Here is a 57,091-nt window from a genome sequence, read left to right on the forward strand (position 1 = left end):
GATCTTCTTCGACCCGGCGGCGACCTTCGCCTTGGTGTCGTCCTTCGCCTCGGAGCCATAACTGCAGGCGGCGAGAGCGAGGAGCGGGAGCGCGGCTATGACGGCGATGGTGCGCAGGGCGGTGAGCGGTCTTGCGGCAGACACGGAGGTGTCCTCTCAGGGGATGGGTGATCAGGGAGGTACGGAAATGCGAGGCGTACTGCTTGTCGGCACGAACCGACACTCCACTCCTTGGTCATCGGCGGCAGGCATGCTGTCGCGGGCTGAGAAGTGGAATGTGGGGGGGCGTAGTCAGGCCAGGCTGCCCGATCCGCCGACGGAGGCGGAGCGGCGGGGAGGCAGCGCTGGTTCGGAGAGCGTCAGGTTCTGTGGCGTCAGAGGGGGCGACAGATGGCGCTGGACGTACGGCCGAGGTCGATGTGACGACGCGAGGTCAGAAGGGGCAGCAGCCGGGCTGAGCGGTCGAGCGTTCTCATGGCCACCCCCCACAGATGATCCCTAGTTTTCCTACCTGGTTGATAGGGATCGTGGCAGAACGTGGTGCCCGCCCCAAGGGGCTGTTCATATTATGGACGGAACCATCTCGCTTTTTGGGATGAGCCGTGCGTGGCCCGGCGTATCAGGGGTTTACCCAGGCGCTCGGAGCGTTGGTCAACGCGGATACATCGGCGGGCAGTTGGGCCGATGCGACGTCGGCGAGCGACACGCCCTCAAGGATCTCGCGCACGTTGGACCGCAGCGCGATCCACAAGGGGAGCAGCGACTCGGCGGGGCCGGTGTAGGACAGTTCCGGGGGTCGGACCCCACGCACCGAGACCAACGGTCCGTCCACGGTGCGTATGACGTCGGCGATGCTGATCGACTCGGCGGGCTTGGCCAGTCGGTAGCCGCCGTTGCCGCCGCGCTGGCTGAGGACGAGGCCGCCCCGGCGCATGTCGTTGAGGATGCTTTCAAGGAATTTGTGCGGGATGTCCTGGGCGTCGGCGATGGCCTCGGCCTTCAGTGGCCCGTCATCCCGTGACGCGGCGAGTTGCAGCGCGGCACGTACCGCGTAGTCCGCCCTGGCTGAGATCCGCATGTGTGCATTATCCCGTACGGCTTCGGTCGGTGTCCGCTGCGGCCGGCCGCTGGACAAGGGCAGGTGTCCCCGCCCGGCGGCCGAGGGGCTCAGGCCGCGGCGGGCGGGTATGGGGAGGCGCCGGCGCCCTCGATGACGTGGCTGAGGGGGCCGTCGACACCGGCGGGGACGATGCTGACCGCGCTTACCTCGGGGCCGGCCCATGGGTGACAACACCGCTCAGACGCCCACCCGGCCGCGAGCTGCCGCCGACCCAGCGGACGGACAATCGTGGAAGATGCGCGCCCTGTCACTCATCCGGCGATCCGGGTCGTCACGCTCAGGCAGGCAGTGTGAACGGAGGGTGCGCACCGTTGAGGAAGTAGTCCCCGACATCGCGGAGTCGGTGGGCGACGGGCTCGTACAAGGTGTGCGTCCGGGCATTGCGCCAGAAGCGGTCGAAGCCCAGCCGCGATGACGCGGAGCGGGCGCCGATGATGTCGAGGGCGCGGGCGGTGGATTCCTGCGCAGCCCGGGAGGCAGCGGCTTCGGCCACGGCCACGAGGACGGAGATCTCCGCGTACTCGTCGTAGGTGAGGTCTTCGCCGCGTGCCAGCCCGCCGTGCACGGCTTCCAGTGCCTGCTCGGTGAGTGCGGAGGCGGAGCGGGCGAGGACGGTGAGTTCTCCGTAGGCGGTCAGCACCTGCGGGTCCTGGGGAGAGCCGACCGGCCAGGCGGAATGCCGGGGTGAGTGGCCCGGCCTGCTGTACTCACGGGCTTCGGCGAGCACTCCCTCAGTCATGCCGAGAAGGAGTTGGACGGAGAGGAGACGTCCGACCGGCGAGGTGAGAGCGGCCAGGGGTGACAGGACATCCTCGTCCGCGGAGAGGGAACCGAGTACGTTGTCGGCAGCGACCGGTACGGCGTCGAACTCTACGCTGCCGCCGGCCGCGAGCCGCTGGCCGAAGGTGTCGGCGTCGCCCTCGATCCTCACGCCGTGATGGGCGGGATCGACGACGACGGCGAGTGGTTCGCCTGTGTCGGCCCGCTGGGCGCGCACGGCGAGGCGGTCGGCGACCAGGACCCCCGTGGCGTAGCTCTGCCGACCGTCGAGTACGTAACCCCTGGCTTTCCTGGCCAGCGTCAGAGGCAGTTCCTGACGGGCGAAACCACCACCCCAGCACCACTGCTCCGTCGTGGACTTCCGCTCGACCTGGGCGGCGAGGGCGGGCTCGGTGAAGAACCGGGCGCTCCACGACAGGAAGTAGTGGCAGCCGAGTAGTTGACCGATCGCGCCGTCGGCGGCGGCGATCTGCCGGACGACGGTGTAGGCCGTGGGCCAGTCCTCGCCGCCTCCCCCGACCTCGGCCGGTATGAGGAGCGTCAGCAGTCCCGCTTCACGCAATCGGGACACCTCGTCGAATGGGGCCTTGCCTGCCTGCTCCCTGGCCACCGCATCCGTGGCCAGGTCGTCCGCCGTGTCGCGGGCCACGCGCAGCCAGTGCGCACGGCCGGGCCCGGTCCGGTCGGATTCCGAGGCGGGGCCGAACGGCGCTGTGGCAACGCCCATGGCGGTGGTCTCCTCAAGGTCGGCGGCAAGGTGCGGTGTCGGGGTTCTCTTGCTGGTCGGGCGCGTACTTGTAGCCCACGCGCCGTACGGTGACGATCCGGTGCCGGTGAGCACTGCCCAGCTTGCGGCGTAGCCGCGCGATGTGGACATCGACGGTGCGGCCGTCGCCGATGTGGTCGTAGCCCCAGATGCCGGCCATCAACTGCTCGCGCGAATGTACATGGTGGGGATGCAGAACGAGATGGGCCAGCAGCCCGAACTCCAGGTAGGTGAGGTCGAGTTCGCGTCCGTCGAGTTCTGCGACACGTCGCGCGGGATCGATGCGGACGACACCGTCTCCCGTCTGCTGCACGGGAGGTGAGTCCGTGTAGGCGACCGGTCGGATCTCCGGCCGTGTCACGTCCTTGGCGAAGAGCCGGGCGGGATCGGTGCCCTCGGGGACGAGCACGAGGTAGCCGACGAGGGGTGCGGAACCGTGTCCCTCCTCGCCTTCCTGTGCGGTGTCGCCCACGAGGCGGAGATGACGCATGTCGGCGAGCGGTGGATCCGATGGAGTGGCCTGGGCCGGAAGTGCCGTGGTCATGGCGGTTGTCCTTCAGGAGTACGTCGGGCCATCAGGCGTAAGCGGGTGGATTCGCCTCGTCACCTGGGATGACAGAAGGAGCGCAGTGGCATGCGCAACGTGTGAGCCGCGTGCACTACACGCCACAGCAAGCGGCGCTGACGACGTGACCAAAGTCGACATGCCGACGACGAACGAGTCGTAGCTGCGTGTGGGTCATGTGCATCATCCTGCGCACCCGCTGGGCAGGCCGTCAATGCTTTCCTAGTAAATCGATAGGAAATGTAGGGAACGCAACACCGCACGTCGCCTCACCGGCCGCCGTCGAAACGCCCGCCGAGCCTCGGGTGCGGTCGTCCTGTCCAGCCGGGCACGAAGGGCGGCCAGATGGCCCTTGAGTCTCTGAAGAGCCATGGGTGGCACCGCGCGGGCGGAGCCACGCGCGTCATGGCGCTCGACGTAGAACTGACCCTGACTGAGCACGGTTGTGACGGCGATGTACCAGAGGGCGTCAACCATCAGCGGGGGGTGACCTGGTAGGTCCGCTTGTTGACCAACTGCACCGAGTACAGCAGATCGTGCACGGCCAGCACGCTGACGATGCTGGTGCGGTTGCCGAGGCGGAGCATCGGGGTAGAAGGCGCCGATGTTGAACCAGAACAGCAGCTGCACCAGCAGTGGGGTGGAATGGAAGGTCCACACGCAGCCCCAACTCAGCCTGAGTAGTACGGGTTGGCAGACAGCCGCATCATGGGCCGGGGGGTGCCGAGCAGAAGACCGAGCACCATCACCCCGCCGCTCAGCCACAGGGTGGGTAGCAGCCCGTCGAGCACGGTGGCGGTGGTGAAGTACCGGCCGACCGCGTCCCTCTGGAAGACGTGCGCGGTTGCGGACGACGAGTTGACCACCATCGCGAAGACCAGCAGCCCCCGGCAGCGGTCAGCCGGCGGCCGGCATGCCGGCGGCACGATTCGCGGCAGATCGTCGTCGGGGACCGGGCGGTCCGCGGCGTGGCCGGAGGCTTTCAGGAGTCCTGCGGGTGGTGCGGAATCAGCGACGCGGGAGGGATGGGTGATGTCGGACGGCGAGACCATCAGGAGGCTCTCCGGGGAGAGCGAGGTACGGGCGTCGGTGACCACCCGCCGGCGCGCGTTCATGGATGCCGAGCGGACACAGCGCGGGTGCGGGGCGGTGGTTGGGTTTCGGTGTCATCACGCATGCCGCGTCCCTCAACGCGGCCGGTACGGCTGGCGCTGCGCGGCGGAGCCTGTCCGTTTGTGTGGGCGCACCGCGCGCATCTGTCAACCACGCCCAGGAACGGTTCAAGGTCGATCCGTCATCCGGGCTGCAGTTGACGAGAAGTGAGATGTACTGCTCAATTACTTTCATGAATGCCGAACAGCGCCTGGTCACCCGTGACCACATCGACTTCGGTCGGGTATGGTCCGCCGCGTGTTGCTGCTGATGCGGCAGCGGGCTGTCTGACCGGCCCTTGCCCTCTCGGTGACCCTGTCGCGGGCCGAGTTCCCCCCTTCTCGGCACCGTCATGCGCATGCGCTGAACACACGCTGAACCCGCGTATGGACGGTCCTGCGAGACCTGACACGCGCTGCCGCCGCCCGATCTCGCCCGAGGCCCATGCCCCGGCGTCACATCTGCTCACCACCTGGTTCCCAGCACCCTGAAACGCCGTCGCACCCGGCCGCACCGAGGGCTGCTCCGTCGTGCCCGAGTGCTGCCCTCGGCACGGCCCCAGAGGACTCGAGGAAAGGCCATCTCCCATGCCAGTGGAATTCCTTGGCATTGCCGCCACCAATGACGGCTCCGAAACCACCCCGCGCTCCGGCGCCGCCTTTGACAAGGAGTACACGCTCCGGCTCGCCCGGGCGCACGAGGACCACGGCTGAGACCGGGTGTTGTTCGCCTACGGTTCCGGATCGCCAGATCCCGCGCCGGCCGCCGCCTACATCGCGAGCAGGCTGGACCGCCTCCAGATCCTGCTGGCCCACCGGCCGAACGTCTCGTACCCGACCTTCGCCGCCAAGACCTTTGCCACCCTCGACCAGATCAGCGAGGGCCGGCTGACCGTGCACTTCATCACCGGCGGCAACGACCACGAACAGGGCCGCGAGGGCGACGCCCTCACCAAGGACGAACGCTACGCCCGCACCCGCGAGTACATCCGGATCGTCAAGAAGATCTGGACCGCCCACGAGCCCTTCGACCACGAGGGCGAGCACTACCGCTTCCACGACTTCGTCAGCGACGTCTTCCCGGTCCAACAGCCCCGCCCGAACGTATCGTTCGGCGGCTCGTCGCCCGCCGCGTACGCCGCAGGAGGCGCGGAGGCCGACATCTACTGCCTGTGGGGCGAGCCCCTGGCCAAGTGCGCCGAACAGATCGAGGCCGTGAAGGCCGCCGCGAAGGCCGCGGGCCGCACCGACGTTCCCCGCATCCAGGTCGCGTTCCGCCCGATCATCGCCCCGACCGAGGAACTGGCCTGGGAGAAGGCCCACCGCACGGTCGGCGCGATCAAGGCCCGCAAGGAGAAGGGCGAGCCGGTCACCAAGCGCCACAACGGGCACACTCAGCCACAGAACACCGGCTCGCAGCGACTGATCGCCATCGCCGAGGCGGGGGAGCGCTACGACCGCGCCCTGTGGACCCCGACCGCCGCTGCGACCGGTGGCGCGGGCAACTCCAATGCCTTGGTCGGCACGCCCGAGACGGTGGCCCAGGCGCTGCTGGACTATTACGACATCGGCGTCGACATCCTCTCCGCCCGCGGCTACGACCTGCTGGGTGACGCGATCGACTTCGGCCGGTACGTGATCCCGATCGTCCGCGAGGAGGTCGCCAAGCGCGACGCCGAGCGCGCGGCGCGCGAAGCGCAGAATCTCGCGGCGGTGCATGGATGACGTCCGTGGCACAACCACCGTCGCATGCAGCCCAGCTGACGGTCGTTCAAGTGACCATGTCCGACCCGAGGGTGAGACCTCTGCTGAGCGAACTCGCCGACGAGTACTCGACGCGCTACGGCAAGGACGCCCACGCCGAACTCGCCCTCTATCCCGACGAGGAGTTCACCGCCTCGCACGGCGGAGTGCTGCTCCTGCTCCTCGAACACGGCGATCCGGTCGCGGGCGGCGCCTTCCGCCGGTACGACGCGACCACGGCCGAGTTGAAGCGGATCTGGACGCACTCCGCCCACCGGCGGCGCGGTCTGGCCCGACGCGTCGTCGCCGAGCTGGAGCGTGAGGCGAGCGCCCGCGGTTACCGGCGGATCTACCTGACCACCGGTCCCCGCCAGCCAGAGGCCCGCAGCCTGTACCTGACGACCGGCTACACCCCGCTGTTCGACACTGAGGCAGACCCGGAAACCATCGGCCCCCTGCCTTTCGAAAAGCACCTGCTGGCCGCAGCACGTCAGGGAACAGCAGCCAACTTGTGAGCGCCCGTGGCCGCACTCGACAGCGGCAAGTTCCGCGAGGGACTCCTGCGCTGCCTCGAACCGAACACCTACCTCAGTGAGCATGTCTCGATGGTGTTTCGCCAAGTGGTGTAGCCACTGGGCGAGCCGAATTGGGCCGTGCTGCAGAGGAAGCTGACGGTCGTCGTCGGCCGGTTTCGTGGTGAGGAGTTCGACCATGGAGGCTTCGGAGAGGTAGCGGCGGTCGAAGACCTGCCATTCGTCGTGGAGTTCGGCCAGGACCGTGGCGGCGAGTCCGTCGAGGATGCACGCCCGGAGACAGCGTTGCCGACGCACATCGATCCTGCCAGGCGGCCCGATGTGCGGGTGGCCACCAATGGCCCGCTACGTCCACCTGACGGATGACCCCTGATTTCATACTCCGTGCATAGAACAGCATGCTCCGCTTCCTCTATTCTCACGGCATGGCAGCAGAAGGAATGCTCGCTGCTCGTCGGCATGTCGACTTCGGCAGGCTGGCGAGCGCGCTGTGTACGGTCGCCACGGCGTGACCGCCGAGGTCGGTCGTCTGCCGTCCGACCAGTGAGCCGGGTCTTGTCCGGTCTGGTCCCGGCAGTGATCCGGTTCTGATCCGGTCAGTTCGCGCCATATCGCCATCGTTACGGGATCCCCACCTGGCGCCCGGCCATCCCAGCGCCCGACTCCCGTCTCTTCCTTGTATCCGGCAGAAATTGCCGTACCCGCGCGGGCGCGCGACGTTCCCGAATTCCGCGTATTCAGAATGCGGTTCCGCATGCCCGCGCCGCCACTTTGATGGACCACAGGAGGAAACGACCCATGAGTCACGACAGACCGCAGGTGAGCCGGCGCGGCTTTCTCGCCGGTACGGCGGCGGCAGCCGCCACGGCAGCCGCACCCGCGATAGCCCAGGTTGCGGCCGCAGGCCCGGCTGAGGCTGCGACCCGCCCCAACATTCTGCTGATCGTCACCGACGACCAGCCCAAGCACACCGACTGGGCGATCCAGAAGACCATCAACTGGATCGCCGGGCAGGGCGTGAAGTTCACCAACGGCCACGTCACCACGCCGCTGTGCGCTCCGTCGCGCTCGTCGGTCTTCTCGGGCCGCTACGCCCACAACCATGGCGTGCGGGACAACGGCCACGCGTACAACCTCGACCAGAGCACCACGGTGCAGCGCTACCTCAAGCAGGCGGGCTACCGCACAGGCCTGTTCGGCAAGTACCTCAACTCCTGGGCGCTGTCCGACAGCCCGCCGCACTTCGAGGACTTCGCGTTCCTCCAGCCGGGCTACGTCGACGCCCAGTGGAACGTCAACGGCACGGTTCAGACGATCAACGGCTACACCACCAACATCATCAAGAACAAGACGCTCAACTTCCTGGACAAGGCCGCCACGGACACCCGCCCGTGGTTCGCGTACGTCACCCCGTACGCGTCGCACGAGCCCAACACGCCCGCCGCCCAGTACGCCAACACGGTCGTGCCCGACTGGAACGGCCGTCCCTCCGTCCCGGAGAACGACCGCAGCGACAAGCCGCAGTACGTGAAGAACGCGACCAACACCCTGGCCGACGGCCAGGCGGTGCGCAAGCGGCAGCTGCGGACACTGCTGTCCGTCGACGACGCCGTCCAGGCGTTCAAGGACAAGCTGACAGCCCTGGGTCAGCTGAACAACACCCTGGTCATCTACATCGGCGACAACGGCTTCCAGTGGGCCGACCACGGCCTCCTCGGGAAGGGGACGCCGTACTCCCCGGCCCACGAGGTGCCGTTCTACCTGTCCTGGCCGGCCGCCGGCCTGAACGCCGGGACCACCGACAACCGTATCGTCGGCAACATCGACATCGCCCCCACCATCCTCGACGCGGCCGGGATCACCCCGAACACCCCGCAGGACGGCAAGTCGCTGCTCGGCTCCTTCAGCCGTGACCACCTGCTGGTCGAGTGGTGGAAGCAGGGCAGCACGGGCGTCAAGGACACGTGGGCGTCGTATGTCGCCAAGGACAAGCAGTACGTCGAGTACTACGACCTGTGGACCGACGCCAACGGTAACGAGACCGGCACGGGGCAGGTGACCTTCCGGGAGTACTACGACCTCGTGAACGACCAGTACCAGCTGACGAACAAGCTCTACCAGGCGACGCCGGCAGCCGAGCAGAACCTGGGCATTCCGGCGCTGGCCTCCCAGCTCGCCGCCGACCGCGCGAGCTAGCGGCACCGCCTCCCACAGCACCATCCGGCCGCTTCCGTCCCCCGGCCGGTCCGCACCATCCGGCCAGGTGCCCGCTTCCCCTGCGGGCGCCCGGCCGGCCCCCTCGACTCTCGGAGATGCCATGCCCTCCTGCTGCACACCCGGCCGAGGCGCCCTCACGATTACGCCCGCTGCGTCCACTGCTTCGTCCCGACCACAGGCGGCACTCCGGATCGCGAAGCAGCTGATCGACCTTCCCGGCGGGCGGTTCCTCATGGGCGGCGACGATCCGGACGGTATTCCGGCCGATGGCGAGGGCCCGGTCCGCGAGGTCGAGGTTGCCCCCTTCCGAATCGCCCCGACGACCGTGACCAACGCCCAGTTCGCGACCTTCGTCAAAGCGACCGGCTATGTCACCGAAGCCGAAAGCTTCGGTTTCTCCTTCGTCTTCTTCGGCCTCCTCTCCGACGAACTCGCGAGCGATTCACCGCCGGTTGAGGAAGTTCCCTGGTGGCGCGTAGTGGATGGCGCGACCTGGCGCCACCCCGAGGGCCCGGGGTCTTCCTTCACGGCGCGGCAGAACCACCCCGTCGTCCATGTGTCCTGGAACGACGCGCAGGCATTCTGCGAGTGGTCCGGTACGAGGCTGCCCACCGAGGCGGAGTGGGAGTACGCGGCCCGCGGCGGTCTTGTCCGCCGCCGCTACCCCTGGGGCGATGAACTGGCCCCCGGCGGCCGGACGATGCTCAACATCTGGCAGGGCACGTTTCCCACTGACCACACGGGCCCGGCAGGACCCGGCACGGTACCCGCGAAGTCCCACCGCGCCAATGGCTACGGCCTCTACAACACCGTCGGGAACGTGTGGGAGTGGTGCGCCGACTGGTTCAGCCCAGACACCTCGCGGGTTATGCGCGGCGGCTCCTACCTGTGCCACGACTCCTACTGCAATCGCTACCGCGTCGCGGCCCGCAGCCGCAACACCCCCGACAGCTCCACGGGCAACATCGGCTTCCGCGTGGCGGCTTGAGCGGTGGCCCGAGCCGTTGCGCGTCCCGGCGTCCAGCGGCGCTTCACCGACGCCGACGGGATGTGCCTGACCTGCTGCGCCACCAACACCAAGATCCTGCCAATCGCAGCCCTCGAACTGGATGGTGTCCCTGCCCACGGCGTCCGTGACAGGTTGATGTGGCGCCCAAAGACGTGGACTCCACCCGGGGCCGTAGAAGCCGCAGGCGGCATCTACGTCAGACCGCCGGCTCCGTGAGGGACTGCTCGGCCCAGATGATCTTTCCTTCGGGGGTGTAGCGGGTGCCCCAGCGCCGGGTGAACTGGGAGATCAGGAACAGCCCGCGGCCGCCCTCGTCGGTCGTCTTCGGATGGCGCAGGTGCGGGGAGGTGGCGCCACCGTCGAACACTTCGCAGATCAGGGACTGTTCGGTGATCAGCCGCAAGCGGATCGGGCCGGCGGCGTGCCGAATGGCGTTGGTGACGAGTTCGCTCACGACCAGTTCGGTGGTGAAGGCCAGCTCGTCCAGGCCCCAGACGCTCAGCTGTTGGGTCGTGGCCTTGCGGGCCTCGGCGACGACTGCCGGGTCGATGCGCAGGTCCCAGGTCGCGACCTGCTCGGCCCCCAGTCGCCGGGTGCGCGCCATGAGCAGCGCCACGTCGTCGTAGGGGCGTGTCGGCACGAGATCGTCCACGATGGTGCGGCACATTCCGTCCAAGGGCTGTCCGTGCGCCTCGAGCGCGCGGCGCAGCCGCTCCCGGCCGGCCGCCGGATCCCGCCCGGTTCGGGGTGTGGCGATGAGCCCGTCGGTGTGCAGCGCGAGGACACTGCCCTCCGCCAGCTCCAAATCGACCGATTCGAAGGGCAGTCCACCCCTGCCGAGCGCGGGACCGTCGGGGACTTCGACGAACGTGACGGTGCCGTCGGGGGTGACGATCGCGGGTGCGGGATGCCCCGCACTCGCCAGGCAGCACTGCCCGCTCACCGGGTCGTACACCACGTACAGACAACTCGCCCCTACCGCCTGCATGCCGCTCGTGCGGGTGTCGGCGCCCGAGCCCTCCTCCCGCGCGGCGCGGCTGACCAGGTCGTCGAGGTGGGCGAGCACCTCCTCCGGGGACAGATCCAGGTCGGCGAGGGTCTGCACGGCGGCCCGCAGCCGGCCCATCGCGGCCGCGCCGTCGATGCCGTGTCCCGTGACCTCTCCCACCACCAGGGCCACCCGGGCCCCGGACAGCGGAATGACGTCGAACCAGTCCCCGGCGAGCCCCGTCAGCTCGTCGGCGGGCCGATAGCAGGCGGCGACCTCCACCGCGTCCTGCTCGGGAAAGAGGTGGGGGAGCAGATTGCGCTGCAGGACGAGGGCAGCGTCACGCTCGCGGGTGTAGCGGCGGGCGTTGTCGAGGCACAGGGCCGCCCGGCCGACGAACTCCTCGGCGAGGGCCAGATCCTCCTCGTCGAAGGGGTCCTGGCGGCCATGCCGGAAGAACGTGGTGATGCCCAGTGTGACGCCGCGGGCACGGACAGGCACGATCATCACGCTGTGCAGCCCGAGGTCGAGGAAAGTGGCGGCCCGACCGTCGGGCGTACCGGCGTCCCACTCCCGGGTGAGCGGGTCGAGCCGCTCCTCGCGCCAGGACTCACCGTCGATCAGGCACCGGATCGGGGGAGTCCCGGCCCCGTAGGACGCCACGTCGCCGATCTCGACGGCGGTTTCGGGGACTCCACGCTGCACTGACTGTTGCCCCGCGCGCCGCAGTGGCACCGCGTCCGGGTCATGCCCCGGACCGGGCGTCGGCTCCGCTCCCTTGAGTACGGACTCCAGCAGGTCCACGGCGACGAAGTCGGCCAGCCCCGGCACCGCGACGTCGGCCAGCTCCTGCGCGGTCTGCGGGACATCCAGGCTGCGGCCGATGTGCTGACCGGCCCGGTCCAGCAGGGCGAGCCGCCGGCGGGCACGGAAGCGCTCGCTGACGTCGACGACGGTGTAGTAGACGCCGATCGGGTGGCCGTGGTCGTCCTCCAGCCGGACGAACGACATGGAGTGGGCCGTCTCGCGGTGTGGCGCGGACCGAACGCGGCCGACGTGCTCATAGGAGACCACCGACTCGCCGCTCTCCAGCACCCGGCGCATCTGAGCCTCGAGCCGCTGGGCGTCCAGGCCGGGCTGTACATCGGCGAGCCGTCGTCCCAGCCGGTCGTGTGGCGGGCCCCCGCCGAACTGCTCCAGGGCGGCGTTCGACCACACGTACCGCAGGTCGGTGTCCACGATCGCGATGCCCACCGGAGAGCGGGCGGTCATCTGTTCCAGCGCGGAGCGGCTCATGTCCCATCCGGGACCGCCGGCCAGATCCGCGAGCAGCACCACCCAGTGCGCCGGGCCGCCGCTGTGCTGCACCGGAATGACTCGAATCATCGAGAGGACCGGGTGCCCGTCCCGGTGGCGTACGGACAGCAGACCGGTCCAGCCGCTGTCTGCGTGGCACCGCTCGATCAGATCGGGGACCCTCGCCGCGTCCTCGGGGACCAGCAGATCGGCCGCGGGCCGTCCCAGCACCTCGGCGGCCGGATATCCCAGCAGCCGCTCGGCGTCCGCGGTCCAGCTGGTCACCGCCATCCGGGCATCGAGCAGCAGTGGCGCGGCGTCCGCCATGTCGAAGCGCTGACGGGCCAGCACATCTCGTTCCTCGCTCGCACCCACTGCGACCCTCTCCGCTCCCCGAAGGTGGTCTTACCCTCCTCGTGCCCATTCTTCACGTTGCACGACCGGAGTGTGGGTTGTCCGGGCTTGTCCGATCGTATTGATCGAACCTGATCGATGCGATTGTGGGCGTACAGTGAGTACACGGGATCACGCTCCGCGTTCGCCCGTAGTTCGTCCGTCCGGCCTTGCCCCAGGGGGAGTCCATGCGACTGCACGTCGACCAGCGTCATGAGCGGGTACTCGAACTCGTCCGGGAGCGCGGCAGCCTCCGGGTCGCCGATCTCGCGGCCGAACTCGGAGTCTCCGCGGTGACCTTGAGGCGTGACGTGGAGGCGCTCGCCGCACAGGGCCGGGTGCAGCGGCTGCACGGCGCGGTGGTGTGGCCGGGCGACGCGGCCGTCGAGGCGCAGCCCCGGCAGGAGTCCGCCGAGGGCACTGTGATCGGAATGATCGTGCCGACCACCAATTACATCTTCGCGGACATCGTCCGGGGCGCTCGCGAGGCCGTCGGCGCCCAGGGCGGCCGATTGGTCCTCGGGATGACCGGATATGTCGACTCCGAGGACGCCGTGCAGGCGGAACACCTGATCGCGGGCGGTGCGGAGGGCCTGCTCGTCGCGCCCAGCTGGTTCGGCGGTGTGCCCATGGGGGGCCAGGAGAAGTGGCTGCTCGACTGTGCGGTGCCGACCGTCCTGGTCGAGCGTTCCGCGCCGGCCGGGAACCCCGCGGCCGGCCTCGACCGGGTGCGTACGGACCGGGCGCACGGTGCCGCCGTGGCCGTGGGCCACTTCGCCTCCCTGGGGCACCGCAGGATCACCGCCGTGCTCCAGGAGGGCCCGCACGCAGCACAGATCTCGGCGGGCTACCTGGCTGCGGTGCAGTCCCTGGGCCTGGACGTCGATTCCGGCGCGCCGTCGGTGCGCGAGCACGGGGACTACGAGGCCAGCATCGACTACCTCGTCGAGGCCGTGGAGAAGCGCGGAGTGACGGCGGCGCTCGTGCACAGCGACGAGGACGCGATCGTGCTGGTGCCCAAGCTCCAGGCGCGCGGTATCAGAGTGCCCGAGGACCTCGCGCTGATCGCCTACGACGACGAGGTGGCCGGTCTCTCGGATGTCCCCCTGACGGCCATCGCGCCGCCCAAGCGCTCGGTGGGGGAGCTGGCCGCGAAACTGCTGCTCCAGCGGCTCGCGGAACGTGCGAGCGGGCAGCGCCCGGCACCCCGTCAGCATCTCGAACTCCTCCCCGAGTTGAGGATCCGTTCCTCCTGCGGTGGCGATGCGCTCGCATCATGAGCGTTGCGCGATCGTTTTGATCGTCTTGGTCGAACGCTCTTGACTCTGATCGTGTGCGCACAAAAGATGTCCTGCATCCGCCTCTTCCCGTACGAGGTCTCGTAGGAGCCGTGCCATGTCGCGCACTTCACGTTCGTTCCGCACAGCCGCAGCCGCCACCATCGCCGCCCTGGGCATGCTCGCCACCGCATGCGGTGGCGACGGTGGCTCGACCGACAGCAAGTCGGACGGCAAGCCGGTCACCATCAACTACTGGACCTGGACTCTTGGGGCCAAGTCGACGGTCGAGGCGTTCAACAGGACGCACCAGGACATCCAGGTCAAGTTCACCGAGATCCCCAGCTCCACCGAGGGCTACAGCAAGCTCTCCAACGCGGTGAAGGCGGGCAACGCGCCCGACGTGGCGACCATCGAGTACCAGATGGTCCCGGAGTTCGCGGGCCAGGGAAACCTGATCGATCTGACCAAGTACGCCGGTGAAACGGTCAAGTCGAAGTTCCCCGCGACCATTCAGAGCCTGGTCACCTTCGGCGGCAAGACCTGGACCGTCCCGTACGACGTCGCGCCGCAGCTGTACTACTACCGCACCGACCTGTTCAAGAAGTACGGCATCGAAGTTCCCAAGACCTGGGACGAGTTCAAGACCGCCGCCGCGACGGTCAAGAAGAAGGACAAGAACGTCCGGCTGGCCTCCATGCCGAAGTCGGACCCGGCGCTGCTGGCCGCCCTGTCCTGGCAGGCAGGGGGCAAGTGGTTCGCCACCGAGGGCGACGCCTGGAAGCCCGGCGTGAACGACACACCCAGCAAGAAGGTCGCCACCTACTGGGACGGCCTCATCAAGGACGACCTCGTGCAGTCGTTCACCGCCTACAGCCCCGAGGAGACCAAGGCCCGCACCTCCGGCAAGACGCTCTCCTTCCTCGGCGCCTCCTGGTCCGCGGGCGGCATGAAGACCGCCATGCCCGACCTCAAGGGCAAGTGGGCCGCCGCACCCATGCCGAACTGGGGCACCGCAGCCAGCGGCAACTACGGCGGCACCTCCTACGGTGTCCTCAAGGGCAGCAAGCACGCCGAAGCGGCGGCCGAGTTCATCAAGTGGCTCACCACGAACAAGGCCGGCGTCGAGGCCCGCCTCGCCGACCTGGAGTCGCCCAGCAGCGCCCTGCCGGCCAACCCGGAGATGCGCGAGGTCGCCGCTGCCAAGTTCGACACCTCGTACCTGAACGGCCAGGACCTCTACGAGCTCGCCTCCGCACAGGTCGACACGATCGTCCCGGGGTGGACGTGGGGCCCGAACCAGATGGACGTCTACACCGCGGTCCAGGACGCGACGGCCAAGTCCGGCTTCGCAGCCGGCGTCGACACCGGCCAGCAGAAGGCCGAGGCGGGGATCACGGAGCGCGGGCTGAAGCTCGCCAAGTGACCTGACGGGGTAGGGCCGTTCGCGGCCCGTGTCCGAGTCGGACTCGGACACGGCCCGCGGCCGGCCCCGTCGCCCCGGGGCCGTTCCCGTGGCCCCGGCACTCCTGTCACCCCGGGGTTGTTCCCGTCGCCCCGGCACTTCCGTCTCCGATCGCCTCCCCGAAGCGTCCAGCCCGCCAAGGAGTCACCGTGGCAGCACCTGTCGCCCCCGCCGTGAAGGCCCGGCGCCACCCCCCGACGAAGCCCCCGGGCACTTCGAAGCTCCGGCGCAGTCAACGCCGGGCCGCCACCCTCTTGATCACCCCCTTCTTCGTCCTGTTCGCCGCGGTCATGGCCGCGCCCATTGGCTACGCCGTGTGGATGAGCCTCTTCCAGGAGCACTCCTCGGGGCTCGGCTTCGGCGGCACCGAGCGGGTGTTCTCCGGATTCGGCAACTACACCAAGGCGCTGTCCGACACGGGCTTCCGGGACTCCTTCGTCCACATCGCCCTCTATTGCGCGCTGTACATTCCGGTGATGATCGGCGGCTCGCTTCTCCTCGCGCTGCTGGTCGACTCCGCGATGGCCCGGGCCAAGCGGTTCTTCCAGCTCGCGCTGTTCCTGCCGCACGCGATCCCGGGACTGATCGCTTCGGTCATCTGGATCTACCTGTACACCCCGGGCCTCAGCCCCGTGCTCGACTGGATCGGCGCCCTCGGCGGCTCATGGAACTTCTACAGCAACGATCATGTGCTCTCGTCCATGGTCAACCTCTGCGCCTGGCAGTGGATCGGCTACAACATGGTCATCTTCTACGCGGCCCTTCAGGCCGTTCCGCGCGAAATGATCGAAGCGGCCGTCGTGGACGGCGCGGGCGCCATCCGCACGGCGCTGCAGATCAAGGTGCCGCTGATCGCCTCCGCGGTCGTCATGACCGTTCTGTTCACCTGCGTCGGCGCCATCCAGATTTTCACCGAGCCCAAGCTGCTCAACCAGCGCGGAGCGCCCTCCATCGACACCGAGTGGTCGCCGACCCTGTTCATCTGGAAGGCCGGCTTCGTCCAGCACGACTACGGCCTCGCCGCCGCCGCGTCCCTCCTGCTCGCCCTGCTCGGCGTCCTCCTCTCCTACATCGTCACCCGGCTCGGCAACCGGTGGAAGGCGGCGTCATGAGCTCCCTCACCCACACCACAACCCCGGCCAACACACCGGTCGAGCGCAAGGCCACCCGGAGCGCGGGCCGCCGGACCTCGCCCAACGCGCTGCTCTCCAAGGGCGTCGTCAACGCGCTGCTGATCGTCGCCGCCTTCTACACCCTGATGCCGGTCAGCTGGCTGCTCTTCGCCGCCACCAAGAGCGACCGCGACCTGTTCTCCACCTCCGGCTTCGCCCTCGGCGACTTCAACCTGTTCGCCAACCTGCATCACGTCTTCACCTTCAACGACGGCATCTATCTGCGCTGGTTCGGCAACAGCATCCTGTACTCGGTCGTCGGCTCGGCCGCCTCGACATTCTTGTGCATCGCCACCGGCTACGCCTTCGACACATACGACTTCAAGGGCAAGGAGAAGCTGTTCGCAGCGGTGCTCGGCGGAGTCCTCGTCCCCACCACGGTGATCCAGCTGCCGATGTACCTGCTCGCCACCAAGGTCGGGATCGTCAACACCTACTGGGCCCTGCTGCTGCCCGCCCTGGTCAACCCCTTCGGCGTCTACCTCGCCCGCGTCTTCTCCGAGGGCTACGTGCCGAACGAGGTCCTGGAGGCCGCCCGTGTCGACGGCGCCGGCGAGCTGCGCATCTTCGCCGGGATCTCTCTGCCGATGCTCGCACCCGGCTTCATGACCATCTTCCTGTTCTCCTTCACCGCCAGCTGGAACAACTTCTTCGGCGCCCTCGTGATGCTGAACGACGAGAAGCTCTACCCGGTCAATCTCGGTCTGTTCATGTGGAACAGCGTCACGCAGCAGCAGCCCGAGTACTACTCGCTCGTCATCACCGGCTCGCTCGTCGCCGTCGTCCCGCTGATCGTCGCCTTCGTCTGCCTCCAGCGTTTCTGGCGCTCGGGCCTGACCGCCGGCGCGGTGAAGTGACCATGCTCGTACCGGAAGGCACCCTCCTGAACAGCTCGGACCGCACGACCGCGGCGCAGCTCCCGCGGACCGCCCTCGCCATGGGGCCGGAGATCCACCGCTCACTGCTGGCCGAAGGCGCACTCGACCGGCTCCGGTCCGTCGCCTCCGTGGACACCTCTGCGCACATCGCCGATTTCGCCGCGGCCGACGACGTCGAACTGGCCGCCGTGGAAGTCCTGTTCACGCACTGGGGCGCGCCGCTCCTGACCGAGGACACGCTGCGTCGTATGCCGCGGCTGAGAGCCGTCGTCCACGCGGCCGGTTCCATCAAGCACCACGTCACCGATTCCGTATGGAAGCGTGGCATCACCGTCTCCTCCGCGGCCGCCGCCAACGCCCTCCCCGTCGCCGAGTTCACGCTCGCCGCGATCCTGTTCGCGAACAAGCGGGTCCTCGACATCGCGCGCACCTACGCACAGTCACGCGAACAGCCCGCGCTGCTGCCGTACTTCACCGGCTACGGCAACTACCACCGCACCGTCGGCATCGTCGGCGCCTCCCGCATCGGACGCCGCGTCCTCGAACTGCTCCGCCCACTCGACCTCCACGTCCTCCTCCACGACCCCTACCTTGACCGGGGCGACGCCCGAGCCCTGGGCGCGGAACTCGTCGGCCTCGACGAACTCGTCCGGCGCAGCCATGTGGTGTCCATCCACGCGCCCCAACTCCCCGAGACGCGCCACATGTTCGACGCGCGCCGGCTCGCGCTCCTGCAAGACGGCGCTACGCTCATCAACACGGCGCGCGGTTCCCTCGTCGACACCGACGCGCTGACCGAGCGTCTCGTTTCCGGGCGCATTCACGCTGTACTCGATGTGACCGAACCAGATGTACCCCCCGCCGCATCGCCGCTCTACACCCTGCCCAACGTGCTCCTCACTCCGCACATCGCCGGCTCTCTCGGCAACGAACTCGGCCGCATGACGCACTGGGCCGTGGACGAGGTGGAGCGCTACGCACAAGGACTCCCGTTCACGTACGCAGTCGGCCCCGATGAGCTGACCCGCTCGGCCTGAACAGGAGTCCCGCATGGCTGACTTGGACACCGGCTACGTCGAGGACCGCTCACCGGGCCACGGCCGCCGCGCACCCCGCGCCTGCTTCGACTCCGACGCCCCACGCCTCGCACTCGACGGCCCCTGGCGCTTCCGAGCCGCCGCCGGACTCGCCGATCTCACTTCAGGATTCGAGGCGCCCACCTTCGACGACACCCACTGGGACCGGCTGCCCGTCCCGTCCTGCTGGCAGCTGCACGGCGTCGGCGCGCCCGCGTACACCAACGTCACCTTTCCGTTCCCGATCGACCCGCCGCGCGTCCCCGACGACAACCCGACCGGGGAGTACCGCCGAGAGTTCAGCCTCCCCGGCGACTGGCCCACGGGCCGGAGCAACGTCGAGTTGGAGATCACCCAGGCGGCGCAGGGTGCCGGTGGCGGGGTCGAAGAGGGCCGCGCCGATTTCCAGCCGGTCGGCGATGCGCCGCGCGCTTGCGCGATGTCCGCCGTCGTACGGCTGCGGCGGCTCGCCCGTCACGGCCTGGCCCCACGCGATCTCGTGGCCGGCCCTGGCCCAGGCTTCGTCGTGGGCGAGTTCCGCGACGACGGTGAGGACGCGCTCGCCCTCCCCGGCGTGCGGCAGCTCGGGCCAGCGCACCACGGTGTGCACACGACCGCCGCGGCCCGCCTGGGCCGGTTCCGGCGCGGCGTCGACGCGATGCAGACCCCGTATGTCCGCCCCCAGGAGAACGGCAACCGCCGTGAGGTGCGCTGGGCCCGGCTGACGGGCGACGCCGGCGGCCTCGAGGCGACCGGCGGTTTCGACCTCACGGTGCGCCGCTGGACCAGCGAACAACTCGACGCGGCCCGGCACACCACCGACCTCACCCCCGGGGACAAGGTGTACGTCCATCTCGACGCGGCCCACCACGGCATCGGCACCGCCTCCTGCGGCCCGGGCGCCCTGCCGGAACACACCCTGCACGCCCGGCCCACCACGCTCCAGCTGGTCCTGCGCGCCCTGTGACCGCCGCACGGAGCAGTCGGTCCGTGACCGCCTCACCGAAGGGATCCCCCATGTCCGACGCCGTCCACCGCGTCCTGGTCGTCGGCATCGACGGCGTACGCCTCGACACGCTGCGCCGCCTGCCCACCCCGCACCTGGACGCCCTCGCGGCGGACGGCTTCCTCGCGCCGATCGAGGTCGACGACCGCACCCCCACCATGTCGGGCCCCTGCTGGGCGACGATCGTCACGGGAGTGTGCGTCGAGAAGCACGGCGTGTGGAGCAACGACTTCACCGGCCACCGCCTCGATGTCTTCCCCGACTTCGCCACCCGCGTCGCCCGGCAGAACGGCCGCCGCACCTTCGTCGCGGCGGGCTGGCAGCCGCTCATGCAGGTTCGCGACGGCGGCCCCCTCTTCCGCGCCCCGTCCAGGACCGCGTACATCTCCCCGGCCGAGGACACCCCCGAGGCCTGGGAGAGGTGCGACGAACAGATCACCGAGGAGGCGGTAAGCGTCCTCGCCGACGACGACATGGACGCGTCCTTCGTCTATCTCGGAGCTCCGGACGAGACCGCGCACTTCCTCGGCTGCGGCGACACCTACGAGGCCGCGGTGGAGCGCGCCGACGAACGCGTCGGCCGCCTGCTGGCCGCCGTACGCTCCCGGCCCGCGTACGACAGCGAGCCATGGACGGTCCTGGTCGTCACCGACCACGGACATGTCGACACGGGCGGCCACGGCGGCCGCTCCCCGCAGGAACGCACGGCCTGGCTGATCGCCGCCGGTCCCGGCCTGCGTTCGGCACCTCCGCCGATACGTCATGTCGATGTCGCCGCCCAGGTGTTCGCGTCACTGGGGTGTGACACCGACCCGCACTGGACACTCGATGGCCGTCCGTTCGCGGCCATCGGGACCGCGGGTCTCCGGGCGTCGGAGGGGACGCGCGGAGACCCGCACACTCAGCAGCCGGTCGTCATCGTCGGCTGAACGGCGGTGAGGGCCGCCGACGGACAGCGCGCTCCCGAATGCCGACGAGGCCGTAACCACCGCCCGCCGGTGGGCGAGTTGGCGGCGAGTCGTGGAGGTCCACGGCGATGACCAGGCGCTGAACCGGTGCCGGCCCGACCTACCCGACGCACCACGCCCATCACAGTCGGATCCCATTGCCTTGCGCCGCTCAGAAGACCGGCTCGCCGATGCCCAGCAGGTTCCCCTCGCTGTCACGGAACCAGGCGCCGCGTTCACCCCGTGCGCCTTTGCTCGGGTAGTTTCCGTCGATCTCGGCGATCCCGTCCTTCGTTCGGAACCCAGGCGTATCCACCTCTTCGAACACCACGCCGCGCCGCTTGAGTTCCGCCACCACCGCTTCGATGTCGTCGACGCTCCACGCCATCTGCGTGAAGGTGCCGGGGGAGGCGCCTGTCGATTGGAACACCACGAACTCCACTCCCGCGCATCGATACAGCAGCCCACCGGGCCGTTCGTCGACGGGGTCGAGACCGAGCTGCTCGGAGTAGAAGCGCCGCGCCCGGTCCAGATCCTGGGCGGGAAGCCTGGTCGCCACGCCGGCCCCGGCCAGAGGATTCCTGTCGTCTGTGTTCATATCTCCACTGTGCCGTGAGCAGCCGTGGAGCGCGTCCCGGCGAGGACGGCGGCGGTCGTGCCGGTGGGCAGCGCGCCTGGGCGCCCGCTTCGTGCCCGTCCTGCGCGAGCTGACCGCCGATCTCGGCGTCGTACGCCACGTGCCCGCCGACCGCGCCCGCACCGCACAGCCGTGGTCCCCCCGCTCGACCGCGGTCACCGTCATCGCCACTGCCACTGCCACTGCCCAAAGGCTCCTCGACCTTCACCTGGCCGGGGCCCGGACCCACTACGGGCCGGCCGCCACCGCGCGAAACACCCAGTGCTGAAGACCGAACGTCCGTCCTCGCATGAAGCGCACGGCCGCAACGAGGTGTGACTGAGCGGGCTGGTTGGCCACTCCGAGCACCCGAGTTGGCCGCCGTCCCGAGTCAAGGCTGAGGTGTCCATCGGCCGCTGGGAGTAGGTCTTGAGCCTCATGTGTGCTTCGAGCCTGCTGGCTAGGGTCAACACCCATGCAGAACTCGGCAGTCACTCGTCGTCAGATGACGGAGCGCAGGCGTGACACTCTGGACCGACTCGTCACGGAGCGGGATGTATGGGTCTCCACGGCCCATCCTGATCACGGCCCGCACCAGGTGCCGCTTTGGTTCGCGTGGGACGGGCGAGCGGTGTGGATGTGCACGAGCGCGACCTCCGTGACGGCGCGGAACGTGCGCAAGGAACCGCGTGTGCGCCTGGCGCTGCCGGACTCCTTCGACGTCGTGCTGCTGCAGGGTGAGGCCGCGAGTTTCCCGGACCAGGATGTGCCCAGGGACGCAGCGGACGCGTTCGCCGACAAGTTCGGGTGGGACCCTCGTACGGAGGACGGTCCCTTTCTGTATGTGCGGGTGGTGCCGAAGATCGTGCGCGCTTGGCGCGGCGAGGCGGAACTGCGCGGCAGAGTCATCATGCGCGACGGCACGTGGCTGGAGTAGCGGCCGGCTCCCGCGGGCTCCCCTCTCCCTGCCTCAAGCCATGCCGACCGGTCCTGAGCACAAAAGTGGCCGGCTGAAGGGATCTGACCGCGCTTCGGTGCAGCGGAGGTTGATCTATCGAGCCGGGCATCTGGTTTTCGGTCCGGATGGCACCAGGTTCGAAGAGCGCACACATCGACAACACCGACGGCTAGGCGTCCCGGTATCGGTCCCGGATCTCGGGGAGTTGCTGGAAGCCGGCTGACTTGTAGGTGGCGACGGCGCCGACATTGAGGCTCGGGGTGCAGACGATCGCGCTCGACGAGCCCAGCTCCTGGAGTGCGGCCGCCGCGGCGACGGTGATCGCCCGGCCGTAGCCGTGACCGCGATGTTCCCGGTGCACGCCCATCGGCTCGAGCAACCCTGGCTTACCAGGACCGGCCGACCACACCGTCACCGCCGCGACCGCGTTGCCCTGGTCGTCGTACGCGACCAGACACCGGGCGTCGGCGTACGGCGATCCGGCCGCCATCGCATGCCAGCGCTCGTCGGTGAACGTCGACCTGTCGAACGATGCCCGCTGTACGGCGGTCCGCGCGTGCACCTGCTCCGGCCCGACCACCTCGATCCGCACGCCTGGGTCCCCTACCGGCTCTGTGAGGTCGCGGCGCAGCGGCGTCCACGGCTCGCCGGCGTTCCAGCCGTCCTCGAACAGCAGATCTTGGACCAGCGCGCCCATGGGCGCGTCGACGTACACCTTCCCCTCTGCCAGTACGCCGCGCTCCGGCCCTGTCACGTCCTCAACCAGCTGCTGCGCCAGCTCCTCGTCCTGCTGAGCGTCTGGCGCGATCGTCAGCCGTAACAGTTCAGGCTCGTCCAGCAGCCCGACAGCGAGAATCTGTCCGTCCCGGCTCCACGTGCGGACCGCCGCGGCCGTCGCCTCCGCACCGAACCGCCAGAACCAGCCCAGGTCCCCGGGATGCAGTTGCATCGGCGACCCGTCGTACTGCCACTCCCGCAGCACGCCCACCGCCTCGATCAGCCCGTCGACTCCCGGCTCACCCAACACAATCGGCATACCCCGATCACACATCACCGCGCTGACAGTCCGCACCCGGTTTCCTGCCGGCGAGTCGGGCCGAAGGCTGATGATCGCGGCGGCACATCGAGGAGCTCGTCAAGCAGCTCGACGAAGTCACCGTGAGGACGCGGTACTCGTCGGTGTGGTTGCGCTCGGTCTCCCGCGCCAGGCGGGAAAAGCCTGGCCGGTACAGGAACCGGCTCAGCACAGGGTCGACGCGGTGGTCCGGCGAACGAGGGGATGCTCCTGCTCCATGCGGCGAGGGCAGCAGGAGCGGCCAACTGTCACTGCGAGTCACAGTGAGGTCGACCGTTGGCGCCAGAAATCGAACACATGATTGAATTACTGTCATGGCGGGCTACCACTTCCCCGACCGCCTGATGGCCCGGAAAGGCCAGGTGGTCCCGTGTGCGCGCACCGCGTGCAAGCCCGAACCGCACGAGTGAGGCTGGAAGCATGCCCGAACTGCATCCTGTGGTCGTGTCTCCGCCGTCAGCGGCGGGTGGCCGCCGGGTTCGCGTCAACGGCGAGAGTCTTGGGCTGGCCCACAGCCTGGAGGACGTGTCCGAATTCCTGAGGCGTGCGGGCCTGGACATCGACCCGGTGACCGTGGCGGTGTCCCCACTGATCGACTGGTGCGGCGTCGGGCCGGAGCAGTGGGGCACAGAGACGCGAGAGTGAACCTCCTCCAGGGCCGCGGGTCCGGCCCGTCGGCCCTTGGTTCAGCCGAGCTTGACGGTGATCTTCTGGGTGACACCCGCGGTGGTGCTGAGGTTGCCGAAGGTGAGTTGCAGGGAGGAACCGGTGGTCGCCGAGGTGACGGTGGACGGCTTCGAGATCACCGAGGAGACCGCCTTGTTCCAGGTGAGCGTCAGGCTCGTCTGCATGCGCATCGGATCGCTGACGCAGACGACGGCGGTGTCGTCGCTCTTCTCGGTGATCATCACGCAGCACGGACTGCTCGCCGTGAGATCGCCGACCGTGCCGCCGAACCAGAAGTTGACCCCGGTGAAACCCAGCGAAGGCACGCTGACGCCCTGCTGGCTGTCCGTGTTGGCGAGGATCGTCAGCCAGCTCGTCGCGGCGGCGCGGGTCTGCGTCTGGGCGACGGTCGCGCCCGGCATGAGCAGATAGGCGTACGTGGCGTTCGTCGGGTCGGTGCCGTGATCGACGTACATCGTCAGGTATTTGCGGTTCAGGACGGTGGTGGCGCCCCCCTTGTTGATGTCGCTCCACTTGCCGTCACGCGCCGCGCGCAGCGCCGTCACCGTCGCGCCGCCGGGGAAGACGTAGCCGCCGTGGCCGCCGATGTGCGCCCACTCCGTGCCGGTGAGCGTCTCGGACCAGGGGTACGTGGTGGGCTTCGCCGTGCCGTCCACGGTGAAGGTGGTGGTACCGGTGGGCCCGAGGTTGCGGTTCTCGACCGTCGACTCCACGGTCGTACCGTCCGTGCACGTGATCCCCGCGCCCAGACACACGATCGAGTCGTCCAGACAGAACCACGACTTCTTCGCCAGCAGCGTGCTCTGCAGGCCCTTGAGGTACTGGCCGATCGCGGCCCGCTGTCCGTCGGTGGCACCTCCGACCCAGTTGACGTCCGGCAGGGAGGCGCCCCAGTCACCGCCCGCCGCGTCCGCGAGCACCTTGCGGGAGGCGGTGATCCCGGGCAGCCGGTACGGGTCGACGGTGGGCCAGAAGGCGTCGCTGTACTGGCCGTTGCAGAACGTGTCGCCCCACCAGTAGAGCATCCCGGAACCGGTGTGCCAGCCGTGCAGGTTCTCGCCGTTGCCCGTCTCGTAGTACGTGATGCGCCGGTCGGACATGCTGATCGACGCGGCCCAGCCGGGGCGGCGATGGGTGGCCCGGGACATCTGGGTGAACAGCCGGTGCCCGGTCGGCTCGGCGATCGCGGAGGCCGTGGTGTCGTCCTGAACTCCCTTGAGCCGGGCCAGACTTGTGAGCCCGAGTGAGGGGTTGCTCATCGGTGGGCTGTAGTAGTCGCGCTGCATCCAGCCTTTCACCAGGCCGCGCCAGCGGGCGTTCTCAGCGCTGCTCGCGCCCTGCCCGAGCAGCACGATCGAGGCGAGGATCGGATGACCGCGAAGATGGTCGTCCTGCTGGATCTGTTTGGCGTCGGACGCGGACAGGCCCCGGCTGATGGCCCGCCCGGACACGCCGTCCATGACGAGACCGTTGTAGAGGAACGGCGCCCAGGCGTTCTCCACCGCGTCGAAGACGATCTGCCGGTTGGAATCGGTGACCGCCCATGTGGACCCGGCGAGCAGCGCGAAGAGCATCCCGAGCCCGCCCAGCATCACCGAGCCGTACGAACCCGTGTAGGGGACGGTGGTGTGCTGGATGAACGAGCCGTCGGTGTACAGCCCGTCTCCGCTGCTGACGTACGGGAAGACGGGGGTGAGCGCGTCGCGGGCGAGGACGATCTTCGCGGCGCTCGCACCGACGGCCCCGCGCAGCGCCAACACCCGGCAGAGGTCGACCCTGTTGGCGCCCGTGCTCGTCCCGCTGTAGCTGGAGACCGCAGAGTCCGGCACGAAGTGGTCGACCGCCGCGAGATAGTCGGCGATCTGCATGGCCGACAGTTGGTCGTACATGAGGACGCAGACGTCCAGCAGGGCCTGCGGTGCGCCGATCTGCCAGCTGTACCAGTTGCCGTAGCGGGCCAGGTTCTCGTTGTAGACCTCGGAGTAGAGGTGATCGAGGCCGGTCAGGATGGTGTCCCGGAGACCGGTGTCGCCGGTCAACCCGGTGCCTTGCTGGGAGTAGGCCTGGGCGAGCGTGCCGAGCCTTGTGTAGCTGGTGTTCAGATTGCCCGAATAGCCGTACGACTCCTGGTCGGTGTCGGGTTCCGGGTCGGCGTACACCAGGTCCGGCCACAGTGAGCCGGACGTCGGCGCCATCGTGGACCGCAACTGGTCTGCGGTTGTGCCCAGTTCGGTGAGCCGGGACGTGAAGGGCTCGGCGGTGGGACTGAATCCCTCGCCCAGGATCAGCGTGCGCCACTTCGCGCGCAGGGTCGCGAACTCGTCCGCGGCCTCGGAGGTCTCGGTGATGTCGGTGGAGGTGAGGGGAGTGGCGTCGGCGGTGGTGTGCACCCCGAGCGCCAGCGCGGTGCCGCTGCTTGCGGCCAGGAAGCCACGGCGTGACCAACGAGTCGTCATGACGGCGGTTTCTAGCACGCCGACGTTCAAACGCTCAATAACTCTTACCGAATTGATCATATCGATCGTTTGTGGAGGTGTGGCGCTCCGCTGAACCGCCGGGCTCACACCCCCGTATCAGTCCACGGGGATGGCGGGAGACCGCGCGCACGGAAGGAGACCAGTGTGTCGATACCGCCCGAGCCCGGGCAGCCGGAGAGGCGCCCGGCGCTCGAACCCACCCATGTCCAGCGCCGTCGCCGCTCGGAGGCGCTTGCGGAGCTGTTGAGGCAGGTGCGCGAGGAGGACGGGGGAGCCGACTCGGACGAGGGGTACGAGTCGGTGGCCCTCCCGTCGACGGCGACAAGGCTGCTGCCGCCACCGGAGGCATACGGGGCCGAGGAATACGAGACTCAGGAGCTGCCGCCGGTCCTGGCGGGGGAGGACCATGCAGGGGGCGCGAGAGGTCGGTCCCCCGCACCCGGCGGGCGGTACGGGGGCGGGCGCGGATCCGGGCGCGGTGCCGGCCTGCGGCGTTCCGCGATCGCCGTCGCCGTGACCGCGGCGGCACTGGTCGGCTTCGCCCTCGCGCTCCTGCTGCCGAGCGGTGACCAGGACGACGCACCCCGGACCGGGGCGCAGCCCTCGACCATGCCCGCCGCGCAGAACCCGTCCCGGTCCGCCGACCCGGACGGCGCGGGCACCCTCCGGGAGGGAGACACCGGCCCCGAAGTGACGGAACTCCAGGAACGGCTCCTCCATGTCCCGGACGTGTACAACAACGGCACCACCAGCGGCACCTACGACACCACGCTCACCGCCGCAGTGGCCCGCTTCCAGCTCTGGTACGGCATCCGGGGAGACGAGACCGGCGTCTACGGCAACGACACCCGCGCCGCCCTCGAATCCCGTACGACGCGGTGAATCGGATCGCTATGACGCGACATGAAAGAGACAGTGGCCGGATGTCGCGGGCGTGACGGTCAGTCCCTGAGCGGTGCGCGGGTGAACTCCCGGATCAGCCGGGCGAGCTCATTCGGCTGGTCCAGGGGGATGAGGGTGTAGCTGTCCGCGACCTCGGCCAACCGGCCGTGGGGAAGGAGTGCGGCAAGGCGTCGGCCGTGCTCGGGAGGCATCACGCGGTCTTCGCCGGCCCAGACGACGAGAGCGGGCCGTTCGAAGCCGGGCAGCCGTTCGGCCGTGACCAGCAGGAGACCGGGGTCGGATCCCACGGCTCGCAGCACGCGTACGGCGTCGCGGCGGATCTCGGGCTGCCGCAGCACGGGAACGATCCAGCGCGCGGTCGCCGCGTCCCCTCGTCGGGTCAGCCACCCGAAGGCGATCGGGAGCCGTCGGAGCATCCTCAGCCGCATCTGCTGCATGAACAGCCCGAACAGCCGGGGCGGGAGCTTGCCGGAGACAACGAGCGCCCTTCCCGTCAGCCCGGGCGGGAAGTTGTCGAACGCGTCGCACGACACGAGGACGGCCCCTCCCACCCGGTCCCCGCCGTCGCACATCAGCAGCTGCACGAGCGCCCCACCGGTGTCGTTGCCGACGAGGACGACATCCCGCAGATCGAGACGGTCGAGGAACTCGGCGACCAGCCGGGCCACCCCGGGCAGCGAAAGATCGGCGTCGGCATGCATCGCCAGGCGGTGCGCACCCAGAGGGAGCGTCGGCACCACGCATCGGTGGTCGGCGGACAGATCGGCGACCGGTCCGTCCCACAGCGAGGCATCCATCATCAGACCGTGCAGCAGCACCAGCACGGGACCGTCGCCGCCGGTGTCCTCGTACTCGATCGTCCCGGCGGACAGCTCGATCGCGGCCTGGACTTTCGCCTTCATACGGGCCTCCTGCGCGTGTGGGCATCCCCGACCAAGAGGGCCGCAGGGGGCCGGAGTGTGACGCCGTGGGCCGACGTCACTCAAAAAGTCATCGAGAGCATGACCTGGGTGAGGCCCATCGGAAGATCACCCTTGTGTTCACAAGCCGTACCCTCAAGAACCCGTGTTCTCCAGATCCAGAAGCTGCCGCTTGCGCTCCAGGCCGGCGGCATATCCGGTGAGCGCTCCGCTCGCGCCGATCACCCGGTGGCAGGGGCGGACGACCAGCAACGGGTTCGCGCCGATCGCCGTACCCACGGCACGCACCGCGGCCCGCGACGCGCCGATCCGCGCGGCGATCTCGCCGTAGCTGGCCGTCGTCCCGTACGGGATCGTCTCCAGGGCCTTCCACACCCGCTGCTGGAAGTCGCTGCCGCGCGTGACGTACTCGATGTCGAAGTGGGTCAGCGTGCCGTCGAAGTAGGAGCGCAGCTGGGCGGCGATCTCGGCGAACGCGTCCGCGTCCTCGACCCAGTCGTCCTGGACGACGGCCCCGTGCTTCTGGCCGGGCAGGGACAGCGAGGCCAGCGCCGTGCCGCCCCTCGCGGTGGCCGACTCCTCGCCCACGAGCAGCAGCTCGCCCAGGGGGCTGTCGATGGTCGTGCAGACCGTCATCGGAAGGGTCCTCTCCAGAGTGCTTCAAGCGGTGCCGTGATCGCGCCACCAGCAATTTTGCCGCTTGTCCGGCACTCCGTCCGGCGGGAATCGGACACCTACCTGTCGCAGGAGATGCGAAGGGGCCGACGGCGGTGGCCGTCGGCCCCTCGCACGCTCGGGTACGAGGATCAGTGGCTGGTCAGACGTACGGACAACCCCTCGGCGGTGTACACCGGCACCGCCCGGTACCCGTCCGCCGACACGTCGATCCGTCCGAACCGGCCGCGCAGCGCCGACGTCCGGATCACCGGGATCGTGGTGCCCGCAGCCGGCGGACGTTCGCTGTCCAGACGCAGCGAGAGCATGGTTTCCCGGCCCAACAGCACCCGCCGGTCCACCGTCAGCGCGGGGGTGCGGCCCTCGCGCAGCGTCACCTCCAAGGTCGCGCCGGACGCCTGCGCGCAGGCGCCGCGCACACGGGCGGTCGTCGCCGGAGCCACCCGCAGCGTGCCGCCGTCCACCCGGACGTCACCGTGTCCGAGAGCGCCCGAGGAACCGGCGGTCAGCACGCCTTCCTCCACAAGCGTGCCGCCCGTGTGGCAGTTGGCTCCCGTCAGGGCCAGCGAGCCGCTGCCGCGCTTGACCAGGCCGCCGCGGCCGGAGATGTCGTTGCGCCACGTGTCGGCCGCGCCGAAGCCTCCGTCGGCCGCGTTCAGGGTGACGGTCACGTCGGAGTCGAACGCGCCGTACCCGTCGGCGGCGGCGAAGAGGTCGAGGCGCCCCCACTGCTCGAAGCCGTCGAGCAGCACGTACCCGGAGGGGAGCGCGGTGGTGCGGAGCACCTCGCGGCGCTGCGCCGCGTCGAGGTAGGGGAGGCGTGTCTCCAGCAGGACCTCTGCCCCCTTGGGCACGCTCATGTCCTCGGAGCGGCCGTGCCGGGTCAGCACATACGTCAGACGCGGCTTGATCGCGCAGGCGTTGGCGGCCCGGTCGGCGTACGGGTCGGTGTCGACGCCGGCCGCGTGCGCGTAGGCGTACAGCGTGTCCGCGGTCGTACCGGTCTGCTGCTGGAAGTACACGGCGGCCTGGGCGCGCGCCGCGGCCTTGAGGTTCGCGTACTGCGGGTCGGCCAGCGTGGCGGCGGCCAGGGCGGTGGCCATGATCCGGCCGCCCATGACGTCGACGGGGGAGTGCATGCCCGCCATGATGCGGGTGTGGCTGAGCTCGAAGGCACGGGCCACCAGCTCCTGGAAGCGCTCCGGCACGGCGTACGCGTACGCCAGGGCCGCCAGGTGGAAGGCGTTGGTGTGTCCGCTGGGGAACCCGCCGTCGTCGGTCGGCGTCGTGCCGCGCTGCCACAGCAGTTGAGGGGCGACGATCACGTCGGAGTCGTAGACCGGGAAGCCGAGCGCGTCGACCTTGCCCGTGTCGACGATCTCGCTGTCCTCGTTCATGCGCCAGGGACGCGGGTACTGGTAGGCGTACTTGGCCGGGTTGCCCGAGGCGAACTGGCCGCGCACCGTGTCGACCAGCTCGGCCACCTTGCCGAGCGCGGAGGTGCGCGAGCCCGCGCCGAGCGCGGAACCGGCCGGAGCGTCGGCGGGCACCGCGTCGTTGATCTTCCCAGAAGGGGTGCCCTCCGGCGCGCTGGTGATCGACGTGACCGCCTGGGCACCCGACTTGTACAGGTCGGCCAGTGGGCCCAGGCCCGCGATCACCGCGTAACTCTGGTGCTGGCGGTCGTAGATGAACGCTTCCTTCGCCTGCGTGTCGGTGCGGGCGGCGGTGATCCGGGCGCAGTAGCGCATGTTGGCGCGCAGCACCTCGGGCAGCAGCGGTGTACCGGTGTACCAGGCGCCGCCGGTCTTCCACACCTTGGCCATGCCGCCGAGGATCCGGACCACCGCATTGGTCTCGGGCGTCAGGTTGGTCAGGACGTTGGTCGTGTAGTCGTCGACGAACGGGGCGGGACCCGTGGCGGCCTTCGCGTCCGCGGCGGCGAGCCAGGTGACGACGGTCGGGGCGGCCAGCAGACCGGCCGAGGCGCCGAGCGAGGTTCTGAGGAACCCTCGCCTGCTGACGGTGAGTTGACCGGCCGACGAGGTGGCGCGGTGCCCGGCTGGTGACGGCATGGGTGTGCCTCTCTTGAGTTCTCCGGCCGTGCGGCCAGTGGGAAGTCGTTCGATGGACCGGACGTCATGGGGCACGTGAGACGTGTCAGTCGCAGGTGTCCCGTGGTGAGGCTGTGTCGTACCAGCGAAGATCTACGGTCGTGTCATGTCGGGCCGGACAGGGCTCGACGTCCGCGACATGTCATACGAGTGAACGAGCCAGCGCCACCGCCCCCTCGACGGGTGGCACCCGCAAGGGCCTCGGCCGCGCGCCCGGAACCGCTTCGGCCAGCGAGGCCACGAAGGCGTCGTACAGGGCGGGTTGGGCGAGGACGGTGCTGCCCGCGACCACGACGTCGTCGCACACGACCCCGCGTTCGGCGAGGCGCACGACGAGCGCGGCGAGCGATCGACCGCCCTCGGCGATCACCCGACGGGCGAGCGCCGAGCCCGCCTCGGCGGCCGCGAACACGACTCGTGCGTGCCGCCCCCACTCGGCGGAGACATCGGTGGCGCTCTCCAATGCCGCGCCGAGTGCGGGCACTTCGCTCACCTCGAACGCGGTGATGAGCCCCCAAGCCAGCGCGTCCGGGTCCTCACCGAGATCGTGCGCGGCCCACGCGGCCCGCGCCGCCTCGCGGACGAGGCCGGCCGAGCCGCCCTCGTCGCCGAGCACCGCACCCCAGCCACCGACCTGGACGGGGCTGCCGTCGGCGAGCCGGCCCACCGCCACCGAACCGGTGCCGGCGACCAGGCCGACGCCCTTGTCCAGCCCCGCGGCGGGGATCAGGAGTTCGGCGTCACCCACGACGAGCGCGGGCACATCGAGCAGCTCCCGCAGCGCGACGCGGATCTCCTCGCACTGGCGGGGCGTCTCGCAGGCGTGGCCGCCCACCGCGACGGCGGCCGGGCGTGCGCCGGGTGGCAGCGCTTCACCGACCAGTGCGGTCAGCCAGGCGGCGGCGACGGCCGGATCGTGCGGCCGCCAACCGCTGCTCGGACGGACGTGATCCGCGACGGAACGCTGTCCCGCGCGGGCACGGAGATGGGTTTTGGTGCCGCCCGCGTCGATACCGACCACGAAGGGCGTGGAGTCCTGCACGGAACCTCTTTCGTCGCTGGACCGACATGCGAACGGAGGGCGAACCGTGTCTGGACAAACCGGAGTTGAAGCATTCGGGAAGCCCCGGGACGGGCCTCTGACGGGCCACGGCAGGCGAGTACCGTGGAGTTCGTTAGGAAATTAACTAACGAAGTAGGGTGCGTCAAGAGGTGTGGGCGCGGTCCGACGATGTGTGGGAGAGCTGTGGCATACGACCTGGGGGACGGCATGGGGCGGCTGAGTGAGAGCGCGGGCGCGGTCTTCGCCGTACTGGCTGCGGTGGGCACCGCCACCCGTCCCCGGCTGGCGGCTGGTGCGGGCCTTTCCAAGCCGACCGTCTCCGCCGCGATGGCCGAGCTCGAGGCGGCCGAGCTCGCCGCCCGCTCCGGTACCGTCTCGGGCGGCACCGGACGTTCCGCCGCCATCTACGCACTCGGGCCGGCCGCCGGGGCCGTACTCGCCGTCGACCTCGGCCCCACCCGCACCCAGGTGCGCGGCTGCGCCCTGGACGGCACTCTGCTCGCCGAGGCCACCAGCTCCCGGGCGCACGCCGCCGACGCCGTACGCACGGCACTCGCCGGATTGCCCGCCGACGGCCCGCTGCGCGCCATCGTCGTCGCCGTCGGCGACGTCACCGCACAGGACCAGGACGGCACGGGTATGCGCCCCGCGACCGCCAAGGCCGGGCCCGTCTTCGATGCCATGGCCGTCGCGCTGCCTGCGGGTGTTCCCGTCCACCTCGAGAACAACGTCAACTGCGCCGCGCTCGCGGAGCTGCACGAGGGTGCCGCCCGCGGCCGTCAGACCTTCGGCTATCTGCGTATCGGTGTGGGCATCGGCCTCGGCATCGTGATCGGCGGCCAGGTGCTGCGCGGGGCGAACGGCGCCGCGGGAGAGGTGGCCCGACTGCCCTACCCGTGGGACGAGGGTCGCGAGCCGCGCCGCGAGGCGCTGGAGGAACGCATCGGCTCGCGCTCCCTGCTGCGCCGGGCCGCCGAGGCCTGGCGGGACGCCGACGGCCCGTTCCCCGGCACCGCCGAGCGGCTCTTCGCCCTCTCCGCGGAGGGCCGGGCCACGGCCCGCGCCGTGGTCGGCGGTCATGCCGCCGACGTGGGCCGGCTCGCCGCCGCCGTGGCCGCCGTGCTGGACCCGGGGCTCATTGTGCTGGGCGGCGGCACCGGTGCGGACCCGCAGCTCCTGCCGGGTGTGCGGGCCGAACTGGCGCGGCTGAGCTGGCCCACCGAGGTGGTCAGCAGCACTGTCGGGGACGCCGGCACCGTCGTGGGCGCCGCCCGGCTCGCGGTCGCCCGGGGAATCCAAACCGTGACCGGTGGCTCGTGGGTGAAGGATTGACGGCCTCCGGCTCGGTCTGCCAATGTCCGGACAAGCGCTTTCTAAGTCGGCCGGGACGCCGACTCGGGGTGAGCGTCCCGTCTGTACGCGAGGTACGGCGGCCGCACGAGGGCGTGCTCGTGCGGTGGGCCCACGGTGGCCGGGAGCCCCACCCCTGAGCGCGGTGCGGCCGGGCGAGGCCGTGCCGCCGAAGGCGCACTCCGCGACAGAACAGACCCGTGCCGCATCGACCGGCCGGGGAATCCGTCACGCATATCAAGGAGGACCCGGTGGGTCACCAGATCTCGCGCAGGACCCTGTTCCGCACGGCGAGCGGCATGGCCGCCGCGGCCGCGATCGGCGGCTCGCTGAGCGCCTGCGCCGGGGGCACCGGCGCAGGCACCACCAGCGACAAGCTGACCATGACGTGGTGGGGCAGCGACGACCGGCACAACGCCTACAAGAAGGCGCTCGGCACCTTCCAGAAGAGCAACTCGAAGATCAAGATCGAGGAGCGCTACTCCGGCTACGACGGCTACTTCGACAAGTTCAACACCCAGGTCGCCGGCGGCAGCGCCCCCGATCTGCTCCAGATGGACACCGCGCTGGTCGCCCAGTACGCCCGCAAGGGAGTCATCGCCCCGCTCGACGAGTACGTCGGCAAGTCGCTGGACCTGACCGGCTTCTCCAAGACACTGCTCGCGGCCGGCACGGTCGACGGCAAGCTGTACGGCGTGCCCTCCGGCATCGGCGTCAACGTCCTGACCGCCAACATCTCCGGCATCAAGAAGCTCGGCCTGGACGAGCCGGACCGCGAGTGGACGTGGGCCGACCTCAAGGCGTTCGCCGTCAAGGTCAACAAGGCCAGCGGCGGCAAGATGTTCGGCGTCGACGACGGCGGTGGCGGCACCCTCCAGGCGTTCGAGGTCTTCGCCCGCGAGAAGGGCCAGCCCTTCTTCTCCACCGACGGCACCAAGCTCGGCTTCACCTCGGACACCCTCCAGGAGTGGTGGGAGTACTGGGCCGAGATGCGCAAGGACAAGGCGTCCCCGGGTGCCGCCATCACCTCGGCCGCCCACAACGACCTCACCAAGAACGGCGTCGTGATCGGCAAGACGCTGCTCACCTTCGACTCCGGCGTCTACGGCGCCGGCGGCGCGATCACGGACGCGACCCTGGACTTCCTGCCCACCCCGCAGGGCCAGTGGTCGGGCGCCCGGGAGGGCAACTTCGTCAATGGCGGCGTCCTCCTCAGCGCCACCAAGGCGAGCAAGCACATCGCCGACTCGGTGAAGATCATGAGCTTCTTCGCCCAGGACAAGACGGCGATCAAGGACATGCAACTGCTGCGCGGTATCCCGCCCACCGAGAAGGCCCGCTCCATCGTCTCCCCGGACCTGTCGGACACCGACAAGAAGTCCATGGACGTGGCCGACTACATCTCCAAGCGGGTCGGCAAGGCGACCGACGCGCTGCCCGCCCCCGCCGCCCCGCCCAAGGGCGCCGACCAGATCTGGGACCTGCTGTTCCAGTCGAACCTTGCCATCGCCTTCGGCAAGAAGACGATCAAAGCGCAGCTCGGCCAGTTCTTCGACCAGGCGCAGTCGATCCTGTCGCAGTAGAGGCCGCGGTGGCGGCCGCGGCGAAGGCCGCGGCCGGCGCAGTACACGGAAGGACGGGGAGAGGGCCAGGGAGATGAGCATGACCACCACCGAAACCGACGAGGTCGTCAAGGAGTCGACGGCTCCCCGGACCCCGTCCGACCAGCGCGAGCGTGAACGTCTGCGCCGCCGCGCCGCCCGACGGCGCGGCGGAGGCTGGTGGCCGTATCTCTTCCTGGCCCCCTGGTTCGTCGGCCTGTTCGGCCTGACGATCTATCCGATGCTCGACTCGCTCTATCTGTCGTTCACCGACTTCGACCTGCTGTCTCCCGCCAAGTGGGTCGGCGCGGACAACTATCGGCGGATGTTCACCGACGACCCCAACTTCTGGGACTCGGTGCACGCCACGCTCGTCTACGTGGTGGTCTCGGTACCGCTGAAGCTGGCCCTCGCGCTCGCCGTGGCGATGCTGCTGAACCGTCCGCTGCGCGGCATCGGCATCTACCGTGCCGCCTTCTACCTGCCGTCGCTGCTCGGCGGCGCGGTGGCCATCGCCATCATGTGGCGGCAGATCTTCGGCGGCGACGGCCTGTTCAACGACTTCCTCGGCTGGTTCGGCATCAAGGGTCAGGACTGGATCTCCAGCCCCGACACCTCGATCTACACCCTGGTCCTGCTGGCCGTCTGGCAGTTCGGCACCCCGATGGTCATCTTCCTCGCCGGACTGAAGCAACTGCCCAAGGACGTCTACGAGGCGGCGGCGATCGACGGCGCGGGAGCCATGACCCGGTTCTCCAGGATCACGCTTCCACTGCTCACTCCGATCGTCTTCTTCAACGTGGTCCTGCAGATCATCGACGCGTTCAAGAGCTTCACTCCCGCCTATGTGATCAGCAACGGCACCGGCGGACCGCTCAATTCGACCATGCTGTACTCGCTCTACCTGTACAAGAAGGGCTTCACCGACCTGCAGATGGGGTACGCCTCGGCGCTGGCCTGGGTGCTGTTCCTCGTCATCGCCGGCTTCACGGCGGTCAACTTCATCGCCGGCCGCTACTGGGTCCACTACGACGACTGAGCGTCGGTGAGGAGAGTACCTACCCCATGTCCGCCATCACCGCGGCCGCATCGCCCCTGAAGCGGCTGCGCGCCCTCAAGGGCCCCCGCCGCATCCTGGTCCACACGCTGCTCGTCGGAGTGGCGCTGGTCATGCTGTATCCGCTGCTGTGGATGCTGAGCAGTTCGCTCAAGCCCGACACCGAGATCTTCACCCACCCCGGGCTGATCCCGGACAAGCTGCACCCGCAGAACTACTCCGAAGGCTGGAAGGGTTCGGGCAACTCCTTCTCGCTCTACATCACCAACTCGCTGATCGTCACGATCGGCGCGGTGATCGGAAACGTGATCTCCTGCTCGCTCGCCGCCTACGCCTTCGCGCGCTTCGAGTTCCGCGGCAAGAAGATCTGGTTCGGCCTGATGCTCGGCACGCTGATGCTGCCCATGCAGGCCACGCTGATCCCGCAGTACACGCTGTTCTACAACCTCAACTGGATCAACACCTTCCTGCCGCTGATCGTGCCGAAGTTCCTCGCGGTGGACGCCTTCTTCATCTTCCTGATGGTTCAGTTCATCCGCTCCATCCCGCGCGAACTCGACCAGGCCGCCATGATGGACGGCGCCAACCCGCTGCAGATCTACCTGAAGATCATCCTGCCGCTCATGCGCCCGGCGCTGGTCACCACCACGATCTTCACCTTCATCTGGACCTACGACGACTTCTTCAGCCAACTCGTCTACCTCCAGCAGAACGCCCGCTTCACCGTGCCGCTCGGCCTCACCCTGTTCCTGGACAAGACCAGCGGCTCGTCGTACGGCGCGATGTTCGCCATGTCGACACTCGCTCTCCTGCCCACGCTCATCTGCTTCCTCATCTTCCAGAAGAGACTGGTAGAGGGCCTGGCGACCTCCGGCATGAAGGGCTGACATCCGGTGCTTCTTCCCCACCAGCGCGGCCCGTTGCACGACCTCCCGGACGATCCGGCCGCATACGACGCCGTCCTCACCGCCGTCGCCGAGGAGGCGCTGGCCCGCCTCACCCCCGAAGGCAATCTCGAACACCCCGCCGCCCTCGACGACATCGGCGACACCTCACTCGGCATCACCGCGCTGCTGGCACTCGCCTGGCAGCGCACCCAGGGCTCTCGCCTGCCGGAGGCCGTGCTCCGCAGCCTGAGGTTCCATCTGCGCGAGCGGGTCTTCACCGAGGACAACCCCGGCTACCCCAACCTCCGTCGCCGTAACTCCGGTGAGCCGTACGCCCGTTACGTACTGGAAGCGGGCGCGCACCCCATCGGCGACTGGCCGAGCACCGTGTGGGCACTGCTCCAGGCGGTCAACGTCCTCGACACGGCGGAGGGCATCGTCGATGACGAACTGCGCCATGAACTCGTCGTGTTGGCGCACGGCTACTGGCGCTGGCTGACCGAGGTGACCTTCTTCAACCCGCAGGAGGCGGGCAACCAGGCGATCGGATGCATCGTCGGCGGCCTCATGCTCGTCCGGCATCTGCCCTCTCCCGTAGCGGAGTCGGTCCGCGCACGGGCGATGAGCCTGTACGTCGACGAGATCCGTGCCCGTCGGGTGGGCGACCGGGGCGCGCTCCTGCCCCCGGAGCACGGCGGCGCGTACGACAACAACTACGGCCCGATCTCCCTCTCCTTCCTCGCCCAGGCCCACCGGATCAGCGGCGAGGAGATCTTCGCCGAGGACGGTGACGCCCTCGCCCGCTACATCGACGCGCGCCTGACCGTCGGCGGCTACGACAACGGCGGCCCCCGCTACAGCGAACAGCACTCCGGCTTCGAGTCCGTGCTCGGTCTGCGCTACTTCGGCCACCGCGTCGGCGCCGACCTCGGCCGCTACCGGGGAGACACCCGCTGGGGTCGACACGCGGTCCAACGGGACGGCGGCATCGACGGCCACTTCGCCTTCATGCTGGTCTGGCAGATCCAGGACACCACGCCCTGGCACCGCGCACCCTCCAAGGACCCCGTACGCCATCAACTCCGCGCAGGCACGGTCTCGGTGGCCTTCGACGACCGGATGACGCCGTCCCTGATCGAGGCTGCGGGCACCTACCATCTGGCCGCCGTGGTCAACCGCCAGCACGGCTTCGGCCCGGTCACCGACGGCTTCCTGCTGTGCCGCCCCATGGGCGAGGTGCGCGTGCGCGACCTCCGTACCGACGCGCTGACGGCCAAGCTGGTCACCAAGCCGGTCGTCGGCCGCGACCACGTCCTGCGTCACGTCCGGTCCCTGTATGTCACGGACGGCACGAGCCTGTGGGTGACGGTCGCCGTGGAACGGCTCGACGGAACTCCCTACCTGCTCGCCGGGCTGCCGTACGCCATGGACGACGGCGACCGGGTGCGCAGAACCGCCCAGTCCGACGTGACCTCCGCCGGTGCCCTGCGGCTGACGCACCCACGCGACAAGGGCGTGGACCACTTCGACGCCCGCTCGGAGACGACCCAGGAGCTGGCGGCCTTCGCCCTGGCGGCCGACCCGCGCGGCTACGGCAACCCGGACGACGGCTGGCGGCACCTCGTGGCCTCCACGGCCCTCGAAGCGGCCCCGGCTCCCGGCGCTCCGGAGGACCTGCACGTCTTCGCCGTGCGTTATGGCCCCGGCGGCTCCTTCACCCCTGCTTTCGAGCGGAGCTCGGGGGAACTGACCATCCGCACCGAGACGTTCACCGCACGGATCGGCGATCCGGCCGGCGATCCGCGAGGGGAACCCGAACTGGAGCTCCACCCTCGCTGACCGCCGCATCGACGACCAGGTCGGCGCGCTCCCGTGTCGCGGCGACCAGGTCGGCGTTGCGCTGGTCGGTGCCGAGCACCCACGCCACCGCCGTGTCGTGGTCCTTGCCGAACTCCTCGTGGCGGGCGACCAGACGCCGTACGCGTTCGCCCTCGTCGAGCTCGCAGAACCAGACCTCGTCCAGCTGTGCCCGCGCCCGAGCCCAGGCGGCATCCCCAAGGAGCAGGTAGTTGCCCTCGGTGACGACGAGACGGGCGGTGCGGGGCACGGGGACGGCACCCGCGATCGGTTGTTCCAGGGTCCGCTCGAAGCCGGGCGCGTAGACGAGATCGTCCTCGTCCTCGCGCAGCCGGCGCAGCAGCGCCGCGTACCCCACCGCGTCGAACGTGTCGGGAGCGCCCTTGCGGTCGCGGCGGCCCAGGCGGTCCAACTCGACGTCCGCGAGATGGAACCCGTCCATCGGCACCTGCGCGACCCAGGCCGGCCCGGCACCGTTCAGCCGCCGGACCAGACGCTCGGCGAGCGTCGTCTTGCCCGCGCCAGGACTGCCGGCAATACCGAGGAGGGCGCGCCGCCCGGGACGCACGAGCGATGACGCGCGCTCCAGGAGATCGTCGAAGGTCATGCGCGTACCGGTCTCCCCGATGTCCTGTTCCGCATCCATCGGCGCCGCTCCTACCGACCGGCCCGAGGCATCCGCACGACCGCGGTGCCGCCGGCCAGATCGACCGTCGTCCCGTGCGGCGGCGCCCCGTCCTCCTCGTCGTCCCGCATCACCAGGGCCGACTGCCGCTCCTTGAGCTCGTTCTGCTTGCCCGGCGACAGACTCGCGTGCAGTTGCTCGAACCCGGTCGCGGATATCTGGCCCTGCCGCACACTGTTCCGCCAGGGCAGCAGGCCCGCCCGCCCCGCCCGGAGCAGCAGCTGATCCGCGAAGGCCAGCAGCGTCAGCAGGATGACCAGGCCGGGCAGGGTCATGAAGACGGCGAATTCCATGGCCTCAGTATCCGTGTCGAGCAGCGCTTGAGAAGTCCCGGACGGGACGGGGCATGCATTGACCATGAACAACGATGACCAGGAGCAGATCCGTACGCTGATCGAGCGCTGGGCCGCCGCCGTACACCAGCGCGACCTCGACGGCGTGCTGGTGGACCACACGGACGACATCGTGATGTACGACGTGCCGCCGCCCTACGAAGGGGTTCGCGGCATCGACGCGTACCGCGAGGCCTGGCCGCCGTTCTTCGAGTGGCAGGCGCAGGGCGCGTCGTTCGAGATCGAGTCCCTCGACGTCACTGCGGGCGAGGACGTGGCGTACGCGCACGCCCTGCTGCGCTGCGGAACCGCGAAGGAGTTCGCCGAACAGCCCGACCTTCGCCTGCGGCTCACGCTCGGACTGCGCAAGGAACAAGGGCGTTGGAGAGTCGCCCACGAGCACCATTCGTACCCGCACGACTGATCCGCCGCGATGCGGTGTGTCGTTCACCACCCTCTGACCGGGGGTCCCCGGGGCACACTCCTCGTATGACAGAGCTCGGTCTTCCGAAAGAAATCCTGGCCTGCCTCTTCGACCTCGACGGCGTCATCACCAAGACCGCCGTCGTCCACGCGGCCGCCTGGAAGCGGACGTTCGACGACTTTCTGCGGCAGCGCGACGGTGACGGATTCCGTCCCTTCGACGACGCCGCCGACTACGACGAGTACGTGGACGGACGCCCCCGCGCCGACGGCGTCCGCACCTTCCTCGCCTCCCGCGACGTGGAGCTGCCCGAGGGGACGCCCGACGACCCACCGGACCGCCCGACCGTCCAGGGTCTTGGCAACCGCAAGAACGACCTGCTGCTGGAGCTGATCCGCAGCGAGGGCGTCGAGGCGTACGACAGTACGCTGCGTTACGTCGAAGCGGTGCGCGCGAGCGGGCTGCGGACCGCGGTCGTCTCCTCCAGCACCAACTGCCGCGACATCCTGCGCTCGGTCGGCGCGGAGTCCCTCTTCGACGTACGGATCGACGGTGTCGTCGCCGCCGAGCGACGGCTTCCCGGCAAGCCGCAACCGGACACCTTCCTGGCCGCTGCGCGGGACCTCGGAGTCGACGCCTCGGAGTGCGCCGTCTTCGAGGACGCGCTGGCCGGCATGGACGCGGGGCGCTCGGGCCACTTCGGGTACGTCGTCGGAGTCGACCGGGTCGGACAGGGCGCCGCCCTGCGCGCGCACGGTGCGGACATCGTCGTACGGGATCTGGCGGAACTGGGGGAGCGGGCATGATCACCCACACGTCGTACGGCGTCGAGCCCTGGACCCTGCGGGAGAGCGAGCTCCATCTCGACCTCCTGCCGCAGAGCGAGTCCGTGTTCGCCCTTTCCAACGGACATGTCGGCTGGCGCGGAAACCTCGACGAGGGCGAACCCCACGGTCTTCCGGGCTCTTATCTGAACGGCGTCCACGAGGTCCACGCGCTGCCCTACGCCGAGGCGGGATACGGCTACCCGGAGTCCGGCCAGACGGTCATCAACGTCACCAATGGCAAGATCATCCGTCTGCTGGTCGACGACGAGCCGTTCGATCTGCGCTACGGACGGCTGCGCTCCCACGCACGCGTACTCGACCTGCGCACCGGGCTGCTCACCCGAACCTGCGAGTGGACGTCACCGGCCGGCTCCACGGTCCGGGTGCGCTCCACCCGGCTGGTGTCGTTCACCCAGCGGGCGATCGCAGCGGTGGCGTACGAGGTGGAGGCCGTCGACGCCCGGGTCCGCGTGGTCGTCCAGTCGGAGCTCGTGGCCAACGAGCAGTTGCCCGGCCGGGGCGGCGACCCGCGGGCCGCGATCGCCCTGCAGGCGCCGCTGGAGGCGGAGGAGCACTTCGCGGCGGGCCGGCGGCTGCGGCTCGTGCACCGCACCCGGCGCAGCGGGCTACGGGTCGCCGCGGCCGCGGACCACGTCGTCGACGGGCCCGAGCCGACCACCACGAGCAGCGAGAGCGGCGACGACGTCGCCCGGCTCACCGTCACCTCCGTCCTGGCACCCGGCCAGAGGCTGTGCTTGGAGAAAGTCGTCTCGTACGGCTGGTCGAGCACCCGGTCATTGCCGGCCGTACGCGATCAGGTCGACGCGGCGCTCGCGGCGGCCGAACACGGCGGCTGGCAGGGGCTGGTCGACGAACAGAGGGCCTATCTGGACGATTTCTGGGCGCGTGCCGACGTGGAGGTCGAGGGCGACGAGGAGATCCAGCAGGCCGTCCGCTTCGCCCTCTTCCACGTCCTGCAGGCCGGCGCGCGCGCCGAACAACGCGCGATACCGGCGAAGGGGCTCACCGGCTCCGGATACGACGGCCACGCCTTCTGGGACACCGAGACCTTCGTGCTGCCGCTGCTCACCTACACCTCACCCGGCGCCGTGGCGGAGGCACTGCGCTGGCGGCAGAACACTCTGCCCGCCGCACGCGAGCGGGCGGCCCAACTCGGTCTGCGCGGCGCCGCGTTCCCCTGGCGGACCATCGAAGGTTCGGAGGGCTCGGCGTACTGGCCCGCCGGCACTGCAGCCTTCCATGTGAACGCCGACATCGCCGACGCCGTGGTCCGGTACACCGCTGTCACCGGCGACGCACGGTTCGAGCGTGACACCGGGGTGGAGCTGCTGATCGAGACGGCACGCCTGTGGCGCTCCCTCGGCCACCACGACCACCAGGGAAAGTTCCACATCGACGGGGTGACAGGACCCGATGAATACAGCGCCGTCGCCGACGACAACACGTACACCAACCTCATGGCCCGGTCGAACCTCCTGGCCGCCGCGGACGTCGTCGAGCGCCACCCTCGGCGAGCCGCGGAACTGGGCGTCGACGCCGAGGAGAGCGCCGCCTGGCGCGACGCCGCCGACGCCATGCACATCCCTTACAACGACGAACTCCGTGTCCATGAACAGCACGCCGGGTTCACCCGCTACCAACGCTGGGACTTCGCCGCGACCCGTCACGACCAGTACCCGCTGATGCTGCATTTCCCGTATTTCGACATCTACCGCAAACAGGTCGTCAAGCAGGCCGACCTGGTGCTCGCGATGTACAAGTGCAGCCCCTTCTTCGACGAGGAGCACAAGGCCCGCAACTTCGCCTACTACGAGCCCCTCACCGTCCGGGACTCCTCCCTGTCCGCCTGCTGCCAGGCCGTGATCGCGGTCGAGGCAGGGCATCCGGGCCTCGCCTACGACTATTTGGTGGAGGCCGCGCTGATGGACCTGGAGGACCTGGAGCACAACACCCGCGACGGCCTGCACATCGCCTCGCTCGCCGGAACCTGGATGGCCCTGGTCGCCGGGTTCGGCGGCATGCGCCACCACGGCGACACCCTGGAGTTCGCGCCCCGGCTGCCGGAGCGGTTCAGTCGTCTCGCCTTCTGCCTTGAGCTCCTGGGCCGCCGTCTGCGGGTGGAGATCGAGCCGGGCGTCGCCACGTACACGCTGGTGACCGGAGAGCCCCTGGAGATCCACCACTACCGCGAACCCGTCACCGTCGACGGCGACAAGCCGCGGGGCCTTCCCATCCCGGCCCCGCGGGTGCGCCCCGCCCCCGACCAGCCGCCGCACCGGCGGCCGAACCGTCAGGGGTGAGACGCGACGCGAACGGTCAGTCGCGGGCGACACCGGGTGCGATGTCCTCGTTCCGCTCCACGGGCGCGGCGCCGCGCGGGGCGGCCTTGACGGCCTTGGCCGCCGGCTTGCCGCAGAACGCGGATTCCAGGGTGTTGTACATGGTGTTCAGGACAGCGGTGTTGTTGGAGGTGTTCGCCAGCGCGGTGAGGCTGCGCTTGCCGTCCTTCGAGGTGAAGGCGTACGTGTAGTAGCCCTGCACGGTGCCCGTGTGCCCGTACACCGAGACTCCGCACGACAGGTCACGGCGGCGCAGCCCGAGGCCGTAGCCCGTGGTGCTGTTGACCGTCGTCCACTTGCGCATCTGGGTCAGCTGGGCGGCGGACATCAGCTTCCCTCGCATCAGGGCGGAGTAGAAGGTGTCCAGGTCGTGCGTGGTGGAGATGATCGCGCCCGCGCTCTGTGCCCAGGAGACGGTCTGCTTGGTCGCGTCCACCAGGGCGGCACCGGCCGCGTCGGGGGTGAGGTAGCCGTTGGCGTGGCGGCCCGGGATGGTGGTGCTGGGGTGGACGTAGAAGGTTTCGGAGAGGTTGAGGGGCTGGAAGATGCGGTTCTGGTATTCCGTGGCCACGGAGTGGCCTGTGAGCTTCTCGATGAGCATGCCCGCGACCACGAAATTGGTGTTCGAGTACGCATAGGCCGCGCCCGGGGCATTCGTGCGCGGTTTCTTCAATGACAGCTTCACCAGGTCCCGGTAACTGAACACCTTGTTGCGGACGGACTCGAAGCCGGGGACCGACTGGGCGAACATGTCGTTGGTGTAGTCGTACAGGCCGCTGCGGTGGCTCAGCACATGGCGCACGGTGATTCCGTTGTCGGGCAGCAGCCCGGGCAGATAGCTGTTGACCGAGCGGTCCAGTTTCAGCTTGCCCTCGTCGACCAGTTGGAGCAGCACCACGGCGGAGAAGGTCTTGGTGACGCTGCCGACGCGGAACCGGTCGTTGGTGCTGATGGCCCGTCCGGTGGCCCGGTCGGCGACCCCCTCGGTCAGCCGGTGCACGGTGCCGTTGTCGTCGATCCGCGCCATCGCGCCGGGGGCTCCCTGCGTCAGCGCCGTACGCAGCACCTTGCGCAGCCCGGCGTCGTCGGGCGCCGCCAAAGCCCCCGCCGCCGCGACCCGTTCGGTGTCGGCGCCGCCGCCGGCCGCGGGTGTCGCGGCCTGCGCGGGGGCTGCCAGGAGGGACACCAGAACCGCGCCGAGCGCCGTACCCGTGCCCACCGTTGCTGAGACCATCTGATTTTTCTCCCGAGTTCCTTCCGCCGGAGTGACTCCGGCACGGACCGCGCCGCGGATGCGGGCGTCGGCACCATCTCTACGCACTGGAAGGCCGCGTGGGTTGCATCGCCCGGGGATGCATCAGAATCGGTGAATTCGAATCGGTGAATTGGCGGAAAAGAGGCGGCGGCTGCGGCTGCGGGGCCGATGCCTATGTGGGTGGAATCGGGGTGGGAGATGTTGGCGCTGTGGCGGGGCTGTTCGTACAGCCGCGGACGACAGTCGACGATCCACCCCGGCCCGAAGCTGCGCCCGGCCCGGCCGGCCGCCGCACCGGCGGCCGAAGCATGAGGGGCCGGACGCGGCCCGGCAGGTCAGTTGAGGGTGACGGCCGGTGCGATGTCCTCGTGCCGCTGCTGGGGCGCCGCGCTGCGTGCGGCGGCCGTGGTCGCGGACTTGCCGCAGAACGCGGATTCCAGAGTGCGGGCCATGGTGTTCAGCACATTGGCGTTGTTGGAGGTGTTGGCGAGCGCGCTGATGCTGCGCTTGCCGTCCTTCGAGGCGAACGCGTACGTGTAGTAGCCCTGCACGGTGCCCGTGTGCCCGTAGACGGACACCCCGCACGACAGGTCACGGCGGCGCAGGCCGAGACCGTAACCCTGGGTGCTGTTGACCGTGGTCCACTGCTGCATCTGCGCCAGTTGGGCGGCGGACGTCAGCTTTCCGCCCATCAGTGCCGAGAAGAAGACGTTCAGGTCATGGGTGCTGGAGATCATCGCGCCGGCGCTCTGCGCCCAGGAGGCCGTCTGCTCGGTGGAGTCCACCAGAGCGCCGCCCTTGTCGGGCGGCAGGTAGCCGTTGATGTGCGTCCCCGGGATCGCCGTGTCGGGGTGTACGTAGAGGGTGTCGCTCAGCTCCAGCGGGTTGATGATGCGGTTCTGGTACTCGGTGGCGACGGGATGCCCGGTGAGCTTCTCGATGAGCATGCCCGCGACGACGAAGTTGGTGTTGGAGTACGAGTAGGCGGCGCCCGGCGCGTTGGTGAGAGGCTGCTGCAGAGACAGGTTCACGAGATCCTGGTAGCTGAAGACCTTGGTGCGCACCGCTTCGAAGCCGGGGACCGTGTCGGCGAACATGTCGTTCGTGTAGTCGTACAGGCCGCTGCGGTGGCTCAGCACGTGCCGCACCGTGATTCGGTCGTCGGGCAGCAGTCCGGGGAGATACGTGTTGACCGACGTGTCGAGGTCCAGCTTGCCCTCGTCGACCAGTTGCAGCAGGACGACGGCGGAGAAGCTCTTGGTCGCGCTCCCGATCCGGAAGCGGTCGCTCGCGTTCATGGCGCGCCCGGTGCCCCTGTCGGCGATCCCCCTGGCCACCGTGTAGGCCGTGCCGTCGTCGTCGATCCGCGCCATGGCTCCCGGTGCGCCCTGGCTGATCGCCGTCTTCAGGACGTCGGCCAGCCCCGTCACATCCGGCGCCGCGAGATCCTGGGCCGTCGTCGGCGAAGTCGCCGCGCGGAACATGGCGTTGGCGCCGTCCGCAGCGGGCTCGGCGGCCTGTGCGGGAACCGCCAGGAGGGACACCAGAACCGCGCCGAGCGCCGTACCGGTGCCGACCATTCCTGAGACCATCTGTTCTTCTCCCCTGTGGTTCTGCCGGTGCCACACGCCCCGGCCTGATCCCGCCCTGAACGTGCGACGGCTCATTCTGTACGCGTGGGGCGGTTGAGCAGGTTGCATTGTTCTGCTGCCTGAGGTGAAACGACGGTCTTGAGCCACGAACGGCCGGATCTCGCGTCTGCCCGCGTCATTCGGCCCGGATCCGCTCCCGCGTGTCGCACCCGAAAGCCCCTGCCGGCAGCCGAAGCCCGCGCCGGCCGCCATGAGTTCCAGTCGGCCGCCGCAGCGCCTCAGCCCCTCGCCGAAGCGCTCATGTCGGCGGCCCCGGCGTCCAGGTCAGCCTCCGAAGAGCTGTGTCCAGTACGTGCCCGCCTCACCGCCGCCCGCCAAGCCGATGCCTATGTGGGTGAAGTCGGGCTTGAGGATGTTGGCGCGGTGGCCGGGGCTGTTCATCCAGCCGCGGACGACCTCGGCGGAGGAGCGCTGACCGCAGGCGATGTTCTCGCCGATGGTGCGACGGGTGGAGCCCGCCGCGGCGGCCCGGTCCCAGGGTTGACTGCCGTCGGGTGAGGTGTGGGAGTAGAAGGCGCGGGCCACCATGTCGGCGCTGTGGGCCTGGGCCGCCGTGGTGAGGGCGGAGTCACCGGACAGTGGCGGCAGACCGGCCGCGGCCCGTTCCGCATTGGTGAGGGCGATGACCTCGCGCGCCGTCCGCTCCAGGCCCGCGGGGCTGAAGGGCAGCGCCCACAGCGCCGTCCAGTACGGAACGCCGGAGCGGCCGTCTCTGACGTACGCCAGCCCCGCCTGGCGGAACGCAGGGTCGCACAGGGTGCGCCGGGACTGCTCGGAGGAGAGGCAGTACTCCACGAACTCCGCCGGTGTGCGCGGGCCGGAGACGAGATGTTCGCCGATGGTGAGATACGCGTATCCGGCCGAGGTGACGCGCTGGTACACGGAGATGCCGTCCGGGCTCTCGGAACGGAGCTGTCCGTGGGCAGCCATGCCGGAGGCATGGGCCCGCGCCGCGGCCGTGAGCCGTGCGTCGAGGGAGACGGGCGGGGAACCGGCCGCGGAACGCGCGGCATTCACCGGGCCGAGGAATCCGTCCGGGTCGGCCGTCGCGCCGGGCGGCGGGTCCGCCGGGGTGTCGTCCTCGGTGACATCGACCCCGAAGTCCCGGGCGATGCCCGCCAGTCCGTCCGCGTACCCCTGGCCCAGGGCGCGGAGCTTCCAGGCGGTGCCGCGCCGGTACAGCTCGGCGAGCAGCAGCAGCGTCTCCCGCTGTGGTCGGGTCGGGGTGAACCGGGCGAGGGGACGACCGTCCGGTGCGAGGACGTGCAGCGTGGGCGCGGGCAGGTGGCCCAGGGGCGTCGCGGGGTCGGCGGGGCTGACGACCACGGTGACACGGCTGGCCCCGGGCCGCAGTCCCAGGGGATCGATGGTCAGGCGCTCGCCCTGAAGGCGGGTGCCGGGCGCGGTCGGCTGGTTGTAGAACACGAAGTCGCCGTCGCCGCGCACCTTGCCGCTGTCGTCGGTGATGAGAGCGGACACGTCGAAGGGGCCCGGCACCCTGAGGGTCAGGATGCCGCCCGGCAGGGGCATGTTGGCCCCGGGAACCAGCTCGCTCATGGTGCCGCCCGTCGACGTGGTGCTCGGTACAGACGTCAACGTCCTGTCGGCGCACGCGGGTTCCCGCGCATCGCCGGCAGCGGTTCCTTCGGCAGGGCGCGCAGCGACCGCAGGGCCAGCAGCAGCACGCCGATGTCGTCGAGATACACGGGGTCGGGCAGCAGGTCGGCCGGGAGCACGAGGTAGAGGACCGCGCCCCAGAAGACCCAGCGCGGCCCGGACGGCAGTCCGGCCCGCCGCAGGTCACGGCGGGCGCGGACGAGCCGGACCAGGAGCACGATGGCCACCGCGAGCGCGGCGGCACCCAGCACCGCGACGACGAGGATCAACGTCCACGCTGTGGAATTCATGAGACCGTCCAGTCCGCTCGTCGGGCTGTTCGCTCTGCGTCTTCCCGCCGACGTCGATTCCTATCGCGCCGCCTTGGGCCATTCGCGCTGCGTCGGCGTCCTAGGGCCTGTCGTCACATTCCCGTCGTCGCCCGAAGGGCGGCCCCGCGGCGTCTGGTGCGTGCTCTCGGTGTGCCGGGCGGAAGTCCTCGTACTGGACGTACTTGGGCTTTCGCCCGGTGCGGCGAGTGGGGGCACCTCCCACGCCGTTAAGGCAGTGGGGGAGCGTGCCAGGCGTCGCGGGGCAGACGGGAATGTGACGACAGGCCCTAATCCCCGTCCGGAGCGTCGCGGCGGCAGATCACGAAGTCGTCGAACACATGGTGTCCCGGCCGGTCCCCGACGGTCTCGATCGCCGCTCGGATGTCACGCAGTTGATCCGTCGTCATCTGCAGTGGCGGCTCGTCGGGCTGATAGGTGGTGCGCACCGGATAGTCCCGGCCCCGCTGCCGGGTCATCTCGATGTGGCAGCCGAGGACGTGGGTGACCGGCCGGGTGGCGCAGAAGTCGATGAGACGGTCGACCGTGCGGGTGAAGGCCGGCCAGTCCGCCACGTACAGGCGGCCGGGATAGACCGTGTCGCCGGTGAGCAGGAACCCGGTCCAGGGGTCGAAGAACGTCACCGACGCCTCGTGATGCCCCGGCGTCGCCAGGCATTCGAGGACACGGCCCCCCAGGTCGACCCGGGCGATGCCCTCGGGATCGTCGCGGAAGCCGAAGAACTCCCAGGCGCTGTCCAGGGCCGCGTCCACGACTCTGGTACCGGGACGGTCGGCGAACTGACCGTCCCCCGCGATGTGGTCGCCGTGCGGATGCGTGTGCAGCACCAGGAGCTCGTATCCGTCCCGGGGATGCGCGGCCGACCAGGTCTCCATCACCTCGTCGACCACGCGACGTAGGGGGAAGTACTCGGCGGAGGCGGTGGCGCCGGTGTCGATCAGAACGGCCCGCTCCTCGCCGAACAGCAGAAACATGAAGGGCGCTTCGTAGTCGATCGCCATGTTCTGCCGAAGGATCACCGTGTGCGCGTCGTACGCGTGAACCTGGATGTCGGGATCGGTGTTGTGCTTGGCCGAGAGCGACCCGTGGATCCACCGTACGTCGAGGGTGCGCGCCGGTGCGGATCCCCCGGCTCCCTCGGCTCGTCGCGCTCCCTCTGCGACAACCTGCGGCGGCCTGTGCGTGTCCACGGCGACTCCTCGGTGACGGTCCTGTCCGGAACCATCACACAGGCCCGGGGACCTCAGTTTCGCGCGGCGTTGCAGTCCGTCAGCGCGTGGGTCACCGCACGGATGCTGCGGGCGATGTGCTGGAGCTGCATGACCTCGGCGGCGTACAGCTTGATGGTGTGCTCGATGACCCCTTCGTGCAGACCGAGGGCGGGCAGCTCGGACCGGGCGGTCTGCAGGGCCGTGCGGGCGACCCGTATCTCGTGCTGCACCTGGATCTGGGCATGACGGGCGAGGAGCACGGGGTGCTTGAGCAGGACGGGGTAGCTCGCGTAGCGGCTCGGGACCAGCTCGCGCAGCCATTTGACCGCCGATCGCTCCCAGTCGAAACTGCCGGGTGTCTTGACCTGGCACGGCCAGTCCGAGGTGATCGGTGAGTATGTCAGGGCCATGTTCATCGCTTCCGGGTTACGTCGGCGGGAAGGGTCGTGGGCGGTCTGAGGCGGCCCCGGTCTAGGGGATGGCCGGGGCCGCCACCACGGGCGACCGCGCAGGCGGGGCCCGTTTGAACACCCGGGACCCGATGCGGGTAGGAGCGGACGGTCCCGGGTGGTCGTCGGACGCGACCCGGAGGCATCCGGGCGCGATCCGCGAGAAGTATTTATATATACCGCCGGATACGCAAGAACATGAAAACATTCATGCGCGAATTGATGTGAATGATCCCGTGATGCCGTGGTGGCGGGCGGTACGGGAAAGGGGTTTCTGCAAGAGGCGATCGGGAGACGAAGGCCGATCGGGGGCTCGACGAAGAAGGTCTCAGTCCTTGAGGAAGAACTGGTGCTGCTCGGCGACCTGCTCGTACTCCTCCAGGCGGGCCTGCGTCCGCTCCGGATCGGCGTCGGTCATGGCCTGCAGCAGCGCCGCCGACATCACGACGGGCGCGGCGTAGGAGTCGAAGACGAGACGTGACCCGGTGCCGATGGTGAAGGTGACGTCCGCCTCGTCCGCCAGCGGGCCGAGTCCCAGGTCGGTGATCAGGGCCACCTGGAGCCCGGCGCTGCGCGCGACCCGCAGGGCCGTGAGCGTCTCCTGGGCGTGCCGCGGCATCCCGAAGGCCAGCACCCAGGTGCCGCCCGCCTCGCGCGACTGGAGCAGCGCGTCGTAGGCGACGCTGCCGCCCTGGGTCACCAGTCGTACGTCGGGGTGGATGCGCCGCGCGGCGTAGGCGAAGTACTCGGCCAGGGACACGGAGATCCGCAGCCCCAGGACCGTCAGCGGCGTCGACTTCGACAGCGCCCGGCCGACACGGATCACCTCGTCCGGATCGGCGAAGTCCCTCCGCAGGTTCTCCAGGTTCTCGATCTCGGCGTCCACAGCCGCCTGCAGCTCGTTGCTCGTGGTCTCCGCGGGGGTGGCCGGCGTGCTGCCGAGGATGCTGAGCGCGATCGACTGGAGCCTCTCGCGTAGCGCGGGGTAACCGCTGAAGCCGACCGCCCCCGCGAAGCGGGTGACCGAGGGCTGGCTGACACCCACGCGCTCCGCGAGATCCGTGATCGACAGGAACGCCGCCTCGGTGATGTGCTCGATCAGGTACTGGGCGATGCGCCGCTGTCCCGGGGAGAGCCGCGGTCCGTCGAACAGCTCCCTGAGCTGGGACGTGGGAGCCGCGCTCGCCTCCGGGGCCTTCTTGCCCGAGGTGATCGCGGATGCCTGTGCGCGTGCCTGCTGCGGCGATGGCACCGGTGCGCCTCCTTCATGTCCCACGAGCACTCAACATAGCTCACTGACCGTGTTGACCTGGGCGTGTCTCACCACACGTGGCCTGCGCGCGCGGCCGTTTCACTCCCGCCTGCGGGGTACCCGCGACAAGGCAAGGACCCGCCTGATCGAAGGCGAGATCCCCGTGCGAGAGGGGAGAGGATTTCCATGAGCGCGCATCCGCTGCCCGGATCGCAGGTCCAGGTGGTGCTCAGCGACTGCTCGGCGGCCGACGCCGGGCACCTGTTCGCCGTACTGTGCGGTCGATTCGCCTCGGACCGGTGTGCCGACGACGAGATCCGAGAGGCCGAGGGCCACCCGACGATGTGGACCGGCACGTTCGACACGGAGGACGCCCCCGAGGACGTGGTCGTACCAACGGGCCGGCTGTCGGGGTCGGTGACGGCCGAAGTGCAGGGCACCCCCCACGCGGTGCAGCTCGTGCGGGCGACCCTGCGTGAAGCCTTCACCGTGTTCGAGCTGGGTGAAGACGCGGGAGACCAGGAGGTCCAGGTCCAGCTGCGGCTGGAAGCGGTCCCGGCGCATCAGTCCGGGGCCGTGTGAACGCCCACGCGGCGACCCGGAGCGGCCGGCTCCGGGCCCGTCGGGCGGCGACGGGATCGGTACGCGAGGGCGCGGCCAGGGCGGGGCTGGTCGCACGAGGCGTGATCTACCTCCTGGTGGGCGCACTGGCGCTGCGGATCGCCTTCGGCGACGGCGGACACCAGGCGGACCGGAGCGGCGCGCTCGAAGAGATTTCCACGAAGTCCTTCGGGGCAGTCCTGCTGTGGGCCCTGGGCGCCGGACTCGTCGGGATGGCGCTGTGGCGACTCTCCGAGGCGCTCTTCGGGGCGGCCGGGCGCGAAGGCCGTACCGCGCGGACGCGACTGCTGTCGGCCGTGCGCTGTGTCTTCTACGCGTTCGTCGCCTACTCCGTGCTGTCCTTCGCCGCCGGCGCGGGGGGCACGGCCTCCAGCGACCAGCAGTCCAGGGATGTGACGGCCCGGGCGCTGGAGTGGCCGGGAGGGCAGTGGATCGTGGGCGCGGCGGGAGCCGGCGCTGTCGTGGTGGGGGTCTGGATCGCCGCCCGAGCGGTGCTGCGCAGGTACCGCGAGCAGCTGAAGCTCGGGGAGATGTCGCGGCATGTGCGGCGGGCGGTCGATACGACGGGCGTGGCGGGCGGGGTGGCGTGCGGACTGGTCTTCGGCGCCGCGGGTGCCTTCGCGGTGCGGGCCGCCGTCGACTACGAACCCGACCGGGCCAAGGGTGTGGACGACACACTCCGCTCGTTCGCCGAAACCCCCTTGGGTCCGTGGCTGTTGGCCTGCGTCGCCGCGGGGCTCGTCCTGTTCGGGGTGTTCTCCTGCGCGATGGCGCGGTGGCAGAGGGTGTGAGAACGCGGGATTCCGGTACATCAGAGCCTCGAGGCCTACGGTTCCGCAGCCTGAAAAAGGTCCGCTGAGCTGAACTCCCCCTGATTCATGACAAGTTGACGACGAGCCATGGACACCGCGTGAGGCGGGAGTTGAGGATGGGAGTCCCCATCCGTAGGAGTTGTTCATATGCATAGACGACGCCTGCTCTCCGGTGCGGCGGCGCTCACGGCCTCCGCATCCCTCCTGCCCTCCCTGGCGGGCACCGCACACGCCGTCCCTCGCGCCGCTTCGGCCGGGCTGCCGCCGAGGGCCGAAATCACCGCTGTCCTGCGTCGCGTGGCCGACCAGTGGATCGGCGCCCACACGGACCCGGGTGACAACGGCTGGGCCAACGCCACCTTCTTCAGCGGGCTGCTCGCCCTGCAGCGCCTGACGAACAGCGACCGCTACCTCGCGTACGCCCGCGGCTGGGCCGAGAAGCACGCGTACGGTCTCAACGGCGGTGTGACCACCCGCCACGCCGACAACCACAATGCCGGGCAGGCCTACCTCGATCTCTACGAGAGGGAACCCGAGGAGCGGAAGCTCACCGCGATCGAAACGTCCCTGCACCGCATGGTCTACGAGGACCAGCCGGACAAGAACGACGACTGGTGGTGGGACGACGCCCTCCACATGGCCATGCCGCCCTTCGCCCGCATGGGCGCTCTGCGCAAGGATCCCCAGTACTGGGCGAAGCTGTACGCCCTGTACGACCACACCAAGCGCATCGAGGGCGGCCCCGGCCTGTACGACCCCGCCACCGGCCTGTGGTACCGCGACAAGCGTTTCCTGCCCGGAGGGATCGCCTCTCCCACGGGCAAGCCGGTCGTGTGGTCGCGCGGCAACGGATGGGTGGCCGGCGGACACGTCAAGACCCTCAAGGCCCTGCCCCCAGGAGAACGGCACACCGCGGAATACCGCGACACCCTGACCCGCCTGGTGAGGGCCGTGGCCGGCGTACAGCGTGGCGACGGCTTCTGGAACGTCAATCTCGCCGACGCCGCGCACCTGCCGGGGCCCGAGACCAGCGGCACGTCCTTCTTCCTCTACGGCACGTCGTACGCGATCGGCGCGGGCCTGGTCGACCGGCCCACCTATCTCCCGGTGGCGGCCCGGGCCTGGAACGGCCTCGTCACCACCGCCGTGCACCACGACGGCTTCCTCGGCTACGTCCAGAACGTCGGGGACCGTCCCGAGTCCAGCCAGCCCGTCACCTACGACAGCACCGCGAACTTCGGCGTCGGTGCCTTCCTGCTGGCCGGCACCGAACTCGCGCGCCTGGCACGCTACTGACGACGACAGACCGGTGCCCCCGTCGCAGGAATGCGGCGGGGGCACCCTTGCGCCGATGGGTCAGGACTGTGCCGTGAGCGTGAAGCTCTGTGCCGCCGAGCCGTCGCAGGTGCGCTGGGTGAGTTGCACGCTGTTCGTCGAGGCGCTCGCCGCGGTGAGGCACTTGCCGCTGTGCCGGGCCGCGAAGTGGTAGCGCCCGGTGCTCTCCTTGACCGGGAGCCACTGCTGGTTCTGGCCGCCCCCGTAACTCCACAGCTGGAGCGGCGCGTTGTCGGCCGTCGAGACGTCCGTCACGTCGATCACCTGCTGCGGGTTGCCGCGGATACCGACCCGGCGGTAGCCGCTGTCGGTCGAGCGGAACTGGAACTGCTGTGCCTGAGTGCCGTTGCAGGCGTACTGCTGGATCGCGGTCCCGTTGGCCGTGGCCGCCGAACGGGCGTCCACACAGGTGCCGTTGCCGGCATTGGTCAGCGAGTACCAGGCGGTCTCGGAGATCGAGTCCGTCGGCGGGGTGGTGGTGTCGGCCCCGCCCAGCCACTTCAGCCCGTCCAGCAGGAACCGGTTCTGTGTCTCACTCGCGAACGTCGACGACAGACGCGTGTTGGTCGAGTAGTCCATCGCGTTGTGGCCGAAGTTCGCGTACAGCATCTTGTACTTCGTGTTCGTCCACAGAATCGGGTAGTAGCCGCTGTACCAACTCTGGTTGGGATCGGTGCCCAGCGGGAAGCTGCTGGGGTCGACCGAGGCCAGGATCTTGATGTCCGGGTTCTGCCGCAGGTCGTTGGACCAGCTGTACCACTCGCTGACCGACGAGGTGAAGGTGGCCGGCAGGTTCTTGGTGGAGGGGTGCGTACGGTCCTCGACCTTCAGGACCGACGTGGTCGGACCCCAGGTGTTCGTGCGGAAGTTGCCGCTGCCGAGGAACTGGTTGTGGTACCACGGCCAGGCCGCCGCGTCGGTCGTGAAGGCCGCGACATGGAAGCCCATCCAGGCGCCCCCGTTGCGCATGTACGTCTCGAAGCCGCTCCGTTGGGCCGTCGTCTGTGGCAAGTCGTCGAGGAACAGCACGACTTGATAGGCGTTGACGCCGCCGTTGCTGAGCAGGTCCCAGTTGTTGCTCGCCGTGTAGGTGAAGCCGTTCGCCGCGGCCTGCTTGGGGAACCAGTCGTTCGCCTCCTTGACGAAGTCGATGTGCGCCGCGTCCCACGTGCCGTTGTAGAGCGCCAGCACCTTGAACGGCGTCGCCGCCGCACCCGCCTGGGCGGGGGTCGGTGCCGCAAGGCCCAGCAGCGTCGCCAGCAGGAGGAGAACCCGCAGGGCCGCGCGCGCCGGACCGGATCTGATCGTGTTCATCGGGTGTTCGATCCTTTCTGTGCGGGTCACGGGTAGTTGACGAGGTTGGCGACGTTGGTGGAGGAGTTGGACGGGCCGCCCCTGTCGTTGATGACGTGTCGGATCGTGCCGACGCCGCCCAGGGAGACCGTCACCATGTCCTTGAACGTCACGTTCGCGTTGGTGGGTGCCTCGATGGCGTGCTCGGCGGCCACGCTCGAGTTCGTGCTGAAGTAGCAGTAGCTGCCGAAGCCGTACACCTGATGACTCGTCACGGAATTCGCGACCTTGTACGCGGCGTAGCCCTGCGTCGAACCGTTCATCCAGGACGATTGGTTGGGCGGGTCGTACGGCATCTCGTTCTGGTAGAAGTACGTGCGGCCCCCGTTGCCGTTCCAGATGGTCTGGTACTTCTGGTAGTGCTCGACGAACAGGCCGTACATGGTGACGTCGTCGCCGTTCACGACGAGCCCGGTGTCGGCTGTATTGCTGGTCCAGCCGACTCCGCTGCCGTGGTCGGCACGCCACAGCCACAGATGGTCGCCGATGACGTCGTCGCTGTTGATCGTCAGGCTCGTCGTGGCCTTGCCGACGCCCGCGCCGCCGATGCGGAAGAACACGTCGTGCAGCGAGCTGGGATCGGCGCTGTGGTCGGCGGAGGAGCCGCTCGGCCCCATCTCCATGAGCTGCGAGGAGTTGGTGGTACCGGCGTCGATCAGCAGACCGGCGAGCTGGACGCCGTTCACGTCGGCGACGGACATCGCGGTGATCCCGTTGTCGGGGATGAGCGTGGCGAGACCCAGGCCCAGGACGACGGTGTCGGCCCTGGTCACGTTCAGCGTCTGGTCCAGGTGGTAGACCCCGGGGGTCACCAGCAGGTTCTTGCCCTGCGCGAGCGCATCGTTCATCTGTGCGGCCGTGGTGCCCGGTTTGACGATGAAGAAGTCGGCGATGGGCAACGACGTGCCCGCGGGGGTGCCGGAACTCCATGTGGTGCCGCTGGTGTTGGTGCGCACGGAGGGCACGAACACCTTCCAGGCACCCGCCGAGTCGACGTACAGGAAGGGCTTCTCACGTGTGACCGGCGCCTGGTCGACCGTGGTGTACGGGGGACTCGGGAAACTGTTCGCCGGAGCGTTCTTCGAGCCGACGAAGACCATGTTCCAGTTCGAGCCGGTCCAGCTGCCCCACTCGGTGTTCCGCGACAGCCACTGCTGCTGCGAACCGGACCTGACCTGCCCGTCGACCTTGGTGTCGGCCATGTAGCCGCCACTGGACCAACCGCCGTCGTCCAGCGCGAGGTTGCCCCTCAGGTGCATCCGCCGGTAGGGCGCGGCCTGCGACACCGCCCAGCGGTCCGAACCGCCCGTCGGAGTCACCGACAGATTCTCGGCCGACCGCCAGAAGTTCTGGGTGGCGTTGCCCTGGAACCAGTCGGCCTCGGCGTGCACCGAGCCCCGGATGTTGACGTCGTCGGGGGACAGACCAAGACCGGCGACCTGCGTGTAGAAGCCGACATTGGCGTTGGCGTCGTATGTGCCCGGCTTGAAGAGGAAGGCCTTTCGGGCGGTGCCGAACTGGTTGGTCTCCTGCTGGGAGAAGGCCGAGTCGAGGCTGCTCTGGATCGTGGCGGCCGGGGTCGACGGGTCGAAGACGGTGACGTTCGGTCCGAGGTCCGGAGTCCCGGGCGGCAGCGTCGCGTCGACCGGATTGACGTAGAAGGACTGGGCCGCCGTGCCGTTGCACGTGTACTGCTGGAGCTGCACGCTGTCCGAGGTGGACGCGCTCGGCACGTCGAGGCACTTGCCGCTGCCCCGGTTCACGAAATGGTAAGCGCCACTGGACTCGGCCACGGCCTGCCACTGCTGGTTGTTGCCGCCGCCGTACGTCCACAACTGCACCGGAGCGTTGTCCGCCGTGGAGACATCGGTGACGTCCCACACCTTGGTGGCGTCGGCGCGATTGCCGACCTGGGAGTATCCGCCGGACGTGGCCGCGAACCGCCACTGCTGGGC

Annotated in this window: 47 protein-coding genes and 7 pseudogenes (1 of these 54 cut by a window edge); 27 read left to right on the forward strand and 27 right to left on the reverse strand. The window is 69.4% G+C overall.

The window, feature by feature from the left end; genetic code table 11:
- The 6 genes and pseudogenes from IEY95_RS32390 to IEY95_RS32415 form a co-directional block, all read right to left on the reverse strand.
- A pseudogene (locus IEY95_RS32390) lies at nt 1-144 on the reverse strand (sulfate ABC transporter substrate-binding protein); the annotation flags it as partial.
- A gap of 230 nt (nt 145-374) precedes the next feature.
- On the reverse strand, nt 375-476 hold the full coding sequence (locus IEY95_RS50825; RefSeq protein ID WP_373294587.1) for a putative leader peptide: 102 nt from the start codon (nt 474-476) through the stop codon (nt 375-377).
- Between the two features lie 143 nt (nt 477-619).
- Entirely contained in the window at nt 620-1,078 is a 459-nt protein-coding gene (locus IEY95_RS32395; protein ID WP_189189744.1) for an RrF2 family transcriptional regulator, read from the reverse strand.
- Nucleotides 1,079-1,397: 319 nt separating this feature from the next.
- On the reverse strand, nt 1,398-2,627 hold the full coding sequence (locus IEY95_RS32405) for an acyl-CoA dehydrogenase family protein (protein WP_189189745.1): 1,230 nt from the start codon (nt 2,625-2,627) through the stop codon (nt 1,398-1,400).
- Between the two features lie 13 nt (nt 2,628-2,640).
- Nucleotides 2,641-3,210 (reverse strand): winged helix-turn-helix domain-containing protein, encoded by a 570-nt coding sequence (locus tag IEY95_RS32410; RefSeq protein ID WP_189189746.1) that lies wholly within the window; start codon nt 3,208-3,210, stop codon nt 2,641-2,643.
- A gap of 402 nt (nt 3,211-3,612) precedes the next feature.
- Nucleotides 3,613-4,283 (reverse strand): annotated as a pseudogene (locus IEY95_RS32415) (ABC transporter permease family protein); the annotation flags it as partial.
- Between the two features lie 687 nt (nt 4,284-4,970).
- Here IEY95_RS32415 and IEY95_RS32420 point away from each other — a divergent pair.
- Nucleotides 4,971-6,107 (forward strand): annotated as a pseudogene (locus IEY95_RS32420) (LLM class flavin-dependent oxidoreductase).
- On the forward strand, nt 6,104-6,640 hold the full coding sequence (locus IEY95_RS32425; RefSeq protein WP_189189747.1) for a GNAT family N-acetyltransferase: 537 nt from the start codon (nt 6,104-6,106) through the stop codon (nt 6,638-6,640). Before IEY95_RS32420 ends, IEY95_RS32425 begins: the two are co-directional and overlap by 4 nt.
- Nucleotides 6,641-6,763: 123 nt before the next feature.
- Here IEY95_RS32425 and IEY95_RS51095 read toward each other — a convergent pair.
- A pseudogene (locus IEY95_RS51095) lies at nt 6,764-6,922 on the reverse strand (IS256 family transposase); the annotation flags it as partial.
- A gap of 534 nt (nt 6,923-7,456) precedes the next feature.
- On the opposite strand from IEY95_RS51095, the gene IEY95_RS32435 reads away from it, so the two are divergent.
- Both IEY95_RS32435 and IEY95_RS32440 read left to right on the forward strand, forming a co-directional pair.
- Nucleotides 7,457-8,854, forward strand: coding sequence for a sulfatase family protein (locus tag IEY95_RS32435; RefSeq protein WP_189189749.1), 1,398 nt, complete (start codon nt 7,457-7,459; stop codon nt 8,852-8,854).
- A gap of 121 nt (nt 8,855-8,975) precedes the next feature.
- The gene (locus IEY95_RS32440; RefSeq protein ID WP_189189750.1) at nt 8,976-9,863 is read left to right on the forward strand and encodes a formylglycine-generating enzyme family protein; all 888 of its coding nucleotides are present in this window, start codon (nt 8,976-8,978) and stop codon (nt 9,861-9,863) included.
- A gap of 217 nt (nt 9,864-10,080) precedes the next feature.
- On the opposite strand, the gene IEY95_RS32445 is transcribed toward IEY95_RS32440, so the two are convergent.
- Entirely contained in the window at nt 10,081-12,543 is a 2,463-nt protein-coding gene (locus IEY95_RS32445; RefSeq protein ID WP_189189751.1) for a SpoIIE family protein phosphatase, read from the reverse strand.
- 206 nt (nt 12,544-12,749) lie between these two features.
- Between IEY95_RS32445 and IEY95_RS32450 the strand changes: the two genes are divergently transcribed.
- The 6 genes and pseudogenes from IEY95_RS32450 to IEY95_RS32475 all read left to right on the forward strand — a co-directional run.
- A complete protein-coding gene (locus tag IEY95_RS32450) occupies nt 12,750-13,841 on the forward strand; it encodes a substrate-binding domain-containing protein (protein ID WP_189189752.1) in 1,092 nt (363 codons plus the stop codon).
- A gap of 115 nt (nt 13,842-13,956) precedes the next feature.
- On the forward strand, nt 13,957-15,264 hold the full coding sequence (locus IEY95_RS32455) for an ABC transporter substrate-binding protein (RefSeq protein ID WP_189189753.1): 1,308 nt from the start codon (nt 13,957-13,959) through the stop codon (nt 15,262-15,264).
- A gap of 149 nt (nt 15,265-15,413) precedes the next feature.
- Entirely contained in the window at nt 15,414-16,415 is a 1,002-nt protein-coding gene (locus tag IEY95_RS32460; RefSeq protein ID WP_373294591.1) for a carbohydrate ABC transporter permease, read from the forward strand.
- Complete coding sequence (locus IEY95_RS32465) at nt 16,412-17,332, forward strand: carbohydrate ABC transporter permease (RefSeq protein WP_373294588.1); 921 nt, start codon at nt 16,412-16,414, stop codon at nt 17,330-17,332. The genes IEY95_RS32460 and IEY95_RS32465 overlap by 4 nt, the downstream gene beginning before the upstream one ends.
- Nucleotides 17,333-17,334: 2 nt before the next feature.
- On the forward strand, nt 17,335-18,390 hold the full coding sequence (locus IEY95_RS32470) for a hydroxyacid dehydrogenase (protein ID WP_189189754.1): 1,056 nt from the start codon (nt 17,335-17,337) through the stop codon (nt 18,388-18,390).
- 13 nt (nt 18,391-18,403) lie between these two features.
- Nucleotides 18,404-18,739 (forward strand): annotated as a pseudogene (locus IEY95_RS32475) (sugar-binding domain-containing protein); the annotation flags it as partial.
- A gap of 225 nt (nt 18,740-18,964) precedes the next feature.
- Here the strand turns inward: IEY95_RS32475 and IEY95_RS50830 are convergent.
- Nucleotides 18,965-19,039: pseudogene (locus IEY95_RS50830) on the reverse strand (hypothetical protein); the annotation flags it as partial.
- An 18-nt stretch (nt 19,040-19,057) separates the two neighbouring features.
- Here IEY95_RS50830 and IEY95_RS32480 point away from each other — a divergent pair.
- Nucleotides 19,058-19,396 (forward strand): annotated as a pseudogene (locus IEY95_RS32480) (beta-galactosidase small subunit-related protein); the annotation flags it as partial.
- Between the two features lie 50 nt (nt 19,397-19,446).
- The gene (locus IEY95_RS32485) at nt 19,447-20,364 is read left to right on the forward strand and encodes an alkaline phosphatase family protein (protein ID WP_189189755.1); all 918 of its coding nucleotides are present in this window, start codon (nt 19,447-19,449) and stop codon (nt 20,362-20,364) included.
- A 190-nt stretch (nt 20,365-20,554) separates the two neighbouring features.
- On the opposite strand, the gene IEY95_RS32490 is transcribed toward IEY95_RS32485, so the two are convergent.
- The gene (locus IEY95_RS32490) at nt 20,555-20,980 is read right to left on the reverse strand and encodes a VOC family protein (protein ID WP_189189756.1); all 426 of its coding nucleotides are present in this window, start codon (nt 20,978-20,980) and stop codon (nt 20,555-20,557) included.
- A 91-nt stretch (nt 20,981-21,071) separates the two neighbouring features.
- On the opposite strand from IEY95_RS32490, the gene IEY95_RS32495 reads away from it, so the two are divergent.
- Both IEY95_RS32495 and IEY95_RS32500 read left to right on the forward strand, forming a co-directional pair.
- The gene (locus IEY95_RS32495; RefSeq protein WP_189189757.1) at nt 21,072-21,287 is read left to right on the forward strand and encodes a hypothetical protein; all 216 of its coding nucleotides are present in this window, start codon (nt 21,072-21,074) and stop codon (nt 21,285-21,287) included.
- Between the two features lie 186 nt (nt 21,288-21,473).
- A complete protein-coding gene (locus IEY95_RS32500; RefSeq protein WP_189189758.1) occupies nt 21,474-21,935 on the forward strand; it encodes a pyridoxamine 5'-phosphate oxidase family protein in 462 nt (153 codons plus the stop codon).
- A gap of 190 nt (nt 21,936-22,125) precedes the next feature.
- Here IEY95_RS32500 and IEY95_RS32505 read toward each other — a convergent pair whose 3' ends face one another.
- The gene (locus IEY95_RS32505) at nt 22,126-22,992 is read right to left on the reverse strand and encodes a GNAT family N-acetyltransferase (RefSeq protein ID WP_189189759.1); all 867 of its coding nucleotides are present in this window, start codon (nt 22,990-22,992) and stop codon (nt 22,126-22,128) included.
- Between the two features lie 459 nt (nt 22,993-23,451).
- Here IEY95_RS32505 and IEY95_RS32510 point away from each other — a divergent pair, with 459 nt between their 5' ends.
- The gene (locus IEY95_RS32510) at nt 23,452-23,676 is read left to right on the forward strand and encodes a hypothetical protein (protein ID WP_189189760.1); all 225 of its coding nucleotides are present in this window, start codon (nt 23,452-23,454) and stop codon (nt 23,674-23,676) included.
- 41 nt (nt 23,677-23,717) lie between these two features.
- Here IEY95_RS32510 and IEY95_RS32515 read toward each other — a convergent pair whose 3' ends face one another.
- The gene (locus tag IEY95_RS32515) at nt 23,718-26,174 is read right to left on the reverse strand and encodes a polysaccharide lyase 8 family protein (RefSeq protein WP_189189761.1); all 2,457 of its coding nucleotides are present in this window, start codon (nt 26,172-26,174) and stop codon (nt 23,718-23,720) included.
- 165 nt (nt 26,175-26,339) lie between these two features.
- Between IEY95_RS32515 and IEY95_RS32520 the strand changes: the two genes are divergently transcribed.
- Entirely contained in the window at nt 26,340-27,077 is a 738-nt protein-coding gene (locus IEY95_RS32520; protein ID WP_189189762.1) for a peptidoglycan-binding domain-containing protein, read from the forward strand.
- Between the two features lie 59 nt (nt 27,078-27,136).
- Here IEY95_RS32520 and IEY95_RS32525 read toward each other — a convergent pair whose 3' ends face one another.
- The 4 genes from IEY95_RS32525 to IEY95_RS32540 form a co-directional block, all read right to left on the reverse strand.
- Entirely contained in the window at nt 27,137-28,000 is an 864-nt protein-coding gene (locus tag IEY95_RS32525) for an alpha/beta fold hydrolase (RefSeq protein ID WP_189189763.1), read from the reverse strand.
- Nucleotides 28,001-28,153: 153 nt separating this feature from the next.
- Nucleotides 28,154-28,654, reverse strand: coding sequence for a methylated-DNA--[protein]-cysteine S-methyltransferase (locus IEY95_RS32530; protein WP_189189764.1), 501 nt, complete (start codon nt 28,652-28,654; stop codon nt 28,154-28,156).
- 170 nt (nt 28,655-28,824) lie between these two features.
- Nucleotides 28,825-30,768 carry a phosphatase PAP2 family protein gene (locus tag IEY95_RS32535; protein WP_189189765.1) on the reverse strand — a complete coding sequence of 648 codons (1,944 nt, stop codon included), beginning with the start codon at nt 30,766-30,768 and terminating at the stop codon, nt 28,825-28,827.
- Nucleotides 30,769-30,949: 181 nt separating this feature from the next.
- Nucleotides 30,950-31,849, reverse strand: a complete 900-nt coding sequence (locus tag IEY95_RS32540; protein ID WP_189189766.1) for an N-acetylglucosamine kinase — start codon at nt 31,847-31,849, stop codon at nt 30,950-30,952.
- Between the two features lie 228 nt (nt 31,850-32,077).
- Between IEY95_RS32540 and IEY95_RS32545 the strand changes: the two genes are divergently transcribed.
- The 5 genes from IEY95_RS32545 to IEY95_RS32565 all read left to right on the forward strand — a co-directional run bounded on the left by IEY95_RS32545 (nt 32,078) and on the right by IEY95_RS32565 (nt 38,604).
- Nucleotides 32,078-33,202, forward strand: coding sequence for an ROK family protein (locus tag IEY95_RS32545; RefSeq protein WP_189189945.1), 1,125 nt, complete (start codon nt 32,078-32,080; stop codon nt 33,200-33,202).
- A 269-nt stretch (nt 33,203-33,471) separates the two neighbouring features.
- Nucleotides 33,472-34,803 (forward strand): ABC transporter substrate-binding protein, encoded by a 1,332-nt coding sequence (locus tag IEY95_RS32550; protein ID WP_189189767.1) that lies wholly within the window; start codon nt 33,472-33,474, stop codon nt 34,801-34,803.
- Between the two features lie 79 nt (nt 34,804-34,882).
- Nucleotides 34,883-35,860 (forward strand): carbohydrate ABC transporter permease, encoded by a 978-nt coding sequence (locus IEY95_RS32555; protein WP_189189768.1) that lies wholly within the window; start codon nt 34,883-34,885, stop codon nt 35,858-35,860.
- 26 nt (nt 35,861-35,886) lie between these two features.
- A complete protein-coding gene (locus IEY95_RS32560; RefSeq protein ID WP_189189769.1) occupies nt 35,887-36,765 on the forward strand; it encodes a carbohydrate ABC transporter permease in 879 nt (292 codons plus the stop codon).
- A gap of 6 nt (nt 36,766-36,771) precedes the next feature.
- Nucleotides 36,772-38,604, forward strand: a complete 1,833-nt coding sequence (locus tag IEY95_RS32565; RefSeq protein WP_189189770.1) for a hypothetical protein — start codon at nt 36,772-36,774, stop codon at nt 38,602-38,604.
- On the opposite strand, the gene IEY95_RS32570 is transcribed toward IEY95_RS32565, so the two are convergent.
- Complete coding sequence (locus IEY95_RS32570) at nt 38,534-39,229, reverse strand: nucleoside/nucleotide kinase family protein (protein ID WP_189189946.1); 696 nt, start codon at nt 39,227-39,229, stop codon at nt 38,534-38,536. The genes IEY95_RS32565 and IEY95_RS32570 overlap by 71 nt on opposite strands.
- A gap of 50 nt (nt 39,230-39,279) precedes the next feature.
- A complete protein-coding gene (locus tag IEY95_RS32575; RefSeq protein ID WP_189189771.1) occupies nt 39,280-39,600 on the reverse strand; it encodes a DUF6191 domain-containing protein in 321 nt (106 codons plus the stop codon).
- 64 nt (nt 39,601-39,664) lie between these two features.
- On the opposite strand from IEY95_RS32575, the gene IEY95_RS32580 reads away from it, so the two are divergent.
- The 3 genes from IEY95_RS32580 (at nt 39,665) to IEY95_RS32590 (ending at nt 43,211) form a co-directional block, all read left to right on the forward strand.
- A complete protein-coding gene (locus tag IEY95_RS32580) occupies nt 39,665-40,063 on the forward strand; it encodes a YybH family protein (RefSeq protein ID WP_189189772.1) in 399 nt (132 codons plus the stop codon).
- 65 nt (nt 40,064-40,128) lie between these two features.
- Nucleotides 40,129-40,869 carry an HAD family hydrolase gene (locus IEY95_RS32585; RefSeq protein ID WP_189189773.1) on the forward strand — a complete coding sequence of 247 codons (741 nt, stop codon included), beginning with the start codon at nt 40,129-40,131 and terminating at the stop codon, nt 40,867-40,869.
- Entirely contained in the window at nt 40,866-43,211 is a 2,346-nt protein-coding gene (locus tag IEY95_RS32590) for a glycoside hydrolase family 65 protein (RefSeq protein WP_189189774.1), read from the forward strand. Before IEY95_RS32585 ends, IEY95_RS32590 begins: the two co-directional genes overlap by 4 nt.
- 16 nt (nt 43,212-43,227) lie before the next feature.
- Here IEY95_RS32590 and IEY95_RS32595 read toward each other — a convergent pair whose 3' ends face one another.
- The 7 genes from IEY95_RS32595 to IEY95_RS32625 all read right to left on the reverse strand — a co-directional run bounded on the left by IEY95_RS32595 (nt 43,228) and on the right by IEY95_RS32625 (nt 51,015).
- Nucleotides 43,228-44,484 (reverse strand): serine hydrolase domain-containing protein, encoded by a 1,257-nt coding sequence (locus IEY95_RS32595; protein ID WP_189189775.1) that lies wholly within the window; start codon nt 44,482-44,484, stop codon nt 43,228-43,230.
- 356 nt (nt 44,485-44,840) lie between these two features.
- Nucleotides 44,841-46,097 (reverse strand): serine hydrolase domain-containing protein, encoded by a 1,257-nt coding sequence (locus IEY95_RS32600; protein WP_189189776.1) that lies wholly within the window; start codon nt 46,095-46,097, stop codon nt 44,841-44,843.
- 324 nt (nt 46,098-46,421) lie between these two features.
- Nucleotides 46,422-47,714: a CAP domain-containing protein gene (locus IEY95_RS32605; RefSeq protein ID WP_189189777.1), complete on the reverse strand. Its 1,293-nt coding sequence runs from the start codon at nt 47,712-47,714 to the stop codon at nt 46,422-46,424.
- A gap of 35 nt (nt 47,715-47,749) precedes the next feature.
- Complete coding sequence (locus IEY95_RS32610) at nt 47,750-48,064, reverse strand: DUF1232 domain-containing protein (protein ID WP_189189778.1); 315 nt, start codon at nt 48,062-48,064, stop codon at nt 47,750-47,752.
- Between the two features lie 308 nt (nt 48,065-48,372).
- Nucleotides 48,373-49,293 (reverse strand): MBL fold metallo-hydrolase, encoded by a 921-nt coding sequence (locus IEY95_RS32615; RefSeq protein ID WP_189189779.1) that lies wholly within the window; start codon nt 49,291-49,293, stop codon nt 48,373-48,375.
- A gap of 53 nt (nt 49,294-49,346) precedes the next feature.
- A complete protein-coding gene (locus tag IEY95_RS32620) occupies nt 49,347-49,724 on the reverse strand; it encodes a hypothetical protein (RefSeq protein WP_189189780.1) in 378 nt (125 codons plus the stop codon).
- A 367-nt stretch (nt 49,725-50,091) separates the two neighbouring features.
- Nucleotides 50,092-51,015 carry a MurR/RpiR family transcriptional regulator gene (locus tag IEY95_RS32625; protein ID WP_189189781.1) on the reverse strand — a complete coding sequence of 308 codons (924 nt, stop codon included), beginning with the start codon at nt 51,013-51,015 and terminating at the stop codon, nt 50,092-50,094.
- A gap of 186 nt (nt 51,016-51,201) precedes the next feature.
- On the opposite strand from IEY95_RS32625, the gene IEY95_RS32630 reads away from it, so the two are divergent.
- The 3 genes from IEY95_RS32630 (at nt 51,202) to IEY95_RS32640 (ending at nt 53,744) form a co-directional block, all read left to right on the forward strand.
- Entirely contained in the window at nt 51,202-51,597 is a 396-nt protein-coding gene (locus IEY95_RS32630) for a hypothetical protein (protein WP_189189782.1), read from the forward strand.
- Complete coding sequence (locus tag IEY95_RS32635) at nt 51,594-52,427, forward strand: DUF1206 domain-containing protein (protein WP_189189783.1); 834 nt, start codon at nt 51,594-51,596, stop codon at nt 52,425-52,427. Before IEY95_RS32630 ends, IEY95_RS32635 begins: the two co-directional genes overlap by 4 nt.
- 168 nt (nt 52,428-52,595) lie before the next feature.
- A complete protein-coding gene (locus tag IEY95_RS32640) occupies nt 52,596-53,744 on the forward strand; it encodes a glycoside hydrolase family 88 protein (protein ID WP_189189784.1) in 1,149 nt (382 codons plus the stop codon).
- Between the two features lie 60 nt (nt 53,745-53,804).
- Here the strand turns inward: IEY95_RS32640 and IEY95_RS32645 are convergent, their stop codons facing one another.
- Nucleotides 53,805-55,097, reverse strand: coding sequence for a ThuA domain-containing protein (locus IEY95_RS32645; protein WP_189189785.1), 1,293 nt, complete (start codon nt 55,095-55,097; stop codon nt 53,805-53,807).
- A gap of 26 nt (nt 55,098-55,123) precedes the next feature.
- A protein-coding gene (locus tag IEY95_RS32650; protein WP_373294592.1) for a pectate lyase-like domain-containing protein crosses the window boundary here: on the reverse strand, nt 55,124-57,091 show its 3' portion. Its footprint extends 183 nt past the window's final position; only the last 1,968 of its 2,151 coding nucleotides appear in the window; its start codon lies off the right edge, out of view — the gene reads right to left on this strand; the stop codon is at nt 55,124-55,126.

The sequence above is a fragment of the Streptomyces albiflavescens genome (genome assembly GCF_014645835.1).
GTDB lineage: Bacteria > Actinomycetota > Actinomycetes > Streptomycetales > Streptomycetaceae > Streptomyces > Streptomyces albiflavescens.

What these genes read in the sequence shown, in the direction of transcription:
- IEY95_RS50825 (WP_373294587.1), bottom strand. Translation starts at nt 476, where the DNA reads ATGAGAACGCTCGACCGCTCAGCCCGGCTGCTGCCCCTTCTGACCTCG.
- IEY95_RS32395 (WP_189189744.1), bottom strand. Translation starts at nt 1,078, where the DNA reads ATGCGGATCTCAGCCAGGGCGGACTACGCGGTACGTGCCGCGCTGCAA.
- IEY95_RS32405 (WP_189189745.1), bottom strand. Translation starts at nt 2,627, where the DNA reads ATGGGCGTTGCCACAGCGCCGTTCGGCCCCGCCTCGGAATCCGACCGG.
- IEY95_RS32410 (WP_189189746.1), bottom strand. Translation starts at nt 3,210, where the DNA reads ATGACCACGGCACTTCCGGCCCAGGCCACTCCATCGGATCCACCGCTC.
- IEY95_RS32425 (WP_189189747.1), top strand. Translation starts at nt 6,104, where the DNA reads ATGACGTCCGTGGCACAACCACCGTCGCATGCAGCCCAGCTGACGGTC.
- IEY95_RS32435 (WP_189189749.1), top strand. Translation starts at nt 7,457, where the DNA reads ATGAGTCACGACAGACCGCAGGTGAGCCGGCGCGGCTTTCTCGCCGGT.
- IEY95_RS32440 (WP_189189750.1), top strand. Translation starts at nt 8,976, where the DNA reads ATGCCCTCCTGCTGCACACCCGGCCGAGGCGCCCTCACGATTACGCCC.
- IEY95_RS32450 (WP_189189752.1), top strand. Translation starts at nt 12,750, where the DNA reads ATGCGACTGCACGTCGACCAGCGTCATGAGCGGGTACTCGAACTCGTC.
- IEY95_RS32455 (WP_189189753.1), top strand. Translation starts at nt 13,957, where the DNA reads ATGTCGCGCACTTCACGTTCGTTCCGCACAGCCGCAGCCGCCACCATC.
- IEY95_RS32465 (WP_373294588.1), top strand. Translation starts at nt 16,412, where the DNA reads ATGAGCTCCCTCACCCACACCACAACCCCGGCCAACACACCGGTCGAG.
- IEY95_RS32470 (WP_189189754.1), top strand. Translation starts at nt 17,335, where the DNA reads ATGCTCGTACCGGAAGGCACCCTCCTGAACAGCTCGGACCGCACGACC.
- IEY95_RS32485 (WP_189189755.1), top strand. Translation starts at nt 19,447, where the DNA reads ATGTCCGACGCCGTCCACCGCGTCCTGGTCGTCGGCATCGACGGCGTA.
- IEY95_RS32490 (WP_189189756.1), bottom strand. Translation starts at nt 20,980, where the DNA reads ATGAACACAGACGACAGGAATCCTCTGGCCGGGGCCGGCGTGGCGACC.
- IEY95_RS32500 (WP_189189758.1), top strand. Translation starts at nt 21,474, where the DNA reads ATGCAGAACTCGGCAGTCACTCGTCGTCAGATGACGGAGCGCAGGCGT.
- IEY95_RS32505 (WP_189189759.1), bottom strand. Translation starts at nt 22,992, where the DNA reads ATGCCGATTGTGTTGGGTGAGCCGGGAGTCGACGGGCTGATCGAGGCG.
- IEY95_RS32510 (WP_189189760.1), top strand. Translation starts at nt 23,452, where the DNA reads ATGCCCGAACTGCATCCTGTGGTCGTGTCTCCGCCGTCAGCGGCGGGT.
- IEY95_RS32515 (WP_189189761.1), bottom strand. Translation starts at nt 26,174, where the DNA reads ATGACGACTCGTTGGTCACGCCGTGGCTTCCTGGCCGCAAGCAGCGGC.
- IEY95_RS32525 (WP_189189763.1), bottom strand. Translation starts at nt 28,000, where the DNA reads ATGAAGGCGAAAGTCCAGGCCGCGATCGAGCTGTCCGCCGGGACGATC.
- IEY95_RS32530 (WP_189189764.1), bottom strand. Translation starts at nt 28,654, where the DNA reads ATGACGGTCTGCACGACCATCGACAGCCCCCTGGGCGAGCTGCTGCTC.
- IEY95_RS32535 (WP_189189765.1), bottom strand. Translation starts at nt 30,768, where the DNA reads ATGCCGTCACCAGCCGGGCACCGCGCCACCTCGTCGGCCGGTCAACTC.
- IEY95_RS32545 (WP_189189945.1), top strand. Translation starts at nt 32,078, where the DNA reads ATGGGGCGGCTGAGTGAGAGCGCGGGCGCGGTCTTCGCCGTACTGGCT.
- IEY95_RS32555 (WP_189189768.1), top strand. Translation starts at nt 34,883, where the DNA reads ATGACCACCACCGAAACCGACGAGGTCGTCAAGGAGTCGACGGCTCCC.
- IEY95_RS32560 (WP_189189769.1), top strand. Translation starts at nt 35,887, where the DNA reads ATGTCCGCCATCACCGCGGCCGCATCGCCCCTGAAGCGGCTGCGCGCC.
- IEY95_RS32570 (WP_189189946.1), bottom strand. Translation starts at nt 39,229, where the DNA reads ATGACCTTCGACGATCTCCTGGAGCGCGCGTCATCGCTCGTGCGTCCC.
- IEY95_RS32575 (WP_189189771.1), bottom strand. Translation starts at nt 39,600, where the DNA reads ATGGAATTCGCCGTCTTCATGACCCTGCCCGGCCTGGTCATCCTGCTG.
- IEY95_RS32580 (WP_189189772.1), top strand. Translation starts at nt 39,665, where the DNA reads ATGAACAACGATGACCAGGAGCAGATCCGTACGCTGATCGAGCGCTGG.
- IEY95_RS32585 (WP_189189773.1), top strand. Translation starts at nt 40,129, where the DNA reads ATGACAGAGCTCGGTCTTCCGAAAGAAATCCTGGCCTGCCTCTTCGAC.
- IEY95_RS32590 (WP_189189774.1), top strand. Translation starts at nt 40,866, where the DNA reads ATGATCACCCACACGTCGTACGGCGTCGAGCCCTGGACCCTGCGGGAG.
- IEY95_RS32595 (WP_189189775.1), bottom strand. Translation starts at nt 44,484, where the DNA reads ATGGTCTCAGCAACGGTGGGCACGGGTACGGCGCTCGGCGCGGTTCTG.
- IEY95_RS32600 (WP_189189776.1), bottom strand. Translation starts at nt 46,097, where the DNA reads ATGGTCTCAGGAATGGTCGGCACCGGTACGGCGCTCGGCGCGGTTCTG.
- IEY95_RS32605 (WP_189189777.1), bottom strand. Translation starts at nt 47,714, where the DNA reads ATGAGCGAGCTGGTTCCCGGGGCCAACATGCCCCTGCCGGGCGGCATC.
- IEY95_RS32610 (WP_189189778.1), bottom strand. Translation starts at nt 48,064, where the DNA reads ATGAATTCCACAGCGTGGACGTTGATCCTCGTCGTCGCGGTGCTGGGT.
- IEY95_RS32620 (WP_189189780.1), bottom strand. Translation starts at nt 49,724, where the DNA reads ATGGCCCTGACATACTCACCGATCACCTCGGACTGGCCGTGCCAGGTC.
- IEY95_RS32630 (WP_189189782.1), top strand. Translation starts at nt 51,202, where the DNA reads ATGAGCGCGCATCCGCTGCCCGGATCGCAGGTCCAGGTGGTGCTCAGC.
- IEY95_RS32640 (WP_189189784.1), top strand. Translation starts at nt 52,596, where the DNA reads ATGCATAGACGACGCCTGCTCTCCGGTGCGGCGGCGCTCACGGCCTCC.
- IEY95_RS32645 (WP_189189785.1), bottom strand. Translation starts at nt 55,097, where the DNA reads ATGAACACGATCAGATCCGGTCCGGCGCGCGCGGCCCTGCGGGTTCTC.